The 57,671-nt window shown below is 38.3% G+C and carries 59 protein-coding genes, 5 pseudogenes and 1 riboswitch (1 of these 65 running past the window's edge); of the genes and pseudogenes, 24 read left to right on the top strand and 40 right to left on the bottom strand.

Translation table 11 applies throughout. The features are described from left to right. Window positions 1–143: the beginning of a precorrin-3B C(17)-methyltransferase gene (gene cobJ / locus ACTHRG_RS18905; RefSeq protein WP_076258622.1), read on the bottom strand. It extends 1,480 nt beyond the left edge of the window; 143 of the gene's 1,623 nt are visible here — the first part of the coding sequence; the start codon lies at window positions 141–143; its stop codon lies off the left edge, out of view. Window positions 144–376: 233 nt separating this feature from the next. Next, window positions 377–553, bottom strand: a riboswitch (cobalamin riboswitch). Window positions 554–604: 51 nt separating this feature from the next. Then, window positions 605–886 carry a hypothetical protein gene (locus tag ACTHRG_RS18900; protein ID WP_286148558.1) on the bottom strand — a complete coding sequence of 94 codons (282 nt, stop codon included), beginning with the start codon at window positions 884–886 and terminating at the stop codon, window positions 605–607. Window positions 887–1,254: 368 nt separating this feature from the next. Here ACTHRG_RS18900 and ACTHRG_RS18895 point away from each other — a divergent pair, with 368 nt between their 5' ends. Then, window positions 1,255–2,358 carry a GerAB/ArcD/ProY family transporter gene (locus ACTHRG_RS18895; RefSeq protein WP_076258726.1) on the top strand — a complete coding sequence of 368 codons (1,104 nt, stop codon included), beginning with the start codon at window positions 1,255–1,257 and terminating at the stop codon, window positions 2,356–2,358. A gap of 342 nt (window positions 2,359–2,700) precedes the next feature. Here ACTHRG_RS18895 and ACTHRG_RS18890 read toward each other — a convergent pair whose 3' ends face one another. Continuing rightward, window positions 2,701–3,159 carry an SRPBCC family protein gene (locus ACTHRG_RS18890; protein WP_076258620.1) on the bottom strand — a complete coding sequence of 153 codons (459 nt, stop codon included), beginning with the start codon at window positions 3,157–3,159 and terminating at the stop codon, window positions 2,701–2,703. Window positions 3,160–3,275: 116 nt separating this feature from the next. After that, the gene (locus ACTHRG_RS18885; protein ID WP_440231778.1) at window positions 3,276–3,698 is read right to left on the bottom strand and encodes a VOC family protein; all 423 of its coding nucleotides are present in this window, start codon (window positions 3,696–3,698) and stop codon (window positions 3,276–3,278) included. Window positions 3,699–4,114: 416 nt separating this feature from the next. Here ACTHRG_RS18885 and ACTHRG_RS18880 point away from each other — a divergent pair, with 416 nt between their 5' ends. The 3 genes and pseudogenes from ACTHRG_RS18880 (at window position 4,115) to ACTHRG_RS18870 (ending at window position 6,986) form a co-directional block, all read left to right on the top strand. Further along, a complete protein-coding gene (locus tag ACTHRG_RS18880) occupies window positions 4,115–4,531 on the top strand; it encodes a hypothetical protein (protein WP_440231777.1) in 417 nt (138 codons plus the stop codon). Between the two features lie 99 nt (window positions 4,532–4,630). Then, window positions 4,631–5,170: pseudogene (locus ACTHRG_RS18875) on the top strand (cupin domain-containing protein); the annotation flags it as partial. An 811-nt stretch (window positions 5,171–5,981) separates the two neighbouring features. Next, complete coding sequence (locus ACTHRG_RS18870; RefSeq protein ID WP_076258613.1) at window positions 5,982–6,986, top strand: DUF3231 family protein; 1,005 nt, start codon at window positions 5,982–5,984, stop codon at window positions 6,984–6,986. A gap of 276 nt (window positions 6,987–7,262) precedes the next feature. Here the strand turns inward: ACTHRG_RS18870 and ACTHRG_RS18865 are convergent, their stop codons facing one another. The 6 genes and pseudogenes from ACTHRG_RS18865 to ACTHRG_RS18840 all read right to left on the bottom strand — a co-directional run bounded on the left by ACTHRG_RS18865 (window position 7,263) and on the right by ACTHRG_RS18840 (window position 12,477). Beyond that, entirely contained in the window at window positions 7,263–8,111 is an 849-nt protein-coding gene (locus tag ACTHRG_RS18865) for a sialate O-acetylesterase (RefSeq protein ID WP_076258611.1), read from the bottom strand. 327 nt (window positions 8,112–8,438) lie between these two features. Next, complete coding sequence (locus tag ACTHRG_RS18860; RefSeq protein ID WP_076258609.1) at window positions 8,439–8,978, bottom strand: small multi-drug export protein; 540 nt, start codon at window positions 8,976–8,978, stop codon at window positions 8,439–8,441. Window positions 8,979–8,995: 17 nt separating this feature from the next. Further along, window positions 8,996–9,424 carry a hypothetical protein gene (locus tag ACTHRG_RS18855; RefSeq protein WP_139325619.1) on the bottom strand — a complete coding sequence of 143 codons (429 nt, stop codon included), beginning with the start codon at window positions 9,422–9,424 and terminating at the stop codon, window positions 8,996–8,998. Window positions 9,425–9,426: 2 nt separating this feature from the next. Beyond that, the gene (locus ACTHRG_RS18850; protein ID WP_076258605.1) at window positions 9,427–9,633 is read right to left on the bottom strand and encodes a helix-turn-helix transcriptional regulator; all 207 of its coding nucleotides are present in this window, start codon (window positions 9,631–9,633) and stop codon (window positions 9,427–9,429) included. Window positions 9,634–10,135: 502 nt separating this feature from the next. After that, a pseudogene (locus ACTHRG_RS18845) lies at window positions 10,136–11,897 on the bottom strand (Rieske (2Fe-2S) protein). 370 nt (window positions 11,898–12,267) lie between these two features. Next, on the bottom strand, window positions 12,268–12,477 hold the full coding sequence (locus ACTHRG_RS18840) for a hypothetical protein (protein WP_076258601.1): 210 nt from the start codon (window positions 12,475–12,477) through the stop codon (window positions 12,268–12,270). A gap of 244 nt (window positions 12,478–12,721) precedes the next feature. Here ACTHRG_RS18840 and ACTHRG_RS18835 point away from each other — a divergent pair, with 244 nt between their 5' ends. The 9 genes from ACTHRG_RS18835 (at window position 12,722) to ACTHRG_RS18795 (ending at window position 18,763) form a co-directional block, all read left to right on the top strand. Further along, window positions 12,722–13,198, top strand: coding sequence for a hypothetical protein (locus ACTHRG_RS18835; protein WP_076258599.1), 477 nt, complete (start codon window positions 12,722–12,724; stop codon window positions 13,196–13,198). A 1,339-nt stretch (window positions 13,199–14,537) separates the two neighbouring features. Then, the gene (locus ACTHRG_RS18830) at window positions 14,538–14,687 is read left to right on the top strand and encodes a hypothetical protein (RefSeq protein ID WP_175609102.1); all 150 of its coding nucleotides are present in this window, start codon (window positions 14,538–14,540) and stop codon (window positions 14,685–14,687) included. Window positions 14,688–15,264: 577 nt separating this feature from the next. Continuing rightward, complete coding sequence (locus ACTHRG_RS18825) at window positions 15,265–15,609, top strand: hypothetical protein (RefSeq protein WP_335689951.1); 345 nt, start codon at window positions 15,265–15,267, stop codon at window positions 15,607–15,609. Between the two features lie 302 nt (window positions 15,610–15,911). Then, complete coding sequence (locus ACTHRG_RS18820) at window positions 15,912–16,142, top strand: transposase (RefSeq protein ID WP_440231776.1); 231 nt, start codon at window positions 15,912–15,914, stop codon at window positions 16,140–16,142. A 304-nt stretch (window positions 16,143–16,446) separates the two neighbouring features. Next, entirely contained in the window at window positions 16,447–16,692 is a 246-nt protein-coding gene (locus ACTHRG_RS18815; RefSeq protein WP_048008599.1) for a hypothetical protein, read from the top strand. A gap of 16 nt (window positions 16,693–16,708) precedes the next feature. Then, on the top strand, window positions 16,709–17,077 hold the full coding sequence (locus ACTHRG_RS18810; protein ID WP_076258592.1) for a spore coat protein: 369 nt from the start codon (window positions 16,709–16,711) through the stop codon (window positions 17,075–17,077). An 18-nt stretch (window positions 17,078–17,095) separates the two neighbouring features. Continuing rightward, the gene (locus tag ACTHRG_RS18805; protein WP_076258590.1) at window positions 17,096–18,232 is read left to right on the top strand and encodes a zinc-dependent alcohol dehydrogenase; all 1,137 of its coding nucleotides are present in this window, start codon (window positions 17,096–17,098) and stop codon (window positions 18,230–18,232) included. Between the two features lie 18 nt (window positions 18,233–18,250). Further along, entirely contained in the window at window positions 18,251–18,445 is a 195-nt protein-coding gene (locus tag ACTHRG_RS18800) for a hypothetical protein (protein ID WP_076258588.1), read from the top strand. Window positions 18,446–18,463: 18 nt separating this feature from the next. Further along, window positions 18,464–18,763 carry a spore coat protein gene (locus ACTHRG_RS18795; protein WP_048008595.1) on the top strand — a complete coding sequence of 100 codons (300 nt, stop codon included), beginning with the start codon at window positions 18,464–18,466 and terminating at the stop codon, window positions 18,761–18,763. 130 nt (window positions 18,764–18,893) lie between these two features. Here the strand turns inward: ACTHRG_RS18795 and ACTHRG_RS18790 are convergent, their stop codons facing one another. Then, entirely contained in the window at window positions 18,894–19,988 is a 1,095-nt protein-coding gene (locus ACTHRG_RS18790; RefSeq protein WP_076258586.1) for an L-dopachrome tautomerase-related protein, read from the bottom strand. Window positions 19,989–20,617: 629 nt separating this feature from the next. Next, window positions 20,618–21,481 (bottom strand): SDR family oxidoreductase, encoded by an 864-nt coding sequence (locus ACTHRG_RS18785; RefSeq protein ID WP_076258583.1) that lies wholly within the window; start codon window positions 21,479–21,481, stop codon window positions 20,618–20,620. A gap of 223 nt (window positions 21,482–21,704) precedes the next feature. Here ACTHRG_RS18785 and ACTHRG_RS18780 point away from each other — a divergent pair, with 223 nt between their 5' ends. Next, window positions 21,705–22,139 carry an Rrf2 family transcriptional regulator gene (locus ACTHRG_RS18780; RefSeq protein ID WP_076258581.1) on the top strand — a complete coding sequence of 145 codons (435 nt, stop codon included), beginning with the start codon at window positions 21,705–21,707 and terminating at the stop codon, window positions 22,137–22,139. A gap of 169 nt (window positions 22,140–22,308) precedes the next feature. Here ACTHRG_RS18780 and ACTHRG_RS18775 read toward each other — a convergent pair whose 3' ends face one another. Further along, window positions 22,309–22,668 carry a winged helix-turn-helix transcriptional regulator gene (locus tag ACTHRG_RS18775; RefSeq protein WP_048008590.1) on the bottom strand — a complete coding sequence of 120 codons (360 nt, stop codon included), beginning with the start codon at window positions 22,666–22,668 and terminating at the stop codon, window positions 22,309–22,311. A gap of 252 nt (window positions 22,669–22,920) precedes the next feature. Between ACTHRG_RS18775 and hxlA the strand changes: the two genes are divergently transcribed. The 3 genes and pseudogenes from hxlA to ACTHRG_RS18760 all read left to right on the top strand — a co-directional run. Continuing rightward, entirely contained in the window at window positions 22,921–23,553 is a 633-nt protein-coding gene (hxlA, locus tag ACTHRG_RS18770; protein WP_076258578.1) for a 3-hexulose-6-phosphate synthase, read from the top strand. Window positions 23,554–23,561: 8 nt separating this feature from the next. After that, on the top strand, window positions 23,562–24,119 hold the full coding sequence (hxlB, locus tag ACTHRG_RS18765; RefSeq protein ID WP_076258576.1) for a 6-phospho-3-hexuloisomerase: 558 nt from the start codon (window positions 23,562–23,564) through the stop codon (window positions 24,117–24,119). Window positions 24,120–24,216: 97 nt separating this feature from the next. Continuing rightward, a pseudogene (locus tag ACTHRG_RS18760) lies at window positions 24,217–24,324 on the top strand (short chain dehydrogenase); the annotation flags it as partial. 167 nt (window positions 24,325–24,491) lie between these two features. On the opposite strand, the gene ACTHRG_RS18755 reads toward ACTHRG_RS18760, so the two are convergent. From ACTHRG_RS18755 to ACTHRG_RS18730, 6 genes are all read right to left on the bottom strand, one after another. Continuing rightward, window positions 24,492–24,839 carry a hypothetical protein gene (locus tag ACTHRG_RS18755; RefSeq protein WP_286148547.1) on the bottom strand — a complete coding sequence of 116 codons (348 nt, stop codon included), beginning with the start codon at window positions 24,837–24,839 and terminating at the stop codon, window positions 24,492–24,494. A gap of 806 nt (window positions 24,840–25,645) precedes the next feature. Then, the gene (locus ACTHRG_RS18750; RefSeq protein ID WP_076258574.1) at window positions 25,646–26,074 is read right to left on the bottom strand and encodes a 2-oxoglutarate dehydrogenase E1; all 429 of its coding nucleotides are present in this window, start codon (window positions 26,072–26,074) and stop codon (window positions 25,646–25,648) included. A 632-nt stretch (window positions 26,075–26,706) separates the two neighbouring features. Next, complete coding sequence (locus tag ACTHRG_RS18745) at window positions 26,707–27,078, bottom strand: hypothetical protein (RefSeq protein WP_440231775.1); 372 nt, start codon at window positions 27,076–27,078, stop codon at window positions 26,707–26,709. Window positions 27,079–27,102: 24 nt separating this feature from the next. Next, window positions 27,103–27,618 (bottom strand): acyl-CoA thioesterase, encoded by a 516-nt coding sequence (locus ACTHRG_RS18740; RefSeq protein ID WP_076258569.1) that lies wholly within the window; start codon window positions 27,616–27,618, stop codon window positions 27,103–27,105. A 213-nt stretch (window positions 27,619–27,831) separates the two neighbouring features. Then, on the bottom strand, window positions 27,832–28,734 hold the full coding sequence (locus ACTHRG_RS18735; protein ID WP_440231774.1) for a LysR family transcriptional regulator: 903 nt from the start codon (window positions 28,732–28,734) through the stop codon (window positions 27,832–27,834). 198 nt (window positions 28,735–28,932) lie between these two features. Beyond that, window positions 28,933–29,583: an RNA polymerase sigma factor gene (locus ACTHRG_RS18730; RefSeq protein ID WP_440231773.1), complete on the bottom strand. Its 651-nt coding sequence runs from the start codon at window positions 29,581–29,583 to the stop codon at window positions 28,933–28,935. A gap of 96 nt (window positions 29,584–29,679) precedes the next feature. On the opposite strand from ACTHRG_RS18730, the gene ACTHRG_RS18725 reads away from it, so the two are divergent. Further along, window positions 29,680–30,108: a VOC family protein gene (locus tag ACTHRG_RS18725; RefSeq protein WP_076258563.1), complete on the top strand. Its 429-nt coding sequence runs from the start codon at window positions 29,680–29,682 to the stop codon at window positions 30,106–30,108. Window positions 30,109–30,275: 167 nt separating this feature from the next. Here ACTHRG_RS18725 and ACTHRG_RS18720 read toward each other — a convergent pair. From ACTHRG_RS18720 to ACTHRG_RS18665, 12 genes and pseudogenes are all read right to left on the bottom strand, one after another. Continuing rightward, a pseudogene (locus ACTHRG_RS18720) lies at window positions 30,276–30,987 on the bottom strand (IS110 family transposase); the annotation flags it as partial. A gap of 286 nt (window positions 30,988–31,273) precedes the next feature. Then, window positions 31,274–32,530: a benzoate/H(+) symporter BenE family transporter gene (locus tag ACTHRG_RS18715; protein ID WP_440231772.1), complete on the bottom strand. Its 1,257-nt coding sequence runs from the start codon at window positions 32,528–32,530 to the stop codon at window positions 31,274–31,276. Window positions 32,531–32,581: 51 nt separating this feature from the next. After that, window positions 32,582–33,385, bottom strand: a complete 804-nt coding sequence (locus ACTHRG_RS18710) for an enoyl-CoA hydratase/isomerase family protein (protein WP_076258559.1) — start codon at window positions 33,383–33,385, stop codon at window positions 32,582–32,584. Beyond that, window positions 33,385–34,941: a class I adenylate-forming enzyme family protein gene (locus ACTHRG_RS18705; RefSeq protein ID WP_076258556.1), complete on the bottom strand. Its 1,557-nt coding sequence runs from the start codon at window positions 34,939–34,941 to the stop codon at window positions 33,385–33,387. Before ACTHRG_RS18705 ends, ACTHRG_RS18710 begins: the two co-directional genes overlap by 1 nt. Beyond that, window positions 34,941–35,447, bottom strand: coding sequence for a (2Fe-2S)-binding protein (locus tag ACTHRG_RS18700; protein ID WP_440231771.1), 507 nt, complete (start codon window positions 35,445–35,447; stop codon window positions 34,941–34,943). Before ACTHRG_RS18700 ends, ACTHRG_RS18705 begins: the two co-directional genes overlap by 1 nt. Then, the gene (locus ACTHRG_RS18695; protein WP_440231770.1) at window positions 35,417–36,325 is read right to left on the bottom strand and encodes an FAD binding domain-containing protein; all 909 of its coding nucleotides are present in this window, start codon (window positions 36,323–36,325) and stop codon (window positions 35,417–35,419) included. Before ACTHRG_RS18695 ends, ACTHRG_RS18700 begins: the two co-directional genes overlap by 31 nt. A 16-nt stretch (window positions 36,326–36,341) precedes the next feature. Further along, a complete protein-coding gene (locus ACTHRG_RS18690; protein WP_048008578.1) occupies window positions 36,342–36,797 on the bottom strand; it encodes an SRPBCC family protein in 456 nt (151 codons plus the stop codon). Between the two features lie 17 nt (window positions 36,798–36,814). Further along, on the bottom strand, window positions 36,815–39,226 hold the full coding sequence (locus ACTHRG_RS18685; protein ID WP_286148539.1) for a xanthine dehydrogenase family protein molybdopterin-binding subunit: 2,412 nt from the start codon (window positions 39,224–39,226) through the stop codon (window positions 36,815–36,817). Further along, window positions 39,210–39,818, bottom strand: coding sequence for a nucleotidyltransferase family protein (locus ACTHRG_RS18680; RefSeq protein ID WP_197087592.1), 609 nt, complete (start codon window positions 39,816–39,818; stop codon window positions 39,210–39,212). Before ACTHRG_RS18680 ends, ACTHRG_RS18685 begins: the two co-directional genes overlap by 17 nt. A 6-nt stretch (window positions 39,819–39,824) precedes the next feature. Then, complete coding sequence (locus ACTHRG_RS18675; RefSeq protein ID WP_440231769.1) at window positions 39,825–40,937, bottom strand: XdhC family protein; 1,113 nt, start codon at window positions 40,935–40,937, stop codon at window positions 39,825–39,827. A gap of 150 nt (window positions 40,938–41,087) precedes the next feature. After that, window positions 41,088–41,837 carry a response regulator transcription factor gene (locus tag ACTHRG_RS18670; protein WP_440231767.1) on the bottom strand — a complete coding sequence of 250 codons (750 nt, stop codon included), beginning with the start codon at window positions 41,835–41,837 and terminating at the stop codon, window positions 41,088–41,090. A 71-nt stretch (window positions 41,838–41,908) separates the two neighbouring features. Next, window positions 41,909–43,429 (bottom strand): class I adenylate-forming enzyme family protein, encoded by a 1,521-nt coding sequence (locus ACTHRG_RS18665; RefSeq protein ID WP_197249624.1) that lies wholly within the window; start codon window positions 43,427–43,429, stop codon window positions 41,909–41,911. A 400-nt stretch (window positions 43,430–43,829) separates the two neighbouring features. Here ACTHRG_RS18665 and ACTHRG_RS18660 point away from each other — a divergent pair. Further along, window positions 43,830–44,302, top strand: a pseudogene (locus tag ACTHRG_RS18660) (IS110 family transposase); the annotation flags it as partial. Window positions 44,303–44,839: 537 nt separating this feature from the next. On the opposite strand, the gene ACTHRG_RS18655 reads toward ACTHRG_RS18660, so the two are convergent. After that, window positions 44,840–45,355, bottom strand: coding sequence for an SRPBCC domain-containing protein (locus ACTHRG_RS18655; RefSeq protein ID WP_163140485.1), 516 nt, complete (start codon window positions 45,353–45,355; stop codon window positions 44,840–44,842). An 88-nt stretch (window positions 45,356–45,443) separates the two neighbouring features. Continuing rightward, entirely contained in the window at window positions 45,444–45,770 is a 327-nt protein-coding gene (locus ACTHRG_RS18650) for an ArsR/SmtB family transcription factor (protein WP_048008571.1), read from the bottom strand. Between the two features lie 283 nt (window positions 45,771–46,053). On the opposite strand from ACTHRG_RS18650, the gene ACTHRG_RS18645 reads away from it, so the two are divergent. Further along, the gene (locus ACTHRG_RS18645) at window positions 46,054–47,031 is read left to right on the top strand and encodes an NAD(P)-dependent alcohol dehydrogenase (protein WP_440231781.1); all 978 of its coding nucleotides are present in this window, start codon (window positions 46,054–46,056) and stop codon (window positions 47,029–47,031) included. 361 nt (window positions 47,032–47,392) lie between these two features. After that, window positions 47,393–48,016: a LysE family translocator gene (locus tag ACTHRG_RS18640; RefSeq protein WP_163140487.1), complete on the top strand. Its 624-nt coding sequence runs from the start codon at window positions 47,393–47,395 to the stop codon at window positions 48,014–48,016. A gap of 125 nt (window positions 48,017–48,141) precedes the next feature. Here ACTHRG_RS18640 and ACTHRG_RS18635 read toward each other — a convergent pair whose 3' ends face one another. Further along, on the bottom strand, window positions 48,142–48,354 hold the full coding sequence (locus ACTHRG_RS18635; protein WP_163140489.1) for a hypothetical protein: 213 nt from the start codon (window positions 48,352–48,354) through the stop codon (window positions 48,142–48,144). Between the two features lie 357 nt (window positions 48,355–48,711). On the opposite strand from ACTHRG_RS18635, the gene ACTHRG_RS18630 reads away from it, so the two are divergent. The 3 genes from ACTHRG_RS18630 to ACTHRG_RS18620 all read left to right on the top strand — a co-directional run bounded on the left by ACTHRG_RS18630 (window position 48,712) and on the right by ACTHRG_RS18620 (window position 51,452). Next, window positions 48,712–49,059, top strand: coding sequence for a PadR family transcriptional regulator (locus tag ACTHRG_RS18630; RefSeq protein ID WP_019382190.1), 348 nt, complete (start codon window positions 48,712–48,714; stop codon window positions 49,057–49,059). Next, on the top strand, window positions 49,046–50,044 hold the full coding sequence (locus ACTHRG_RS18625; protein ID WP_440231766.1) for an HAAS signaling domain-containing protein: 999 nt from the start codon (window positions 49,046–49,048) through the stop codon (window positions 50,042–50,044). The genes ACTHRG_RS18630 and ACTHRG_RS18625 overlap by 14 nt, the downstream gene beginning before the upstream one ends. 502 nt (window positions 50,045–50,546) lie before the next feature. Further along, window positions 50,547–51,452: a branched-chain amino acid transaminase gene (locus ACTHRG_RS18620; RefSeq protein WP_163140493.1), complete on the top strand. Its 906-nt coding sequence runs from the start codon at window positions 50,547–50,549 to the stop codon at window positions 51,450–51,452. 251 nt (window positions 51,453–51,703) lie between these two features. Here ACTHRG_RS18620 and cyoE read toward each other — a convergent pair whose 3' ends face one another. The 6 genes from cyoE to ACTHRG_RS18590 all read right to left on the bottom strand — a co-directional run bounded on the left by cyoE (window position 51,704) and on the right by ACTHRG_RS18590 (window position 57,247). Beyond that, window positions 51,704–52,621: a heme o synthase gene (gene cyoE, locus ACTHRG_RS18615; RefSeq protein WP_163140495.1), complete on the bottom strand. Its 918-nt coding sequence runs from the start codon at window positions 52,619–52,621 to the stop codon at window positions 51,704–51,706. A 230-nt stretch (window positions 52,622–52,851) separates the two neighbouring features. Next, window positions 52,852–53,592, bottom strand: coding sequence for a hypothetical protein (locus ACTHRG_RS18610; protein ID WP_440231765.1), 741 nt, complete (start codon window positions 53,590–53,592; stop codon window positions 52,852–52,854). Between the two features lie 190 nt (window positions 53,593–53,782). Beyond that, window positions 53,783–54,226 (bottom strand): hypothetical protein, encoded by a 444-nt coding sequence (locus tag ACTHRG_RS18605; protein ID WP_440231764.1) that lies wholly within the window; start codon window positions 54,224–54,226, stop codon window positions 53,783–53,785. A 177-nt stretch (window positions 54,227–54,403) separates the two neighbouring features. Then, on the bottom strand, window positions 54,404–54,967 hold the full coding sequence (locus tag ACTHRG_RS18600) for a competence protein ComK (protein WP_440231763.1): 564 nt from the start codon (window positions 54,965–54,967) through the stop codon (window positions 54,404–54,406). Between the two features lie 154 nt (window positions 54,968–55,121). Further along, window positions 55,122–56,156 (bottom strand): DNA sulfur modification protein DndB, encoded by a 1,035-nt coding sequence (locus ACTHRG_RS18595; protein WP_440231761.1) that lies wholly within the window; start codon window positions 56,154–56,156, stop codon window positions 55,122–55,124. Continuing rightward, on the bottom strand, window positions 56,153–57,247 hold the full coding sequence (locus tag ACTHRG_RS18590; protein ID WP_440231760.1) for a DNA sulfur modification protein DndB: 1,095 nt from the start codon (window positions 57,245–57,247) through the stop codon (window positions 56,153–56,155). Before ACTHRG_RS18590 ends, ACTHRG_RS18595 begins: the two co-directional genes overlap by 4 nt. Window positions 57,248–57,671: the final 424 nt, after the last annotated feature.

Raw genomic sequence — 57,671 nt, 5'->3', positions numbered from 1 at the left:
GTTACGTATGTCTCGATCAGATCTACGTAAGTTTTATAGCCAATAATGCAATCACTCTGCTGCAGCGCATCCACAGCCCGCTTGGTTATATGCTCACGATCGCCCGGACCAAAGCCGACAACAAAGATTTTTCCCTTTTTCATAGGCTTACCTCCAATTAAGAAATGCACATGCGCCATGTCTGCTGCCGTACTGCTCGAGCAGGCGGCCTGCGCCATCTAATTCTCAAAGTTCAATGCTTCTTGCAAAATAAAAAATGCCTGCACTCCTTTTCAAAGGAATACAGGCATATGAAATGACAGTATAAAAATAAGCATACTGAAACCCAAAAACAATTGATCATAATTGTCCCGCCTATACTTCTCCCTCCGAAAAGCAAGTGTCGTTTAAATAAGCAGGTTTCCTGACTTAAGCTTCTTCTTACTCTTACACCTTCCCGATTTCTCAGTGGCTTTGTAATTTCATCAGCTCTTACAGTAGCGGGGGCTGCACCAGACTTTCACTGGTTTCCCTTTTACCTCACAAAGTGAGCACTTATTTAAATTGATATATTAATTTTTTACTAATATAACATATAATGACCAATTTTGACATATTATTTTTTTCATAATTTTTTTAATGCTGTGTTAGTAGCTTTGGCATTATAAAATTCATGCCGTTTATACCGGACCATAGAAACCATTCCAAGAATCGGTCCAATCGCTAAAGAGGCAAAGACCCATTCCCAGCCAACTAACCTCTGAATAATAGGAATAAGGTTTATAGAAAATATAGTGATCAGGAAACCAAAACACATTTGAAAAGTCAGGGCTGTTCCTACATACTCAACTTCAGAAACTTCTGAAACTGCAGAAGAAAACTGGGCAGAATCTGCGATGACAGACATTCCCCAAATGATAGAAAGGAAACTTTGTGGATGTTGTAACTATGTACCGCCACACTTTTTATTGCCTTCCATTCATAAGTTTTCCAGCACCGGTAATATTAAGAGTAATGCAGAAAATAATGGTGATTTACTTATGACTAAACAGGATTAAGGATGAAGTCCAGCATGAGGTATGGGAAAAATCTTTTTATTCCAATAAATTTTTAATATAGTCAAAAAACAAATGTACGCTTTGGTCTTACTTTAATAAACAGCCTACCCCCTTTAGCAAAAAAAGAACACAAGATAAAAAGTTGATGAATAACGCCGGAGTGGGAACTCAGTTTTACCACAGCCAGATACCAAATCATGAAACGGAGGTGAACCAAATAAAGGAGCAGCCAATACCAGACAGATTGAAGATATCCCCATTTTTAGTATTTTATTTAATTATGTCCATGCAAATTGGCATTGGGGTTCTTAGCTATCAGAGAGATATCGCAAAGGATGCAGGCTATGATGCCTGGATCTCCATCCTGTTTGCCGGGGGTTGCATACATGTCATCCTTTGGATGAACTATAAAATTGCCGAAACGGTTGATGGTGATTTTGTGACAGCCCATAAGTACCTTCTGGGCAATTTTATCGGCAAAGCAATCAGTTCCATTTTCATAGGTTACTTTTTTTTGTATGTCTTAGCCATAGCACGAACATTTATCGAAATCATTCAAGTGTGGATGTTTCCGGATCTTAGCACTTTCTGGTTCTCCTTTGGATTCATGATACTTTGTACTTATATCATTTTTGGAGGGTTCAGAACCGTAGTCGGTATAGCCTTTTTCGGTCTTGTATTGCCTGCTTATCTCCTTCTCACATTTGGCTGGGCCATTAAATTTTCAAATTTCTACAATCTACTGCCAATTTGGGACCATTCCGTTAAAGAACTTCTCATCGGTTCCTACAAGATGTCGCTTACCTTCATCGGATTTGAGATTATTCTATTCATTTATCCTTTTATAAAGGAACCAAAGAAATCCAAAAAGTGGGCACACCTTGCTGTTTTTACCACTACCTTGATCTATACTATTTTAGCAGTCATTACGTTTGCCTATTATTCGGAAGATCTGCTTGCTAAAGAGGTCTGGCCCACTTTGACCATGTGGAAAATTGTAGAAATGCCTTTTGTGGAACGTTTCGAATATATTGGAATTGCAAACTGGAACTTAATTATGCTTCCGAATGTGTGTATTGCCATCTGGATCTGTTCGAGACTTATCAAGAGAATCTTTAATATTAGACAAAAGATTGGAGTGTTTTTTGTTGTCAGTGCTTTATTAATACTGATTAACTTTATTAATACGCGCGAAAGGATCAGTATGCTTAATGAATTTTTTGGGAAAATAGGGTTTGGCTTTACGTTCATTTATATTCCCTTGCTCTTTGCCGCTATCATGATTGCCAAGAGGGTAAAAAAGAAGGGTAAAAAGAAATGAAAAGCTTATCTTAATGGGGCTGGTTCTGCTGCTTGCCGGATGTATTTTCTTTTGGCTTTAACCGGCAAGCATAATAATTTGCTGAATATATTTGTATTCGCTTAAGTACCTTATTTCTGCAAATATATTTGATTTTTTCGGAATAATAGAGGATCCAGACTCCATTCTCCTGAAATCCGGGCAACGTACCACATTCTTTAATTTCTCATTATCCACTCCTAGTTAAATCATTTTTTGGATCATGGCCAAATGCCTTGAACTGCTGCATCCCATTCAAAATTTGTCAGTGCTGTTAAATCAATTTGTTTACCACTTGCTCTAAGGGTAAAGATATTCTTAACTTTATACTTGCGCGTCAGGAAATCTATCCGAAACAAGATTCAAAATGATGTTATGCTCAAGAAGTGCTTTTAAACCACACAGAACAATCGTAAAACCGCCAGTTGAATCTATCACTTGATTAATTATTTCATCTGGACTTCCTTTAAAACCTGCGTTAATGACGGTGACAAAAGTTCCTTCTGTACGGGGTGTAAACATCCACTCTACCGAAGTATCATCGTCAAATTTGATAAGAATTCTGTTGTTTTGTTCCAATTCTATTACGTCAAGTTCAGCAGAAACTCCATACATCTCCCAATCCCAGCGGAGTCGTTTTCCCTTGTCTAATCTTCCGCTGCTTTTGGTAAACCAGAATTTAGTAGTAATCGAAGGATCGATAAAAGCATCGAATACCTCCTTAACAGGTTTTCTGATAAGCATCTCCACTTTTGAAATAGATACTTCTTTCAGGTTCGTCATTATGTATACTCCTTTCCAATTGTTCAATTATTAAAAGCTTACCCATTCAATAAACGAGTCATAAAAAAACGGCTTTGATATTTTCGCAAAGCCGTTTTTCTCCTATATCGTATGTACTAACCTTGATGTCCTTCTGTATAAATTTGAAAGGTTACATCGAATTTATCTTTAATGACCCCGTAAGCAGGACTAAAGCTTGTTTCTGATAGCGGCATTTCAACTCTTCCCCCATCCTGTAAGGCATCAAAAACTTGCCGGGCTTTGTCTGCATTGTCAAAGGTAATGCAAATGGTCACTAGGTTTCCCTCTTGAGCTGGCTGACCTGGGAATGTATCTGAAAACATAATAGCTGACTCACCAACCCTTATCGTCCCGTGTGCAACAAGGTCTTTTGCGTCCTCTGGCAAAGGAAAATCCGGGCTGGCAGGCATTTCACCAAATGTAATCACTCCTAAATTTTCGGCATGAAATACCTTTTCGTAAAATCCAATTGCTTCTCTTGCGTTTCCGTTCAACTGTAAATAAGGAATAAATTGCATGATTTCAGCTCCTCAAATTTTATTGGATATGTGCTCCAAATATTATTATAACCAACAAGCTCGTTAATAACATTAAAATTCTGATAATTTCAATTATTCAGTGCCTTATATTCACAAGGGCTGTTTCAAATTGGCGGAACAAAAATATTACTAAGCGAAGCTGAATTAATCTACACGCTTTACTTCTTCTAGTTCAGCCAAAATCTTTATTATTTTTTGTGTTACAATGAATATAAAATTTTTTCTGAACAAAACAAAGATTTAGACACTAAGCGTCTTAATCCTTTAATCTCAGACATTTACTTTTTATTGAGGCTCCCATAATAAAGCGGTTTGATGACCATGATAGCGATAGTAAGTATAATTGATTATCAGCTTTTTCTTCTATTGTATTTGAAGGAGCGTGGGCGGAAAACATGTACACTGTTCTTACATATTTTGTTTCCCTTTTTGTTATTGTGATATCTGTATTTACTACACTTTTTATCAAAAATGAACTAGAGCGAATGTTCCGGGAAAAAAATAAAATGATCCCTTTTCATCTATCTAATGTGCTTCTCACATTAATGGTTTCTTTTGCAGCACATGCTGTATTTACGATTTATATCATTGGAGATGAATTAAATTGGTTAATGCAATTGGTAATCCTCATTTTCATGATCTTACCAATTTATATTTTAGGGCACTTGGCATTTGAAAAATATAAACTAGTGTATAAAAAATACACACCCGCTGAGAGCGGGAAGATTTTAGTGCTTAATGAAAAGTACTTAAAGAAGAAAAAGTGGCCTTCAAAGTTCAAAAATTATAATGACTTTTCTAAGGAAAAATAAGTTACAGGTACTAAAAAAATAGGTTAAGCCAACTTAAGGAACTTTTTTGGTATTTATTTATGCAGGGATTGGAGCATTTAAAATGAAGAATGAGCATTATGGGTTTCAAAGCTTGGATTAACTCCTCATCCAGAAGGAGGATATTATAAAAGAACTTTTCAATCAGAGGAATGTACTTCTGATCAAGAATTGTCTGTGAAATTTGCGGGAACACGCAAGCTCTATACAAGTATCTATTTCTTATTAACCTCCAATGATGTATCCCATTTTCATCGATTGAAATCGGATGAATTATGGTATTTTCACGATGGAAGTCCATTAACCATACATATCATCAATGAAAATGGTGAATATGAAGAAATCAAATTAGGATTAAACCTTGATAATGGAGAAGTACCTCAAGCTTTAGTGCCGAAGGATTCAATCTTTGGTTCGTCTGTTATGGAGGCAGATACATTCTCACTGGTAGGCTGCATGGTTTCTCCAGGCTTTGAATTTCAGGATTTCGAACTGTTCACACAAGCAGACCTTTTATCTAAATACCCTCAATATAAGGAGATTATTTTAAAATTAGCATATGAAAAGAGATTCCTGAATAGAGAAATTAGTTTTCTTCCGGATAACTGCTGCTTGTCTTAATCGGCCATGGTTACCATCTTTATTAAGACAAGCAAACCATTACTCGAAAATCACCATATTTACATAAAAAAGGAGGAGTAACTCCCCTATTTTTAGCTAAATTGAGATCTATTTCGTTGTCCTCTTTCAAATCAACTCTAAGGACAATCAAATCCTGCATTTCTTATAGAAATTTAAATTTGCTTCTCTTCAAACTTTAAAAGGGTAAATGGCTCTTTTGACCGAGCCCTTTTTAAGAAGTTCCTCATAAAACTTCCACTTCTCCTTGCCAAATGATCAATGTCGCGTGACATCGTATCTTCTCCTGAGTAGTTAGGAGCTCCCTTTAATAAGTGTGTCCTTAGCATCGAGTAAATCTGATCCCGCATTTAAAAATTATTTTTAACCTGCTCTTTGGGTGTCAATGCCGGCCACTGATAGAGCTGCGAAATTTTCCCCTGCGCTTTATTATTTGTCCCTTTTCCATAAAAAGCACCTCGTTTATGGGATTAAGAAATAAACTTAACTCTTATGATTTGGACTATAAATGGGTTCCTTTAGAAAATTTCTAGTCTTCACTATCAAATTAAATTGATTTTCTCTCCTACTAATCAAACCCTTCCATAATCTTAATTTTAATTTTTTATTCTATAAACCATATCAATGCCCTTCTTCAACGCACCTCCCCCTTTATTACAATAAAAAATGCTGCATCAGCAGCATCTAAAAGTTCTCTTAAATACGCCAAAACTCTAATGGCTATATTAAAAATTATATTGGGTTATTTTTTTCATCCCCTATAGACATACTATTCACTAGGAGGTTGTTTTTTATGGAAGAACGTAAAGTTAAATTAACTACAGCTGAAATCGCAGCTCTTTGGAAAATATACATTTCAAACACAGCAGTAAGATGTTTTTACAAACATTTTCTACAGCATCTTCAAGATGAGGAAATAAAGTCAATTATTGAAGAGGTATTGGTTTTAGTTGAATCAATTATTGAAAAAATTGAATACATATTCGGAGAAGAAGGGTTCCCAATACCAAATGGGTTCTCAGATAAAGATATTGATTTATCAGCCCCTCCCTTATATACAGACTTATTTGCATTAAGCTTCCTTTATCGTGGAGGACAGGTTATTATCCCAAGTTATGCAAATGTTTTACAACGAGTGACTCGGTTAGATGTATACAAACTTTTCAAAGAGTGTTTATACCGTGAGACGGAAATACATCAGAAAGCACTAAGCATTATGCTTTCTAAAGGAATACTCGATCGGCCTCCAAAAATGGAATATCCAGAAAATGCGGAATACATTCAGAATCGACCCTCATTACTAACTACTTGGTTAGGCGAAAAAGGACCTCTAAATTCCATAGAAATATCAGAAATTTTCGTCGAAATTGAAAGAAATGCCATTGGTTTGATCCTTTTAATAGGATTAATACAGGTAACAAAAGATAAGGAAATAAAGAATTATTTATTAAAAGGGAAAAAACTAGCTGAAAAGCAAGTGGAAACGTATGAAAAATTATTGAAAGATAGTGATCATTATATTGGTTTCCCATTACCTGTGGAAGTAAGTAATTCAACTGTTTCTCCGTTTTCTGACAGGTTAATTCTTTTTATAATAGCTACGGCAAACCAAATTGCAGTGTCTGCACTTGCGGATGCATTATCTGTCTCAATGCGAAAAGATTTAGCTCTCCATTATTCCTTAATTACAACCGAGGTTTTAAAATACGGTGAAGAAGGACTTAAACTTTTGATTGAACGAGGATGGATGGAGCAGCCTCCACAGCCCATTGATCGAAAGAAACTTAATGAATCCTAACTTATACAAAAGGAGAGAACTAACCAAGATATTCTGCAGCTTACCTCTTTTTGCTTACATCAGAGTCAAGAGTTTATCAATTTTTGCCGTAAAATGATGGCAGAAAGTAGAGCTATTTGTTCCAACAACGTCCAAAGTTGAATTGAATCACATCATTGTACTAACAAAAATAAAAAATAATATATCCAAATAGAGGCTATGGCTTTTGGCTATAGCCTTTTACATATAAATAAAAGCAGACGCATTCCTTATTTGTGAAGTGCGCCCGCTTGTTGGTTACTTACCTTCATTAATATTGGAGACAGCACTAGAAAACTCCTCAAAACTCATTTCCCCTAAGGCAAACTTCGTACTTTCAACAAATATACGTTCATTTCTCGTTAGTTCTCGTTTCGCTGCCTTTTCAATCCAGCCTTCTTCTATATCTAAAGTATCTAAAACATGCTTTTGTTTTGAAAAAGCATCATAGTATCTTAATCCAAATTTTCTTTGGGAAACAGCATCAGTATGTATGCCATCTGGATTTGCCGTTAAGCCTTTTGATGTTACGAAAAAGCAATTCTTTTCGGAATGAGCCACTTTAGATAATATCTCATTTATTTGTTTATATTCTACCGCACTTTTCCCAAATCCCGACTGTCCAAGATAATGCCCCAGCTCACCTATAATGATCGGGACATCCGGTGCATTCAATTCTTCTCTCAAGTGCTCGAATAAGGAAATCAGTTTAGCTTCGTATGTTTTATATCGTTCTCCGTAACTGTCGCTTTCTCCCTGATGCCATAGAATCCCCGCAAATTCACTTGTTTCCATTGCATATTTTGCTTCAGAAATCGCATGTCTGGTTAATACTCCATCTATAGCCCAATCATCAATAGAGCTTCCTCCCTCGGCACATGGAATGAGCCCAATCCCCTCGCCTGAATGGTCCTCTGTCCAAGCCTGAGCAAAAGAGGCTGCCGGCCCAATACCAGATACGTGGCGATCAAAATGAATTGGCTCCGCCATCATCTGCCATCTGCCGTTTCGCAGCATTTGAATGTGCTCATTATAAATTGGAGACACATCGTCCATAAATCCTCTGCCGGCCATGTTGGATTGTCCGATTAACAGTATAGATTTCATAGAGTTTCCTTCCTTCTGTCGAGTTTTAATTCAAATTAATGGCCTGATAATAAATAGACAAGCCAATGTGCATCACACTCATACGCCTTTTGGGCCTTCCGTAATACATCTGCCGTATCATTCATCCTTAGAAGTGGTACGGGTATAAAGTATACTTCCCCTTTCTTTCTCACCTAACCATGCAGAATAACTAAATTTGTCCGAATAATATAGCATATTCTCCGAACCAAGTAACACTTACTAAAGAAAAAGGACGCTTTCTATACTTCGGAAAAGCGCCCGCTTACTGAATGAGTATGAAGGACCTTAAAAGTCTCTAATGAAATGTTAGTTGCTGAATAGGCGCACTAAAAAGCCATCTTCTTCGACATGAGGCATAAAATAGGTGATTCCATAACTTGCAGCTACAGAGATAATGACTGTCCAAAGGAATAAACTGGCCAGCATCCAGCCGGTTACCCTCTTTCTTGTCGAACCAAAGCTCATAGCCATAAACGCGGATATATGAGATCCGACGAAAAAAGGGCCAATAATCGCTAAGCCGGGTAAGCCATATTTATCAAAAAGTACACGGGCACGCTTGCTTTTTTTCGACTCTTCCATGCCCTCAGCATCTGCTTGTGCTGCTGCAACTTCTTCCACATGCATAATCTCTTGCATACGCTTTTGTTTTCTCTTTCTCATCCATTTCTTCACTTGATCCACAAAAATAATCAACAAAACGACTGTCAGAGCATTCCCTAAAAAGGCAACCATCGCTGTCAATACTGGAGATAAACCACCGATGATAGCCAATGGAATGACAGTAATAAGTTCAAATAACGGAATTGCTGCCAGAAGAAATACAAAAATATACGATAAAACCATATCCTTTATCCTCCTCTTTATTCATAAAGTTTTTTAACTTCCGACCAAAAAATAAAATACTGCCCAATGCCAAGTACAGTCAAAGTGATGACAGGGAGCAGCTCGACATTTCTAAACAGTACAACCGCTACAATAGCTGCCGGAATCGCAAAATAATAATAGATATACACTTTTCGACAAGCACGATACGTAATAAATTGGTGCCCTTCATCTTCTTCCTTCAGCTCATAAGGGATGAAGGTAAGAATACGAATCTTCCGGTCTGGGAATTTACGGTTAAAATAAACCATTGTTCCGAAATAGATGATGACAAAAATAATATAAGCAGCAAAAATAATAGTCGTCATGTTATTCCGCTGCTCCAAAATGATGCTCATTGAATAAATGACCGCAAGCCCAATCAGAAACACGCTCATTGTAAAAGGTGAACGCAAAAACCGTTCCATAATCACTCATCCTCCCCCTCTATCCAAAACAGTTCCTCTAAATCCACACGTAATGCTTGAGCAATTTTCAATGCTAACAGTACAGAAGGAGCATAGTCACCTTTTTCAATCATGCCAATGGTTTGGCGGGTAGCTCCAACCAAATTACCTAAATCAGATTGAGTATAATTATGCCTCGCTCTTAATTCCTTCACTTTATTTCTCAGCATATTTAACATCCCCTATTACCATTTCCTGCCTCTTAATTGTAAATAATACTTAACATTAGGTCAAGGATATTTTCCATTTTGTTAAGATTACATACCACTTAACTTAGTTGAGGTTATGATAGATATCCAAAAGGACTTATCTATGAAAAGAAAAAGAACCTCCAAATTTGCATTGGAAGCCTTCAAGTTCCTGTGGAATATAAGGTTTTAATTCGATGATTTCGCCGCCTTACAGCTGATGGTACATGTTTTCATCAATATTTATTGAGGCTTATCAATATATATAGGCAGTTATTCAACAATATGGCCAGTTTGTTGGATAATAGTCAAGATGATTTTTCCACTCCCCTTAGGCTCGTAAGGTTAATTATGATAATAAAAAAGTGCCTAACCCCTTATATACAAGGGATTAGACACTTTTAAAACAGGTTTATAAAAGTGTTGATCAGCATGATACGATTGGTTGTCCTTCTTGTTCTGATTCTGACTAGTCATCGATTGATCAATCATCTTCAAATAATTTTTCTCCCCGGTGGAGGCGCATGGCAATTTGTGCTGTATGCGGCATTTCTCTCGCAGTTGGGGCATGGCCTGCCAGATAACGTGTTACTGCAAGGATCAATGTTTCCCGTGCATAGCTGGCAAGCTCTGAATCCTCTTTTTCCCAATGATCGTGTTCGACCATTGCTGCTTCATACATTTGAAATGAGTGAAACTCTGCATCCTCTCTTAGTAAAGCGTGACCGAGCGTATTGAAGAGTTCGCTTTTATCACCGCCGCGTGCCAGGTAATTCACTACCCATCTTGCTGATTCCGAAACTTGCTGCTGCTGATTCATCATCTCCAACAATTCTAAAGGACATTGCGGTTCAGTTTCCACATCCTTTGGTTCCGGCCTTCTGGCGGATGGTGTATTGAGAAAACGATCAAGATATACACTCATTGCTCCATGAAAAACAGCCCGGGTCAATTCAGGCGTAGCAGAGCGGCGTAACGATTCGTGTACAGCATGTGCGTGAGTAAAAGTATGAAGTACAGTAATCCAATCCCTAAAATCATTTTGTACATGGAAGCGGGAAATCCGATCAGCAGCCGCTAAAGTTACGAGCTGGGCCAACCGGGAAGGAGTGACGCCGTTTTTAAGTGCATCCATCATCATATTTACCGTTTTAAGGGTTATCTGATAAAATTTGTTCAACCAAGGCTGGTTCATCTATACCAGCGTCCCCTCGTGATGTATCATCAGCAAGGATATCAGGTAATTCCTGGAACGCCTCCTTTAAGGGTTTGACCAGATTCACAGGTGATTGCCAGCTATGGGATTCTTCACTGCGGGATACATCACTGATACCAGGCAGCAAGGATGACAATACATAGGGCCGGTGCTCAATACCAATCTGATTTATAATCTCGAATGCTTTATTATGAAAATCAAGAGTATGACCTGTATTTACATAAAAATGATCCGTAACCGCTGTCATCATCATGTCAGCAAGCTGCTCGTCCGAGAATCCCGATTGTATCGCGGTCAACAGCACACGCTCAGCTCCCTGTGAATCACGCACCTCCACACAATGAAGATACCATTCTGATAATTGCTCGTATGATTGGGTATTCTTTTCATTTGATACAGGGAGGGATCCAAGCAAAAAGCGTGTTCCCATACCGGAACTTTCCCGTGCAATATGAACCAGGCCTTGGAACAGCGCTAAAACCTGCCCGGTTTTATCCAATTTGGGCAATACATTGGTCATGGCTGTTAAAATCGTTAATCCCGATCCCCATCCACCCCTCCGATGTGTTGTTCCGAATTCGACGCCGATTTTTGCTATCTCTGTCGCTGGAAAACCAGCTTCCATCAATCCGACAACTGATTTGGCGATGACCAGACTAATATTTTGCTCAAGGCCGTCACGTAATCGCTGCCTGAATTTTTCGATTGTCACCTTATTAAAAGGAACCGGGTGAACCCAAACCTCATCACCCTTAATCTCGACAGGATAAGTAGGGACATCATCTGCCCATGGATCCAAGGTTCCGCCGCTTTTAATATCAAAGCGGGCATGATGCCAGTGACACGTCAAAATCCCATCACATAGGCTTCCAGTATGAAGGGGAAAGCCCATATGCGGACAACGGTTATCCACCGCATAGACTTGTTTTTCGTACACAAATACGGCAATTGCTTGATTTCCACCTTTAATGACCTTTGCACCTTCATCTTCAAGCGTCTTTAATGAACTGGCATAAATCAATTCTGACAATGGTATCACTCTCCCTAAAGAATTCATAGAAGACTTACAATAATTGTTATCTATTATTTTATATTATTGATGGAATACAGGAATCCTTCATAGGTGTGGACTTTTTTCATCCAAAAGTCTGAGAATCTACCCAAAAACAAAGGTTAACTTCGGTATGCTCTCGCTTCCAGTGACTCTTCATATATTGATAATCTTATGAATCTTAATCGCCTCTTGGTTATTCAGCTGTTTTTTGAATTGCCTCCTCTTACAACGACTATGACTGGTAACCTTCAATTCTGAATTTAATACACAGATTATAAGCAAGAGTGTTATCTGATACGTTCTTAAAGTAACCTGCTCCGCTAACCCGTTAGCTAAAGAAGAAAAATTACTTTACTTCTATGGCAAATGCATAATTAGCATCACCAGTAGATGTATTCTCTTTCTTTTCATCCATCCACCAGGCTCCATATGAATAGTAATATATCCCTTTTTGGGCAGGCGCTGTGAAATGATTGTTACTTATTTTAACCTCCGATTCTTCAGAGTTGCTTATTTGCAGAACATGAATTTTATTTGGTTTTGGATCATATTCCATAATAAAAGCTACCCTCCTGCTCTCCCTTTGAGTGACCCCTCTCCGAATACACACTTACTTTCACAAATTAAATGAAATGGCTGTAAAACCCCTTTTTTTCGCAGCTCAAAGCAAAAATTCATACCCAAATGAAATGCAAATCTGCATAACCAAGTCGGTGTTTCAGTGACCTTTATCGAATAATCGAATAAATATATGCACCGAGAGTACACTACATATAAAACTAATGTGGGGTTTTACAAACATGAAACAGATTATTCTCTGGTCACTCTTGATATTGCCTTGGGCGTCCTTGTTCTTTTTAAAAATGGATACTGTACGCAGGTACATGCCTGTCGCTCTATTTATGACCGTTATTCATACCTTGGCATATCAGGCGGCTTATCATTACGGATGGTGGAAAGAGACAGGTTCCAGTCTGTTCGGATGGGATATAGTCGTACCGGTTCCTTGGGTGTATGGAGCATATTTAGTTATAGTTATCTGGGTATTCCACTTTACTTTCAGGAAATTTTGGATGTATTTGGCTGTTAATATACTTTTGGACGGATCTTTTATGTACATTGTTTACCCAGTATGGCAACGGATGGGGCTTGTTTCGAGTGAATCGACTTTGTCTACAATAGCTATTGTTGCTATGATGGTCGGTTTTGCGTTCATCCTCTATCTGTATCAATTGTGGCAGGAAGAAGTGTTGGAACAGCCCAAAGCAATTAAATGACCAAGAACTGACTTGACGTCCATTATTCATAGGAGAAGGAAAGCAACGCACCGAAAACAAACAGGGAGATTTCCGAGTCGAATACTTGTACACGCTGATTTCACAATCATTAACTTTGTTCCACAGACCTTACGAAGCCTTCAACAGATCTTTCATTGGTTTGGCCTGCTTTATTTGGCCTTTTTTTGCAGTGCATTAGTCTAAATCAAATGATACTCCTTGCTTATACCTCTACTTGATAAGGTTCCCCACGATTATTCATAAACTGATTTGTTAAATTAATGTCCGATTCTTTCCTAACCCCTTTGTGAAAAGCCACATCAAAGGGAACTCTGATCATTGACTGAACCCAAAAATGGATGCATTAGATGGTTAATAGTATCCTCCTTATATTTCCCATAAAGATAGCAGTGAGACAGAATAAACCATTAACCTGTTATCAAATAAGCGCTAATTCTTAAAATAAGCGTTAATCCTTCTTAAGGTTAATTATGATATAATTAAAAAAATGCCAGATCTCATATATACCAAGGGTTTGGACACTTTTTTAACCATTTATATTTATATGAATGCGTTAATTTGTATTATAAGAATATTTATTCCATTATTTCACGAACATTGATATAGCATAAATCGCTTTTTTTGACGTTTCCCTTTTGGGATTGTTAATATGAGTTCCGATGAATTTATATCCTCTTTTTTCATGACAACTAACTCTATAAGGCCCACACCCCTGGCATAATGTCATCATGAAAATAAGTTGTACTCTAGAAAAACCAAAGGAATGTCTCAATTTTGAAGACATTCCTTTTTCTAACTAGAAATTTACAGGATCCCATCCAAAAAAAAGCACCCTATAGTTTAAGTGTATTTACTCACAAGTTAATCCTAACATAAAAAAAAAGACCCCCAAAAACAGCTATCGTTATTGAAAGCTGTTTCTTAAGGATAAGTTTTTCACCCATGACCCGAAACTCAAAATGCTAATACTAGGTTCTTTCTACGATATACACTAACACTATCCCAATTAAAAGTGAAATTAAAAACATTGGTGTTATACCATAGCTAATGAATGGTAATGACATCGATATATGTTGTAATTTTTTTAAGTTTTCCTTACTTTAGAATATTAAGCATGGTTACATCGATTCTTGTAAATAAGTTAATGAACAACGGGTATTTCTAAATTCTTTAATAGCACTTTTTAAAAAGTCACCATTTAGCCTAGATACTCTTTTATTGTAGTTTTACTAAAACTGCGACAATTGATTCTCTTGAATAAAAGTTAGTTCCAAGAGCAAAATATTGTTGCAGCAATAAAAAAAAGGCGGTGATATTAATGTATGGTAATAATAATCTGGCAGGTGTAGGAATAATTGCAATTCTTTTAACATCTATTTACACTGCAATTTTAGCTTCACTACTTATGAAAACTAAAGAGCGGGTTGATTATATTTATCATAAGGAACGTTCAAATAAAAATTCTTAAATATGGCGATGATTTCATCGCTTTTTTTTTAAAAATCACCCTTTATTTACTACCATTTATTGTCTACTAGGTAATGAAAAATTATAAACACCTGCTTCTTTAACCTTCTCTGTATGTTTAATAAGAAATTCAAAAACATACTAAGATTAGTAGTGCTGACCAAGAATTGGTTGGCACTACTATTTTTTTATTTAGTATAAATGAAGATTAGGTCGGTCGGAACCGCTTTGGGATTTAGAATCGGTAACAAATACTTACCTTCTTCGATTACCTTATTTAAATCAGGTTTGAGTATGTTGGATCCTTGAAATCATGTATATGAAATGGGAATCATAAAGAGTAAGTGAGAGGATTTCAACACACTTAGGAGGCATAAATTAAAACATGTTATTGCTCTTTGATGTAGGTATGGGAATAAGATACACGGTGTTTTACAGTGCTTTAAAGAAATGCATCATTGAAGGTGAAATTTATCATTCAAGACCAGACTATATCTTTGATGCATACAATTGAAGATTTAACAGAGAGTTATGGCTAGCAACCCTATAGTGTCATTGAATCAACAGGGGTTTACTCCATGCAACTGGAGCGGTTCATGAATGATAATGGTTTTACCTACTGTCCGTTAAATCCCCTAGAAGCAAAGCTGCAATGTAATTCTTTACGTATACACAAAACAGATATGAGCAATGCCCATCGAATACCCTTACTCATTTTTCCACTAAACTGTAAGGGCCCAGAAGAACTCTTTCTACAATTGAAGTCATTATCCCGTTTTTACAGTGAACTGAATGATGTAACTGTAATACGCAACCGGATGCATAAAGTGATCCAACAGACCTTTCCTGAGATGGAAAGGAACTTTACAACGAAATCTGAACTGTTCCTGAACATCGTGCAATGTTTCCTCACCCTGATTTAGTACTCCTGCATTCAAAGACGGTATTAAAGAAATTAAATCCGAAAGTGTACAGAGAAAAACATATCACCTGAAAAGGCTGAAAAGAAAGCAATTCAACTTCTGGAAGCAGCACGGATTTCCTACCCGGCTGTTTCATCTTTCGATGTGCTTTGTGAATAGCTATGCAAGGCGTTATCGGAACTCCTATCCTCGAAGGAGTGTTGCATTGAAGATAGGTCTGAAGAAAGCGAATAGAAAGTGGTTTTCCAATTCCATCCCTTTTTATATTTAACAAGCTGTGTATTTCTTTCTAACCAGTTTTCTTGGAATCGGACCCAACACTGCAGTTTGTCAAATGGAATAAATTGGTAATTTTCCGCTACTTTGACAACAACAGGCAACTTAATGCATATGCCGGAATTGATATATGTCGGTATCAATCAGGAAAAACCTTCTACAAGGACAAGATTAATAAACGAGGCAACAAGCATCTACGTAATAGGCACCGCCGTTTAGGCTATAATCACACTGTAGAATACTACGAAAAATTTTAAAAAGGTAATAAATACGATTTTTCTTAAGATGGAGGTTCTTAATCAACAAGAGAGTAAAAAGGATAAGGCATTTCTTCTTCCTTTCGTATTTTAAGTTCAACCAGATATTTCTGGTTGAACTTTTTTTTAGATACAAGAAAAAAGACCGCCGCAACAATCATCCACAGCCATCACAATAAATGAATTCCTCCACTGTATGAATATTCCAACCAACCATTAATTTTAAAAAACATTAAAGAATGTTTCCCTCCTATTTTGGAACAATACAATTGATTGTACGAAAGAATAAGGAGGTTAATTAGAAATGGATAATCAAAAATTAGCTGATCATGAGTCATTGGATCTACATGAGGTTATAAATTTTAAAACCCTTTGCTTAGCGAAATCAAAACTAATGCAAGGACTGGTATTTGATAATGATTTAAGAGCATTAATGCAAAAAGATGTTGAACAATCCATTCAAGCGCTTGGAGAATTACAGGCAGTTTATCAACGCGCACCTTTTGAAGCTCCTGTTCCTCAAAACCGGCCAACACCTATAGTAAATTGAAAAGGAGGCAAATTCATTGAATAATGACTATTTAGACCCTATAAACTCGCTACACGTACCAGAGCTGGCAGATACCACATTTGCGATGGATTTACTTCTTCGTGCCAAAGAAGGTGTCCGCAATATTGCTGTAGCATTAACGGAGTCCGCATCACCTGATGTCAGAGATCTCTTACGAAAACAGTTAATGCAAGGGATTGCCATGCACCAAGAAATTACAGAACTAATGATTAATAAAAAATGGTTCCATCCTTACGAACTAAGTGAACAGTATAAGCTAGATCAACTCTCTGCCAACAATACTTTGATGATTGGCAAAATGAATCTATTTCCCGTTGAGACCAATCGAAAAGGTATGTTTGACCGGACACCTGATGATCACTAACACTGGAGGCTGTAACCTATGAAGGCAGTAACGTATCAAGGTATTAAAAATGTTGTAGTCAAAGACGTCCCAGATCCAAAGATTGAAAAACCAGATGACATGATTATTAAAGTAACGAGTACAGCTATATGTGGGTCTGATTTACATTTAATCCATGGAATGATTCCAAATATGCAGGAAGACTATATTATCGGTCATGAACCGATGGGAATTGTTGAAGAGGTTGGACCAAATGTTACGAAAGTAAAAAAAGGTGATCGTGTTATTATTCCATTTAACATTGCCTGCGGGGAATGCATTTATTGTAAAAACCATTTGGAAAGCCAATGTGATAATTCTAATGATAATGGTGATATGGGTGCGTATTTCGGATACTCGGGAACGACTGGGGGTTATCCAGGCGGGCAAGCTGAATATTTACGTGTTCCCTTTGCCAATTTCACTCACTTTAAGATTCCAGAAACCTGTGAAGAACCAGATGAAAAATTATCCGTTATCGCTGACGCTATGACCACTGGTTTTTGGAGTGTTGACAATGCAGGCGTAAAGGCCGGAGATACAGTTATTGTATTTGGCTGCGGTCCAGTTGGTCTTTTTGCTCAAAAATTCTGCTGGTTAAAAGGTGCAAAGCGAGTAATTGCCGTTGATTACGTCAATTATCGCCTGCAGCACGCCAAGCGCACCAACAAAGTAGAAATTGTTAACTTTGAGGACCATGAGAATGTAGGAAATTATCTTAAGGAAATTACCAAAGGCGGGGCAGATGTTGTTATTGACGCTGTTGGTATGGACGGTAAAATGACTGATATGGAGTTCCTTGCGAGCGGAATGAAGCTTCAAGGGGGAGCATTAAGTGCATTTATAATGGCTTCACAAGCAGTGCGTAAAGGCGGGACAATTCAAGTTACGGGCGTTTACGGCGGCAGATATAATGGTTTCCCTCTTGGAGATATTATGCAGCGAAATATCAATATCCGCTCCGGTCAAGCTCCTGTCATCCACTATATGCCATACATGTTCGAATTAGTAACAACTGGTAAGATCGACCCGAGCGATGTAGTAAGTCATGTCCTTCCTCTTAGTGAAGCAAAACATGGCTATGAGATTTTTGACACAAAAATGGACGAATGTATTAAAGTCGTGTTGAAACCTTAAGGAAGGAGGTATAAAAAAATGAACTACGCCTTGCATGAAGTTCTTGAGGTCCATGAGATGGCTGCATTTAAGACTAATTGTCTGACTAAATCCAAAACGATGAAAGCGTTAGTTACAGATCAGCGATTAAAAGATATTATGCAGCAAGACATTGATATATCTACGGTACAATTACAAGAATATGCTTCTATCCTTTCCAACGCTAAGCAGTAAATTAGGAGGTGAATGAACATGAATCCAATCATTGAAAATTTAACTGGCATGAACGCACTCTCGGATCAAGTGGTTGCAATGGATTTATTGATTGCAGCTAAGAGTGGAGTTAGAAATTTTGCCATGGCTGTTACAGAATCAGGAACGCCCGAAATTAAAGAAATGCTCACTCGCCATTTAACGGAAGCTATTGATATGCATGAACAAGTTTCCTTATATATGGAAGAAAAAGGATGGTATCATGCTTGGGATACAAACGAACAAATCAATTTAGATTTAAATAATATCGATACAGCATTGAACTTACCCTCTCTATAAAAATTAAATAGGAACAGTTTAGAATTACAACCTAAACTGTTCCTAACAAACCAAAAATGATTTAATATATAATCTTCCTCCTTTTGTGACCATAATTTTTTCACAATTACAAATTCGATTTTATTTATTATTAAATGGCAGGAGCAGGAAATTCACCAATTTTCATACGAATTAAACTATAAGGTTTTTGTCGCAGGTCTTTTCCATAATGGAATCTTGCCTGCCGATGTAATTGGTTCACAATGACATATAAGTATTGATCCGGACCAATCGAAAAAGTATCCGGCCATAATATTCTCGGGTCATGTGCGATGGTTTCCATTATGCCATTTGGCAATATCTTTCGAATACTGTTGTTTTCATAGTCTCCGGCATAAATGGTTCCTTTTGCATCAGTGATCATTCCATCAGAAGCACCTTTTTCTCCCCAGTACTCCACCTGATAAGGTAAATCCATGTCCGGTATATTTCTGTCTCTCAAGGCTTCTGTTGGGATCGAGAACAGATGACGGCTTGTAAGTGGACAAAAAAATAATACCTTTCCATCGGGAGAAATCGCAATACCGTCAGACGCCAATCTAAATGGAGATGTGGAACCATCTTTGTTTCGGTTCATTAAAATTTCACCTTCTACTTTCGGTAAAAAATAAGGATCGGGTGAAGTTGAATTTGCTCCATTTAACCGTCTAAACGCGTTTCCATTTTCTAAATCTACAACGATAATAGCTCCGGGTCCTTTGGAAGATGAATCAGTTATATAGGCATAACCTGCTTTTCCAACACGAAAGTCAAATCGGACATCATTCAGATAAGTTGTTGGCAGGACTACATCCTCTGTAAAGGCATATACGCTTCTAATTGTATTGGTTTTTAAATCAACAGCGACTAATTTTGCCCCACCTTTAATTGGTGCAGAAAAATTGGGTGCCGCTGTATCCAATACCCAAAGCGTTCCCCTTCCATCCGCAACTACACTTTGGACACTGATGAAAGTCATTCTGATATTCCCGGGGTTAACCAAATTGGTTTGTAAGTTAGGATAAGGCTGCAATTCACCCTCAACAATTTCGGCAACCGTAAATTTAACATCGTCTCCCCATTTCGGAAAACAAATGAAAATACGACCAGTTTCCGAAACACTAACACCTGTAGGCATAGCCCCATAAAATGTATGAACTAGTTCTAAATTACCGAAATATTTTTCAATAGGCAGCATAGGTTTCATGTTATCCTCCTCAGCCATTTAAAACGGGATATCACCTATATATGATTTATATTTTATCTAGTGCATGTTTTTTAACAAATTTTTCTAAACTAAAGATGATGGAATTGATTGTTTAAAATTTAAAAAGTCTTGTCGGGACTTCATATGCTTTCAGAGCAAATGACAAGTTTAAGAAATTCAGGTATCAAACAGCAACACCATCTGAGTTCCCATCTTCGCATTAAAGTATATAATTTTTTTACAAATACCACTCCCGAGATTCAAGGTTGGGATAATCTTTATAAAATATGTAAGATAATGCTGATCCAAAAAACGCAATAATAGCCTTAAAATTGTACCATCGCAAATTAGAAAGCCAATTTTTTATAGTCAGTTTCACGATTAATCATTACCTCCTTTTAAACATTAATAGGTTGGTCGCATAATATACCATTCCTATTCAAAATTTTTCTCATTAACCCAAAGAAGCAGACCAATTCAGTTGCGAAATGGACTGCTTCTTTGTGTGCTAATTTGATTTTTATACCTAAAAACCAGACCTATTACTTATTTTCTGAATTATGTTGTTTATTTGTTTATTAAAAGGCGATTTTTATTTACGGGTTTATAATAAAATCCCAAAATACACTTTATTGGATACTTTGAACGATTTGAGATAATCCTTCGCTAAGTGGTGCAGCAGGACGTCCAAGTAGTTTTTCAAAATCGCTGCTCTCGATTTCAAGTGTACCCTCTCGAATATCTTTCTGGATACCAACTAGAAAAGGAATGAGGAATTCTGGAACGCCAGCACCCTTTATTGCCTCAGCATAGGAAGCATCATCAACCTGATGTACTGGTACTTCCTTACCCAATACAGCGCCAAGTGCAGAGGCAAACTCTTCCTGTGTAAACAACTTGCCAGAGAGCTCATAGATAGTGTTTTCGTGCCCGTTACCAGCTAATACTGCTGCTGCCGCCTCTGCGTAATCCTGTTGCAGTGCCCAGCCAACTTTTCCAGTTCCTGCAGAAGTCACCCATGGTGCTCCTGCCAGTACACCTTGAATGCTTGAACTTTCATTCTCCAAGTACCAATTGTTACGCAAGAAAGAATAAGGAATTCCTGTTTTCAAAATAGCTTCTTCCGTTGCCTTATGTGTTGGAGCAAGCATGTTCTTACTTTCCCTGGCGTCTGCAATGCTTGTATATACAATAAATTTAACACCGGCACGCTCTGCTGCAGAAACCGCATTTGTGTGCTGACGAATTCTTGTTTCATTGTCTCCATCCGCAGAAATAATCAATAAGCGATCGATCCCTTTAAAAGCCGTATCTAAAGTTTCTGGACGGTCAAAATCTCCCTGGCGAACTTCTACTCCTCGAGTTTTTATTCCTTCTGCCTTCTCTGGATTCCGAACACTAACTGCAAGTTGATTTGCTGGAACAGTTTTCAACAATGCATCAACAATTTTGGTGCCCAATTTCCCTGTAGCTCCAGTTACTAACAATCTCATCTTCCATTCCTCCCAATAAAATTGTTTATCGTTACATCCTTCAGTTATATACAAGTAAATTAACTGTAATCATCTCAGTTACATGTAATCATAATAATTACATTTTAAGATTTTGTCAATAACTATAAATGGTCATTTTTTAAGGTATAATATTAAGGGTGTAACCACATTTATTACAAGAAAAGATTTATCCTTATAAAGATGCAAGAAAGGTGATGAATAAATGTCCATTAGCAGCCGATTCGCTGTAGGCGTTCATATATTATCTCTTATAGAGTTTAATAAAGACGGTGTAAGTTCATCTGAATATTTAGCAGAAAGTGTAAACACAAATCCAGCACTTATCAGGAAAATTATTGGAATGCTAAAGAAAGCAGGGTTAGTAGAGGTACATCCTGGTATTCCGGGAACTAAGCTTGCAAGGAATTTATCTGACATTACTCTGCTAGATGTATATAAGGCAGTTAATGTCGTACAGGATAATGAGTTGTTTAATGTTCATGAAAGTCCAAATCCTAAATGTCCTGTAGGAAGAAATATTCAAAATACGATTATTCCTATATTGTCTGCTGCACAATTAGCGATGGAAAAGGTCTTAGGAAATGTAACCATCGAGTATGTAGTTAAGGATTTGCTTGAAAAAGAAAAAATAAATTAACAACTAGTCATAGTTTAATAAAGGTATGTCATTTCCATTGGCATTTACAATCTAATAGATATGTTTTGTCAGCCTTTTACAAGGCAAACAAAGAAAAAGGGGCAATGCTATATCACATTGCCCCTTTCTATATTGTGGTGCTATTTGCCTCGATTTATATAGTCAAGTTTTAATTAATTGACTCTTTCTTAGGGTTTAACCCTGCAGTCTCCATATAGTTTTTACCCCATTTGTACATAGCATCAAGAATCGGCATCAAGCTTCTCCCCTGTTCAGTAAGGGTATATTCCACTTTTGGAGGAACAACTGGGTACACTTTCCGATCTACTATCAAGTCTTCTTCCAGTTCACGCAATTGGTTCACAAGCATCCTTTGCGTGATTCCTGGCATGAGAGCCTTCAATTCACCAAATCGCTTGGTTCCTTCTTTCCCTAGATGCCATAAAATCAGCATTTTCCACTTACCACCGATAACTGATAGCGTCAATTCCTTTTCACAGTTAAAGATCTTATCCTGCATTCGTGACATTTCACTCACCTCAATCGTTATTATACCCCATAGTATACTTTTTAGCACTATGTAAAATAAAAGTGCGTACTTCCACTAAAATGTTATAGGTTGTATACTTGCAATTGTTCAGCGATTGGGAACATCATCGATCCCAGCTGCTGGTACAGATAATACTCCAAAAGGATAATATTCCTGAAGAGGATCTATTTAATTTTGGAGACAGTATTACTGTACGAAAAATCCAAATAAAATTAATAGGAGTGAACATATATGGAATTACAATTAGCTTTAGATTTAGTCAATATTCCAGAAGCAATTGAGCTTGTTAAAGAAGTGGGGGAACATATCGATATCGTAGAAATCGGTACCCCAGTCGTAATCAACGAGGGGCTCCATGCAGTAAAGGCAGTAAAAGAAGCATTCCCTAATTTAAAGGTTTTAGCAGACCTGAAAATCATGGACGCTGCTGGTTATGAAGTAATGAAAGCCTCTGAAGCAGGTGCTGATATTATTACGATTCTAGGCACAGCCGAAGATATGTCTATTCAAGGTGCTGTAGAAGAAGCGAAAAAACAAGGCAAAAAAATCCTTGTTGACATGATTGCTGTAAAAGATCTAGCTGGCCGCGCTAAAGAAGTCGATGCAATGGGTGTAGACTATATTTGTGTCCACACCGGCTACGACCTTCAAGCAGTAGGAAAAAACTCTTTTGAAGATCTGCAAACGATTAAAAGTGTTGTAAAAAATGCAAAAACTGCAATCGCAGGCGGCATTAAATTAGAAACACTTCCAGAAGTCATTAAAGTAAATCCAGACCTTGTCATTGTTGGCGGCGGTATTACAGGTCAAGCTGATACAAAAGCTGCAGCAGCAACAATGCAAGAAATGATCAAAAAAGGATAAGATCAAGCATGCATACTTCACAATATTTAGCTAAGATCTTAAAAGAGTTAATCAGAACAACTGACCACATTCCGGATGAAGAAGCTGAGAAATTGGTTAATGGGATTCTTGAAGCAAAAAAAGTGTTTGTAGCTGGCGCAGGCAGATCTGGATTTATGGCCAAGTCATTTGCGATGCGAATGATGCATATGGGCATAGATGCTTATGTACCAGGCGAAACGGTGACCCCTAACTTTGAAAAAGATGACATCTTGATCATCGCTTCAGGTTCAGGAGAAACGAAAAGCCTTGTTTCCATGTCAGAGAAAGCAAAAAGTATAGGTGGAACGATTGCCGCCGTAACAATTTTCCCCGAATCCACAATCGGAAAAATAGCGGATATAAAGATTAAGTTACCTGGTTCACCTAAGGATCAATCGGAAGGTGATTATAAAACCATTCAGCCTATGGGCTCATTATTCGAGCAAACTCTCTTACTATTCTGCGATGCTGTCATTCTGAGGTTCATGGAGAAAAAGGGCTTGGATACAAATAAGATGTATGGCAAACACGCAAATTTAGAATAAAACGTTGTTTGTCTATGAAAGACCGCAAACTATCTATGCAAGATTGCGGTCTTTCTATTTTAATTTGTATAAAAACCAGTTCATAGGAGTAAAAAAAATGAATTCATTAAATGGCAAAACTGCTTTAGTTACTGGTGCAGGCAGAGGTATTGGACGAGCTACTGCTATCGCCATAGCAAAAGAAGGAATTAATGGTGTTTTAATCGAGTCAATTAGTTGGAGTCCTTTTGTAAGGGTCCTTCTTTTCAATAAAGTTCGAAAGCCAAATGGTAGCAGCAAAAACAACCAAATAAGTGATATAGGATAAATACAATTTCCAGCCTGTATATGTAAAAACTTGAAACTTTACTGCAATCCATTCTAGAGCAATCGCTACCCCAGCCCAAAAATAATATAAAATAGATACTTTAGGCCTTTTGGTTTTTTATATTGATAGAAGTTTACGACAAAGTAAGAAAGAGTTGGGTAAGTTACAAAGTGCAATAATTCATCAAATAATTCATGCTTTTTATGATCAATCGTAAAGTATAATTCATATGGTTTTACACTAAGGGTAATATCAGCTGACAAAGCAAGAAAAACATTAAATGTCCAAATAACTGTGATGGTAGCAGCAGGCAATCGTCTAGGTAATATAAACATGAGGGCCCAAGTAAGTATTGTGGAAAAGATAATAAACATTTCATTTGAATCAAATTTCTCAGGAAGAGGTAACATCATGACGTATTCACCTCTTTGTCTCTATAAATAAGTTTTTCTAAATAAAATGAGTAAATAGCCAATAATAAAATAATCAGAGTGTATCTCAAATATGAATAAAATACATTCCAATTTACCCATTCCAAATATCCAATATGAACGAAAAATATTTCAATTGAAATGAGTGCTGTTAAGAAGATGAAGAGATGAATAAGTTTACTGAAAATAGTTCTTTTAGAGAACAAAATATAAATAACCCATAAAAGTAACGCTGGCTTGAGTGACAACTCAGGAATTTTTTGTGTCCAAAAAATTAACTGACTTGGATCTTGCTTTGTAAGTTCTAAATTTAAATTAATGATTAGACCTGTATTTGTAATAAGAATATTGGAGAAAAAATAACAGCCCAAGATGTTAATGACGTTCATTTTCTTCTTCAAGATGTATAAGGAAGTAAAGGATAATATTGCTAAAATAAGAAAAAGCCACAATGTTTTCATAATTGCCACCATTTTTATTTTCATCTACATTATTTTGTACATATAATGTCAAAAAATACTGCATCTAAAGAAAACAAACAGTAAACGGAAAGCTGAATTCTTATTAGTTATTCGTTATACTAGAATAGGATGTCAACTTATGAGGAATAGAAAATCTTATGCATGATGATATTTATGCCTCCCACGAACTTTCTCGCTTCACTCGGCGGAAAGCCTTTGTAACATCCAAAGGTCACTAAATCTCCCTCTCGATTAAAGTCACCTCAGTATAAAAATTAAACCGTTATTTCTATGTACAAGTGAAATATTGCTTACCTCCATCGCCTTTCATAATACATCAGTTTCCCATAACCCAAGCTGGCCTTTTGCTGGGATACGTTCATTCAAGATCTTCATGTCTTGAACCTCCCAAGCATATCCTCCCACAGTAAAGTCTCCTAAAAAATAATCATTTCCTGATACGATTTGTCCATTTTCCAGGACTGCTGATGTCTGAGTTTTTTCAGTTATCTTCAGACAATTTTCAAGCCGGCCTACAGCAATGATCATTCCGGTCGGAAGAGTCTCTTCTGTATATCCATGCTTACCGAGCAGCGAACGGATGGCCACATGCCTGCAGACAGCCTTATCTATTTTTTTACTTGTATGAATGGCCAGCGGCCCGCGATAATTTGTTTTCCATGACCTTGTTTCAAATTCATTCTCTCGAAGGACAAAAAGAGTTGCCCAAGGCTGAATCATAGATAATACCTTCATTCTCCCGGCCACCAATCTATAAGTTTCCTTTGTGTTATCCTGTCCGTAGAGAAGAATATTATTAGCAAAAAGGTTTAATTTCCCACGGTAAGCAGTAATCTTCCGGAAAAATAAAAATTGAGGGGGTTACTACTAAAAAGTACATTGAAACCTGTACGGCGGAAGCGACTAATTTTTTCCAAACTCATTCTTCCTTTATTTGCTAATAAAGCCCAGCCTAATAATTCATTATCTTAAACACCTGGAATGGTTAGTGATCATGAAAACCCCGACCACTAATTTAACCTTTATTTAGAAATAAATCACTTCCAAAATTCCTCTGAATATAAAAAAGCTGACCCTGTAAGTGTTCATAAGAACCTCGGGGTCAGCCTGAATTATTGATGAATCGATTGGATGATTATATTTACTAAACCTTCCGCATCTTTTAGTTCTACAGTCGTTAATTAGATGCGGCAGAATGTTTTTAACCGGCACTCCATGCACCATTTTCAAAAAAGGTTTTTAGGAACAGTTTTATTGGTCAATGTTAAACTGTTCCTAAAAATTTTCTATAGATTAGGTAAGTTAAATGTTGTATGAATTTAGTACGTTTCACATAAAAGTTCTAAGCGAAAGGTTCCCTTCCGCTATTAACGGACTATAGTTGGACCAACTAATGCTTCTGGATTTTCCCCCAATGCCAACTTGCTAATATTAGCATAGCTAAGCTGTTTATACGTTTTGAGTAACTGTTGTAAATCAAGGAATTTTTTATCTGTTTTTAAATTTTCGATTTCCCTATAATAGACAGACAATACATAATCATCTTTTGACGTCGAATTGAACTTACCTGGGTCTTCATCCATAATTAATGCGCCCATATATTGATACCCAAACTGCAATTGACGAGTCAGTTTAATGATATTTATAAATTTTCTATAAATAGATGGTTTTGCGTCTTTTAATTTTCCGATAGCCATTTGCGCATTTTTCAATTGGTCGTAACTCGATGTTGTCAGCATAATATCTCTCCTTTTTGATTCGTATTAGTCCCATGGTTTATCCAGTGAAAGTTTGGACACGAGTTCTTTATTTTTCTGTCTTTTTAGCTTGCGAACTCTTTCACGTTCTTTTCCCGTTTCATAGAGAAATTTTTCTTCCTCTGTTTCTGGAATAACATTTGGCACTTCTATCGGTCTTTTATCTTGATCTAGAGGTACAAAAGTTAAGAATGCAGTAGCTGCGATTCTACGGTTTCCAGTTTCAAGATTTTCGGCAATTACTTTACAGAAAATCTCCATTGACTTTTTACCTGTGTAGCTGACAAATGATTCTATACAGACCGAATCACTTTGTCGAATCGGTTCGAGGAAATTAACTGAATCGGTCGATGCAGTAACACATTCCTTTACCCGTGAATGCCTGCGAGCGGAAAGCGTCGCACAAGCATCCATCTTCTTCATTAGAACTCCACCAAATAATGTATGATAGTTGTTCAAATCATTAATAAGTACTTGATCCGATTGAACAACACGCGTTTCTTTAACTTTTTTAGCTTCCATGAATGACTACCACCCTATATAAATTACATTGAAGCGTTCGCCTCATTTGCATTAGCTTTTTCACAAGGACAATTATAATATGACTATTGTGGAAAGATACAATGCCAATCCCATATACAATTCATAGTATGTAAGCGCTCTTTAGCCTATACAATTAAAAAAACCTCCCCTCTTAAACAAGGGGAAGCCTTCTAATTTTTGACTTATTCTAGATTATGAATCATGGTTATGATTAGCTGTCGACAGCTTTACTTTGGCAAAACGGATAAATTCTTTCCCAACCTGTGATAAGTATGCATCTTTTTTCCAGATCATCGCTAGATTCCATTCGATTGTCGGATTGGTAACGGTTATAGTCCGAAAATCACTTGCTAGTTCTAAACATGTATTCTCAGGCAGCAATGTAATACCTATATTGTAAGCAACTAATTCTTGAATAAAATCTAATTGTGATGTTTCCGAAATAATTATCGGTTGAAAACCAGCTTCTCTGCAAGCAGTAGTGACAAGGTTTCTTAACTCAAAATCCCGGTTGAACATAATAAAGCTCTCTTCTTTAAGTTCTTCCAATGACACTTCCTGTTTCCCGGCAAGACGATGAGACGCGGGTACAACTAGTTTCAATTCCTCATTAACAAACATATAATAGTCGAAATCATCAATTTTATCTGGAAGAACGACAACCCCAAAATCTAGCAAGCCATTGATAACCTTCTCTTCAATCGGCTTAGATCCATGCTCCTCCAATTGAAATGTAACCTCTGGATATTTTTCATGAAACGAAGCAATCAGTTGTGAGAAGAAAATGGAATTGGTAATCGCAGGGAGCCCAATACGGACATGGCTCTTTTTTAGCATGAACATCTTACCAAGTTCCGCATCCAATAGCTGCAGCTGCTTTTCAATTATTAATGCATGTTTTTTTAGAATAAATCCTGCATCTGTTAATATCAGCTTTTTTCTTGTACGAATAAATAGCTGTGTACCAAGTTCAACCTCTAATGATTTGATAATTCTACTGAGGGCAGGCTGCGTAATGAACAGATTTTCAGCTGCATTAGTGAAATTGCCAGTACGTGTAACTTCAATAAAACACTCAAAATGTTTAATTTCCAATTTTATCAAACACCTTATATACTTTTTTAAAGATAATTTATTCTACCACAGTTTTTACTTTGGCAACCTCGCTTGTGATTAATCAAAAAGCAAATCAATATTTTTTAAAAAGCCTCATTTACTTATGGTATGGTTCAGTTCCATTTGTGGTAAAACTTATAGTACCATGTTGTATTGGTGCGAATATGGTGGTGTATGTTAATAGGATTTAATTTCTAAAATATTTCCGTCCGGGTCTACAACATGGAATGCGGAATGCAAAGAACTTCTTCTTACCTGAAAATTTTTTGACTCTAGTAGTCGATAAAAATAAAATATTTGCATCGGCTTAGATTCCCGTATTGCTTTAGTGAGTGCTATAATTATTTCGTGATTAGGGGTTAGAACTTCCATATCTATATTACTGTTTTTAAATTTTAGTTTCTTTCTAGAGCGATGAAGTGCTGTTTTAATAGATTCATTACTCACCCTTAACATTGATGCTATTTCTTTTGAAGTGTAGCCAAATACATCTTTCATGGTAATAAGCATAGACTGTTTCAATGGCAATGTGGTAAGTAAAATTTCAATTAAACTAAAGTGTTCTATTGAATCATATACTTCTCCATAAAATTCCTCTTTAAAATGTATTATTTCTTTGCTTTTTCTTGTTTCGTCAATAAAAAGATTTTTAGCCACAGTACATAGAAAAGAGAAGTTGAACTCTCTATTCGGTTCTGTCTTTTTTAATCTATAAACCTTTAGCATCGTTTCTTGTACTAGATCCTCGGCTATCCAAGGTGACCCTGACAACTTTAGGCAATAATTATAAAGTTTCTTAATCTCAAACTCTAAATTTTCAAAAACCATTTTTTCCACCTTTTTATTTAAATTTATTTATGTAATTGTAACTTTTACACTATTATATTCGTTATAAGTAAGAATTTCATTTCAAGGAGGAAGATTATGTTTAAAGTAGGTAGTATATTTATTCCAGTTACAGACATTGAAAAATCTACAGATTGGTATGTAAAGTTTCTTGGTGTAAAGATAATCGATAGTTGGGGAGATGGTGCTGGCTTTTATTTACCAACTGGGTCAACACAATTAGCCTTAGTAAAAGTTAAATCCCCGCAACCCACTGAGTTTATTACCGAGGGTGACCAGAAGAATTCATATTATAATTTTGTCGTTGATGATATTGAATCTGCACATCAACATTTTAAAAATAATGGCATAGTTACTACTGAAATCGATGATTTTGGTGGAATGAAATTTTTTGATTTCTTCGACTTGGACGGTAACCCATTTAGTGTAGTTAATGAAGTTGATGGTTCTCCTTACCACTCAGATAATGTTAGAAAAATGCAAGAAAGAGATAAAAAGAATAAATAAATATTTATAAAAAAGAATTACCATTCAAATAGAATTGGTAATTCTTTTCTGTATTTGCTTCCAACAGGAGATCTTTTACATACATAGCACTCTTTTAAAGTATTTTTTCTAGCCACTCTTTATCTAGAATAACTTCAACTCTCTGCTTTACCACTATTTGTGATAAGGTTCTCCACGATTAATATTAAACTAGTCAAAGCCCTTAACTTCTTACGGCCTCTTTCGTAATTTCCTTCAGGCTCAAGCCGGCCAGCTAAAAGATTTGACGGGAGTGAGTGTAGTCCACTTTGGACACCAACTTCAGCAAAGAAACCAGCGACAGTATATCTTCCAACACCTTGACAGTTAACATTTGAGCTACACCCGGGATTTCATCAAGCAAGGAATCTTCTTGTACGTTCAATTCTTCGAATTCCGTCTGGATCTAATCATATTTACACAGAAGAGTTTTGAGCTTCATTTTTGCCATCTCAGAGCCTTGGCGGATTCCGATGAGCTGACTCGCTGCTTGCTTAACTCCAAATCTTATTGGCACCTACACTTCATTTTGCGATTTTTCTTAAATGGATAAGTAAATCTGCTATTTCATATGGTAATGCATTTAGCTGTAAGAATTGTAATGCAGCCTTGCCCTCCCACTTCTTAAAGACCTTCAAGAATTCCGGAAAATTCCGGTCAATCCAGTTGTGCATCTGTCCCTGAACCGTTTTTAGGTCCTCTGTTAAAAGATCGCCAATTTTCTTTGCCACACGGAGTTCGGCATAAACACCTTGCGGTTGTAGGTTCGGCGTATCTTCCGTCCTTGAACAGTTGGGCAAGGCCCTTGGCACCTTTTACATCATTCTTAGTTGGAGAATTATCATCCAGCTTCTTGCTTTTCAAGTTAGAGGTACTCGCCCTAAATAGGAAACGAGCACTTTTTTAACTCATTTTATCGTTTTGAAGTAGTCTTCCATATTTCATCGGATACTTCCTCAAAAGCTCTCACTCTGCAAAAGCAACCATCCTATGTGCATTTTTTCTGTGCTATTTGCACAGCTTACAATCAAGCCATAAAAAGAAACCCGGTTCCTCCTCATGAAGGAATCGGGTTTCTCCAATCCAATTATTTATCTTTGTTCCATTCCCTTGTGTGGGAGATAGTGCCTTTTAAAGTAATTAAAGATTACACCGCGCTCTCAAATTTCTCTTTTCCTTCATCCGCTTTAATTTTAGATTTAAAGGTATCAAAATCCCCTTTTTCAATGATTAACGAAACGATAACTCCACCAATAAGAGCCCAGAAAGGGGAACTTATACTAAAGAAAGAGACTCCAGACATCGCAATAACTAATGAGAAAAATGCACCAATTTGAAATTTCCTCTCAGAAAAGGATGCTTGAAGGGAACTTACCAGTACTCCGATCATCGCTAGTCCCGCAACAGTTGAAATCAACGCACCTGGTAAGGCAGTCACAAATGGGACAGCTAAACCTGCAATTAAGCCAAAGCCTCCAAATATTACTGCATTTACAATAACAGAGGCATAGCGCCCTTCCTTATTTTCTCCAGATTCTCTAGATGAACAGATCGCTGTCATCGGTCCTGCAATATTAGCATTATGTCCGCCGAATAGAGATGTAACTATCCCGCCTATTCCGCTCCAGATCGTCATTGAATTAATAGGGGGTTTATATCCCTCTGCCATCAAGACGCCTATGGCTTGAGCATTCTCCGCCCCAATCACCAATAGGGTCAAGGGTATTGAAACTGATATGATGGATTCAAAACTGAATGTCGGCAGTAATACTTGCGGCAGTGTAAATCCTGCTTCCATACTGGACGATTGAAACTCTCCCATTATCGCTGCCAAAATTCCACCAGCGACAAAGGACATTAAAATAGGAGGCATTTTTTTTATATAACGTGAAGAAAATAAATAAACCAAAATGGCTGTCCCCACTATTAGAGGAGTCCCTTCAAGAGATGTAATCATTCCAGTGCCAAATTTGATCATTGCCCCTACTATCATCGCCATAACAATTGGTACTGGGATCCATTTCATTATTTTCCCTATGAGCCCTGAAATCCCCAGAATAAATACGAGAATACCGGAAACTAAATAGGCTCCTGAAATTTCACTAAGGGAGTAATGCTGCAGGGCACCTGCGACTAAAACAGCCCCTGGAATGGACCAGGCTCCCGCAATAGGCTGACGATACTTTAATGCCAAATAAACCCCGATCAAGCTTCCGAAAAAATAAACTGCAAACAGCCAAGAAATAGTCTGCTCAATTGATAATCCGCCATCAGCAGCACCGCCAATGATAATTAAAGCTGGGCCGGTACATCCAAAAATCGCCGCAAGTGTTCCAGCACTAAAGGTGTTAATATTTAAATACCTGGGCAGCATTCTCAAACTTTCACCCATTGAGTATTTCATATATACCCTCCATTTCCCTATTCAACATTCCCATTTATCTAGTAAAAAGGATTATATTCCTTTGAAACTGGGTTTCACCTTATTTCCAAACGACTGTACACCTTCATTAAAATCTTCAGTAGATCGCAGCATTCCATATGCAAATCCTTCAATCTCCATCCCTACACTTAAAGGCGCATCCTGGGAACTATTTATGACCTTTTTTAACACTTTTAATGTCATTGGTGATAGTCTGACAAGATCTTTAACCAATTTATTTACCTCTACTTCTAAATTCTCCTGACTTGTCACAGTTGTTAACAAGCCCCATTGATGTGCTTCGTGTGCTGGTATCCGTCTTCCCCTCATGATCATATCCTTTGCACGGCCGACTCCGGCAATTTTTGCAATCCGCTGTGACCCGCCGCTGCCAGGAATCATGCCAAGATTGATCTCGGGTAATGCCAACTGCGTGGTTTCTGATGCCACTCGAAAATCACATGCCATTGCGATTTCAAGACCTACCCCAAATGTATACCCCTGCAATTGGGCAATAACTGGTTTGGGAGAACGCTCTGGCGCAGCAACATTTACATGCAATTCTGAAAGTACAGATGGATGCTTCTCCATGAATTCTGCAATATTCCCGCCCGAACTAAAGGCTTTTTCACCAGCTCCCTTTATCACAATCACCCTTACATCCTCATCATTATTTAATTCAGTGAAAATTTGATTAAGATGTGAGCGTGCAATAAAACTTAGCGTGTTCATTTTTTCTGGCCGATCTAATGTAATAGTGGCTGTCTTTGCTTCAATGTTCTTGTCTACTAAAATATGATCCCATTGATAAGTACCTTTGTTATTAATTGTTGTCATTAACCTACACTCTCCTCTTTTTGTATTATGGATGAATAATTTTCTTTTAATTTTCTCCTTAAAATCTTCCCGACAGGGCTTTTAGGTATCTCTTTTATAAAACAGTAATCCCTGGGCCGCTTAAAGTTTGCCAGGCTGCCAGATTCCCTGCAGTAGTTATCCAGCTCTGCAGTTGAAATAGTTGGGCTTTTACTAACTATAAATGCGACAACCTTCTCTCCAAAACGCTCATCAGGTAAACCGACAACTGCAGCCTCTAATACTTCCGGATGTGAAGACAATACATCTTCAACCTCAAGAGGGTGAATGTTTTCTCCACCAGAAATGATCATGTCATCCACGCGGCCAACAACATAAAGATCGCCATCTTCATCCAGAACACCCATATCTCCTGTGAAATACCAGCCGTTTCTGATCGATTTGATGTTCGCATCAGGTCGTTTCCAATAGCCCTTAAATGCTTCTAATGAGTCAATATTTACAATAATTTCTCCTGGAGTTCCATGCGGTACAATATCAGCAGGTCCTGAACTTCCTTCAGGGTCAGGCTCAACTATTTTTAGTTGCTGATGAAAACCTGCTTTGCCCGCACAGCCTGGCTTTTTATCTAAATAGTTGCAAATGCTGAAAGTATATACCTCTGTACTGCCATAGTGATTTACGAAAACATCAGGCTTTAATTTCCTAAAGCAGTCTTCTGTTAACTCAGTTGTCATGGATGCCCCAGCGTATCCTATTTTCCGAACATTCTGTAAATTATACCTATTAAAATCTTTATAATTTAACAGATCATGAATAATGGTAGGAACTAAATAAACGCAGCTAATCTTTTCATCTTCCATTACTTTTAGCATTTTCATTGTATTATTATCAGGAATCATGACCATTTTCCCATTGATAAATGCCATTGATAATAGCGAGCGCATCCCCATCGTGTGATAGAGCGGCATGACACCCAGAGTGCTTTCATGGAGTACATATTGGTTTTGAATAATGTGTGCGATAGCCGCGCTATATTCATTCTTGTGGCTTCTAGGAACACCCTTTGGTTTCCCTGTAGTTCCTGAAGTGTATAACATTAAGCAAATATCATCCATGTCGATATTGGGGTGATGAAACGTCTCTTGGTTATGATTTAATAGCTCTTTATAGGTAATTTCTGCACCTTCCGCACCTAAAATGCTTATAAAAAGAGGCTTACTTCCATATGATGCGTTTAATGCAGCATCCTGGCTGCTTGGTTCAAAAATAACCGCTTTCGCATCAGCATCATTTACACAAAATGCCACTTCTTCTGTTGAAAGACGAAAATTTATTGGTGTAAAAATGGCACCGATTTTTTGAACAGCCCAATAAATAGCGACCATCTCCAAGCGGTTCTTAAGAATAATAACAACACGATCTCCTTTTTCGATCCCCAGCTTCTGCAATGAATATGCAAGTTTATTAATTTCTAATTGAAATTCCTTATAGGATAACCGTCTATCATCCTGAACGATGGCTGTTTTATCAGGAAATCGATTCACTGCGAAATCAAACAGCTTTCCAAGATCCACTAATTGTCACCTTCTTTAAATTTATTTGTCCCACATGCTCTTTCAATAGCTTCAATAATTCCTGTGTACCCAGTACAGCGGCAAAGATGGCCGGATAACATCTCTTTAATCTCTTGTTTTGTGAGTTCTTCGCCACTATTCAGCATTTCTAATGAGGACATTAAAATCCCCGGTGTACAAAAGCCGCATTGAAGTCCATGGCACTCCGTAAATGTCTGCTGCAAAACATGCTGTTCTCCATTCTCTGTTAAACCCTCGATTGTTTGTATATATGATCCATTTGCCTGAACTGCAAACATTAAACAGCTTCGTACGGCTGCACCATTATAAAGCACCGTGCAGGAACCGCAAACACCATGTTCACAGCCAACATGTGTACCTGTAAGACCCAGATCTTCTCTTATAAAATCACTTAATAGTTTTCTAGGCTCAGCTTCTGCTTCCACCTCCCTTCCATTAATTGATAAAGAAACGTTCATTTTCTGTTCAATGGAGAAATTCGACATGTTACACCCCCTTTTCCTAAAGCTCGGTTAAATGCTTTTATCAATGCTTTTCTTGTTAGAACTTTAGCCATATGGACTCTATACTCTTTTGAAGCATGTAAATCCCCATCAGGATCAGCATCCATCACAGCCAGCTCTGCGGCTTTTTCAAGTGTATCCTCTGTTAGACTTTTTCCAGCCAAATATTCCATTGCTTCTTCTGCTAAAAGGGGAATTGCATCCACCCCTCCTAAGACAAGTCTCACTTTATCTATTTTTCCAATTTCATCAACTGATAGAATGCAAGCAACAGCTGCTAAGGCAAAGTCACCATGTCTCCTGCTAAATTCCTCAAAGGCATACCCATTATGTTCAGATAAGGGAACATGAATTTCAGTTAATATTTCCTCCGGCATCACCTCTGTTGTTAAATAGGTAATAAAAAAATCATTTATACTTATTTTCCTAGTCCCATCTATACTTTGGATAACGATTTCAGCATCCAGTGCTAAAAAGCAAAGGGGCAGCTCTGCGCTTGGATCTGCATGGGCGACACTTCCTCCAACAGTTCCTCTATTTCTCGTTTGGACATGACCAATATATGGAGTGGCTTCCGAGAGTATAGGAACATGGATTTTAACGGCATCTGAATGTTCAAGTTCCCTTTGCTTTGTAAGAGCACCAATTTTCAGAACCCCTTCTTCTACCCTGACTCCGTTTAACTCATTGATTTGGTTAATGTCAATGAGACACTCCGGTTCGGACATCCTCATATTTAAGATGGGAATAAAACTTTGCCCGCCAGCAATGATTTTCCCTGTATCTCCATATTCCTCTAATAGTTTCACTGCTTCCTCTACAGTTGAAGGACTGCAGTAAGTAAATGCTGCTGGTTTCATACAAGCGTCCTCCTTCCTAGTCAGCAATATTTACTTTATCCAGCTCTCTTTTAATCTTTTTAAAAAAGTCTTTAATAATCAGTTTAGCTACTCCACCTAACATACGCTGGCCAATTGAAGCGACTTTTCCACCTACAGCAGCCTCATAAGTGTACCTAAGCTCTGTATTTTCATCGTCCACCGAAACCAAATGAATGGCTGCTTCGGCATCTACAAACCCTGGTGCCCCTTCACCATGAACAATTAACTTATAGGAATGAGGGGGCTCCAGGTCCGTAAGACGAATGGTTGCATCATATTTCCCTTTAACTGCAGCAACCCCAACAGATAAGTCCGCCACATACACATTGGTTTCTTGTCTATATAGTTCTTTGCATCCCATAATGCAGTTTTTTAATACTTCCGGATCTAATAAACTCGAGAATACTTTATCTAGATTTCCGTTAAGCTGAATATTTCCTTCACCATTCATGACAATTCCTCCTTAAGTTAGATTTGCATCGTTTTCTTATTATTAATTTTTGACCAAATCCGATCTGGAGATAAAGGAAGTTGATCAATTGATATATTAAATGGTTTTAACGCATCTGTAACCGCATTTGCGATGACAACCGGAGCACTCATTGTATTTCCTTCTCCTAACCCTTTAGCTCCAAGAGGGGTTAGGGGGGAAGGTGTTTCAATATGCTTTATGGTTACATTTGGGATTTCTGTAGCTGTAGGACATAAGTAGTCCATAAAACTTCCAGTCAGGAACTGCCCCCTTTCGTCATAGGCAAGTTCTTCATAAAGTGCGGCTCCTAGTCCATGAGCTAAACCACCCATTATTTGACCTTCCACAATATTTGGATTTAATAGTTTCCCAGCGTCATGGATCGTGGTATAGTCAAGAATCTTCACTTCACCGGTATCAATGTCCACTTCCACTTGAACAGCGTCAAAAACAAATCCATAGGTGACGGATCCATTAACAAGATCCAATTCATTTGGGGACTCCGCTGCAGATAATGTATAAAATGCAGATTCATGGATACCTGGTTCAATACCAGCGGGAAGGCCTTGCGGATTCCAATGTGCCAAACCTACTAATCTCTTAATGGAGATACTCTTAGAAGGATTTTTTTCTGCAAATACCTTCCCTTCTGCCATGACCAATTCGTCCACTGTTGTATCTAATTGGCTTTTGGCGATTTCTAACAGTTTCAATCTTACTTTTTGCGCTGCTTGATAAACGGCACTTGACCCGATAGGGGCAAACCTGCTGGAGTAACTACCTGATGCTACTGACCATGGGCTTGTTAACGTATCCAATTCAGCAATGACCCGGATAGAAGCAGGATCAACACCTAGAACGTCGGCAACGATTTGGGAAGTAACTGTTTCATGGCCCTGCCCAGTTGGTACCGTACTGATCCGGACTGTGATTCCACCCATTGGATCTATCGATACCGTTGCACCTTCAGAACAGCCTGATTTCGGCAATGATTTTGCTCTCTCTTCCGGCGTCAAAGCAATGGTCACATAACCCATATTCGAACCGGAAGGCTCAACGATGCAAGCAAACCCTAACCCCAGATATTTCCCTTGTTTCCAGGCTGCTTTTTGTTTCTCTTTAAAGCTATCGTAATCAATCGATTCAAGCGCAAGGTGCAATGCCTTATGATAATCCCCGCTATCGTATATCCCGCCTGAAGCTGTATGATAGGGAAATTCTTCTTTCGTAATTAAATTTTTCTTTATGACTTCAATCACATCCAGATCCAATTCAGCTGAAATGATTTGCATCATTCTTTCCAGCGGAAAATAGTGCTGGGGACCGCCATAGCCTCTTATGAGCCCTGTTGGACTTTTATTCGTAACGACTGCAATCGCTTCCATTTTAACGTTTTGAATTCGATAGGCTCCAGTTGAATTTGAGTGTGTTCTATATAAACAAGCAGGTTCGGGCGCACGTATATATCCGCCAACACTATCCGCATATTTCATTTTCAAACCAAGAATGGTTCCATCTTTTTTTACCGCTGCATCAATCCACGTTACACGATCTGTACCACTGGAACTCGCCATAAGGTGTTCTTGTCTGTCTTCCGTCCATTTAACGGGTACACCCAATATTCTTGACACTACTCCCATTAAGACCATGTATGGAAATACACCTGACTTGATCCCGTAGCTTCCGCCAATATCCTTTGGCGTAATAATCCTTAGTCTGTTGCTCGGCACCTTTAGTGCAGCAGTCATGACGGAATGAAGTGTGAAAGGTCCATGAAAGTTTGACCAAATGGTATACGCACCTTCACTTTTTGTATAATTCGCGATTACTCCGTAATTTTCCACAGGAGTTGCACTAACCTTTGGAAAAGTGAACTTTTTACTTATTATATAATCGGCACTTTTAAATGAATCCTCGACATTGCCGTATTGGAATACACGATGATTAACTATATTCGTACCTGCTTCTTCATGAAGAACGGCTGACTCAGACGAAAGCGCATCTTCAATTTGGACCACAGGATTCAGCGGTTCGTACTCGACTTTTATCTTTGCGAGTGCATCTTCTGCAATATAACGATCTTTAGCCACAACAACTGCAACAGCTTCTCCCACAAACCGGACCTTATCTACTGCAATGGGGTAGTATTTTATTGGTGCCTTTACGCCGACTGGAAAAGGATTGGTTAAAGCTTTTACATGTTCTCCAACAACTACTCCAATTACACCTGGTGTTTTTGCCGCTTCTTCTAAAAAAATCGCTTTAATACGGGCATGTGCATGGGGGCTTCTAAGAATCGCAGCATTGTGGATATTTGGCAATGGAGAAAGATCATCAATGAATGTTCCTTCTCCGGACACTAACCTGGCATCCTCTATTCGTTTCACAGGCTTACCTACATAGGTCAATTTCATTCCTCCTTTTTAATAGTCTCCTATAATCTTCAATAGTATCGATGTCCTCCGGAGCTTCTTCATCCTCATAATAAATGTGCGCCTTTTCTTTATTAGCACTAATAAGTAATTTTGCTCCTTGATCTCCCTTTAGGTTCAAGAGTTCATTGAAATACAATTGGCCAAATAAAATGGGGTGCCTGATTTTTCCTCTATATGAAGTTATAATTAAGGGATTTTTTGATATGAGATACTCTGTAATTACTTCGTTCATTACTTCTACTTTTATTTCGGGCTGATCAGCCAGTGTTATCAACAAAGCTTCACACGCAGGAGACAAGCTTTCAATTGCTGCAGCAAGGGAACTGCTAATTCCAAGTTTCGGACAAGGATTCCATACAATAGATACTGGCAAATCTCGGATTTCACTTTCCAATTCAGGAAAATCCCTATTCAATACAACCATCGTTTTACTGGCCATGTTAGCCGATATTTTATTGACGGTATATCTTAGGATTGTTTCATCTTCAAACTTTTTAAGTAACTTATGAGTTCCTTTCATCCTGGTAGAATGACCAGCCGCTAAGACAATGTTCCAGATTTCCATCTTCAACTATTGAACCAATTCTTTTAATCTTTCATATGAAGCGGGATTTGGAGTATGAATTGAATCCTTCTTCCATTTAAGCGATTGGCTGCTCGTTTTATTTTTGTGGGCCATAATTTCTGCTGCGATACTCAGTGCTATTTCCTCAGGTGTCTCAGAGCCTATATCAAGACCTATAGGTGAATATATTTTTTCAGCAGCTTTTGCAGGTATCATGAACCCTTGTGCTTGAAGATCCTTTTTAAGATTATTGAACCTTCTCTTCGGACCCAATAGGCCTATATAGCAAAGATTCTGCTGGAGCAATCCCTTCAAATAAACAAGGTCTTGTTCATAATGGTGAGTCATGATGATTGCATAAGAATTTTCACTCGCATTTAAATCTTCCGGAAACTCTCCCTGCGGCACTAAGTTCAATTCATCTGCGTAAGGAAAGTTATCCTTATTTAAATATCCTGGACGATGATCCACTATTGTTACTCTCCAATGTAAAAACTTTAATTGATCTATTAACGATGATGCATCTGGTCCTGCTCCGAAAATGATGATATGAGGCATCGGTGTAATCGTTTCCAAAAATAAAGTTACGGTTTCCTTTTTTCCATCCACCTCAATTGAATAATTTTCTTGAATCCCGCTTGACATAATCTTAAATAAGGGCAACTCAATATTTTCTAGAATAGTTCCTGGAAGAAGCGCATTATGATTACTTGATTTAATGACTGTACAGACTGGATATGGTTCCTTACTTAGAGATTGCTGTTTTAATACTTTGAATTGCTTTACAGCTGATTCTCTATTATTTACAGGATCTATAAGCGAAAGCAAAACTGTTATGACGCCATTGCACCCAACACCTAACCCCCATGGCACATTATGATCATTTCTTAGGTCATAAATAATCTGTTTTGGTTCGCCTGTCTCAAATACATCCCTTGTATGTTCAAGCAAGTCTTGCTCAATGCACCCACCGCTAAGTACACCATAAGCAGTTCCATCTGAGAAAATGAGGCTTTTTGCCCCAACTTGGCGATAGGAAGAACCCTTTTTATCAATGATAGTTGCTAGGATTGCTTTTTCATTATTTCGAATGCATCTCTTAAGTTCATTTATAATCAAAGCTCCTTCGCTCCTTTGAATGTGTTAATTGAATTATATGAACATTCGTAATTTTGAGGTTTTAATATATTTGCAAATGATCTTTTAAAATATTATTAAAAAAGGATAAATCCCGAAATGGGACTTATCCTTATATTAATTATCCTTTATTTAATTTATAAAAAGACTTCTATATTCAGATGGTGTACAGCGTTCGCTTTTTTTAAAGGTCGTTGCAAAATACCCAGAACTAGTAAAGCCTATTTGATGGGCGATTACCTCAATAGGTAAAGAGGTCATTTTGAGCAATGACTTCGATTGCTCTATTCTATATGCAGTTAAATACTCGATAAAGGTTACACCCATTTCTTCCTTGAATAAACGGCTAAAATGGGAAGGGCTTAAATAGACTGAATCCGCAACCTGATTTAGTGTAATAGGGTTTTTAACATGACTCTGAATATATTGAATAGATGATTCAATTGGATGGGCAAGATCGACATTTGGGGTATCTTCCCGCTTTCCTGTAAAACGGTTTGTCTCCGTCGATAGACTATGGACAATTATTCGCTCAAAAGCCTGTTTGATTTCACTTCTTGACACCGGTTTTAGCAAAAATGCTGAAAACCCTAGATTAATAGCACTTTGGACATATTCAAATATTTTTAGCTGAGTATAGATTATTACAGAAATTTCCGGATCCCACCGCTTTGCTTCTTTTCCCAGTTCGAAACCATTGTTGCCCGGCAAGGAGATCTCAACTATAAGGATGGAAGGCTTTAGCTGTTTAAGCATTAACAGTCCTTTTTCATATGTTTCTGCTTCATGTACAGAAAAATAATGATATTCACTGGAAGTTATAAACTCACGAAGGACATAACGGCTTTCGTATTCATCATCTACAATTAGCATATTGGGCATTTCAAGCCTCCTGCCTATTTCATGTTTAAAATATTGCTTTTATGATAAAAATTTGAAAGTCCCATCTATCTTTAATAACTTGATTTAATTTTTTTACGCATTATTTTTCCTACAGCCGTTTTTGGAAAAGATGCTTGAAAGATATATTTTCTTGGCCGTTTATAGTTTGATAATTTAGGGTGTCTTTTGCAAAACAAATCCAATTCATTAACGGTCAAAGATGGATCACTTGGAACGATATATGCAACCACCACTTGTCCCCAGCGTTCATCATCTTCCCCAACCACAACAGCTTCCTGAACCTTCTCATGTTCTAATAGTACAGATTCGACCTCTATAGGATATATATTATCTCCAGCGTGAAGAATCATTTCATCTAGGCGTCCTATCACAAACATATCTCCATCTTCATCTTTGTATCCTAAATCCCCTGTATAAAACCAATTTTGAATCACACTTCTTTTCGTATGATCCGGTTTATTCCAATACCCTTTAAACGATTCAGGGGAGCCGATATGAACAATAATTTCACCTATTTCTCCATCCTTAACGGTGTCAGCAGGTGTCTTGGAACGGCTGATATCAGGTTCTATAATCCTTAAATTTTGATGGATGCCTGGCTTCCCAACACATCCAGGCTTTTCCGAGATATGATCACAATAGGAATAGGTGTAAATTTCTGTACTGCCATAGTGGTTAATAAAATACTTGGGACGGAAAACTTCCATACATAAGCCAATTAATTTGCTTGTCATAGGAGCTCCTGCATACACAATAGTACGCAATTCATTAAAATTCGATTTATTCGCTTCAGGCAAGGTTGCCATATCATGATACATATTAGGGAGCAGATATAGACTATTTATGTTTTCTTGTTCTATTAATTGAATAGCCTCATAAGAGTCGAAATCCCGAAGAATGATGAAGGTACCATTTAACAGCACCATACTAAGCAGGGAGCGCAATCCCATTGTGTGATACAGGGGTACTACCCCTAATGTGGAATCATGCCACTCATAATGACATTGGAAGATATGGGCAAAAGCAGCTGCATATTCATTTTGATGTGAACGTGGAACACCCTTTGGATTACCTGTTGTACCAGAAGTATATAAGATGACGGCTAAATCATTTTCATTGATTTGATTGGGATTAAAGTCGTAAGATTCTTGTTTTTTTAGTTCCTCATAATTAATATCCCCGCCATTTCCATCAATATTTATAAATACTGGCCTTTCCATGAACCTTTTTTTGTTAATTAAATACTCAGTCGAAACATCGTAGATAACAAATTTCGACTCTAAATCACTTAAACAATAATGAACGATTTCTTGGGATTGTCTAACATTTATTCCTGCAAATATAGCACCAAGTTTTTGAATGGCCCAGAATATAACCACTGTTTCAAAACGGTTTTTCAAAAGCACAGCTATTCGGTCATTTTTATTAACACCGAGTCTATGTAAGGAAGAGGCTACACTGTTAACCTCTAAACCCAGCTGCCGGTATGTATACCTTCTATCCCCGTCTATAATGGCAACCTTTTGAGGATGTCTTTCAATAGAATATTCAAATACTGTTCGAAGATCCAAAGAGATTCCTCCTTTAAAGTGCTTAACTACATAAAAATTCGCTAAAATGTGGGGAAACCCTTCTGACAAAGCAATATAGAAATATACACGAGTTATAAAGAAGCAAATATTATCTAAACAATACTTCCACAACTTATATCTATTAATAGATTTAGTGACACTATTTACAAATTGAATATTCTATAAGAAGAACTAATGAAGACAGAGATAAATATTTAAATCAATAGGTTAGTACGAAAAGACGGATTATCGAGGGTGTTCATAGTCATCACTGGGCAGGCAAAAGTTATAAGAAATGTTAACTTAATTATATTTTTTGATATACAGTATTCTATACGGATATTTCACGATTATTAAAAGGTACGTGCGACAACTTTTAGGAGTAGAATCAGGTAATTATGAAAAAGCTATTCAACTCAAAGCTGCCGCAAACCGAAATCCGTTTGAAAAGACTTTGTATCAGCGTCATATTATTGAGTCATGGTATGTATATAACCATCATTCTTCAATACAAAGAGCACCTATCCAAGTTAGAGTCAGAGATAGATGCCCTCGCAAAAGAAGTTGAAGAAAATAATATTATCAAATCTATCTCAGGTATCTGAGAAAAGATCTCTGCAACGATCATTTCAGAAATTGTGGAAATAGAGTAAGTTTACAGCCACCAAAAACCGAATCACGAAAAGAAGATCTAGCAGGCTTTGTCACGCCTAATATATTGCTGTTCGTTGTGCGATTCGTGACTATCGTAAGAGCAAAACAAGCGATGAGATTATTCCTCGAAATAAGAAATTACGAGAGTTCTATGATAAAAAAAGTGAAGAAGGAAAACCTTTTAAAGTAGCTGTTATTGCTTGTGTAAATAAGCTCTAACACTGGATATTTGCCCTTTTAAAAACAAAACAACTTTCCAAGATATAGCTTGGAACCAAAATAAAAGAAAATAGTACAAAACCTACCAAAAATATATAATTATCAATGCAGATGGCGTTTACTTCAGTTTTCGAGAAGAAGTATTTATATCCAAAGGACGCTTCATAAATAGAAACGATGCCAAATCAAATCTGATCTTAGATAAATAGCGTGCTGCATTGCGCGCTATTCTTTATCGTTTTCAACACCTAAAGATTATAAAAACTAATTCTAAACAAGCACTTGTCTTTAGTTTCCAAATAGATCATATATTGACTTCATCAAGACTCAATCTCGAATTGCCAATTGTTCCTCCCTCCTAAATAGTCAAGACGATTTTTTTACTCACCCTTTAGTGAATAAATAAAATCCACATTAAAAGGGAACTTTGATTATCGGTTGCACCTACAAGCGTAATTCATAAATAAGCGTTAATCCTTCTAGGATCAACGCCATGTAAATTTTCAGCCAATCTTGCCTTCTAAATGTTCAATTATGTTATTTGATCTCGTTCAAATGTTCTTCCAGACGGTTCCAAGTATCTGTAATGCCCTGCAGCATACCCATTTCCATTACGGACTGGAGCGCCTCTGCGGATACATATTTTCCACGGTTAATTAATTTTGTTTTGCCGTCCACATCCACAAATTCCAGTGTCACTTCTGTAGATGGCATTTCCTCGTTAATAGTCCCTTCAGCATCGGAAAAATAGTCGGTATAGCTGATGCTCTCCGGCTCGCTGATTTCCTTGTATATCCCCTTGCCCCAGGATTCCATGCCATAGAATTGTCCCTGATTCCGATCAACACACTTCATGCAATAATGCCATACTCCACCAGGCCTGAAGTCAACGCTGCAAACCGGGAGCTCCCAGCCTCTCGGACCCCACCAATGCTTCAGGTGTTCCGGCTCTTTAAACATTTTAAAGACAAGCTCGCGCGGTGCATCGAATACGCGCTCCAATACCAGCACCCGTTCATCTTCAACTCTTGAAAGCATTGCATTATTTGACATTGTTACTCCTCCATTAGAAGCTGTATTTGAAAAACCGTTTGAAAAACCGTCTGCAACTCTAGAGACAGACCTAACCTGAGCTTAATCATCAATTCAAAGGTTTTTTGCCCTGCAATACGTTAAGGTAATCATCCAGCCTATCCATCCTGCCTTCCCATAATCGGCGATAGGAATCAAGCCACCTATCCAGTTCCTGAAACGGTTCAGGCCTGATTTTATAAATCCTGCGGTTGGCGATCGGCTGAACCTCGACGAGGCCTGCGTCACAAAGAACGCGAAGATGCTTGGAAGTTTGAGGCTGGTTCAACTCAAGTTTTTTTGCGATATCCCCTACCGGAAGCGCTCCTTCCAGCAGCAGGTCAATGATATCCAGGCGGTTGGGCTCAGCCAGTGCACTGAAAATTTGCCCGTTCATGTTGTATCATCTCCCAGCGTGATTTTGTTGACTTTCTCCATTTCTATTGCAGATCCCACCCCCGATTCCTTAATTTTCACTTTCCTTATTTATAATATACACCGTAAGGAATATTCCTGTAAAGGAATATTTTAAACATTAAAAAAACTGACTTTATTATCCCATATAGTCCTTCTTCTTCAGCAAAAGAAGGATTATAGTCTTGAATATTTGTTCCCGGAATAGAATTAAAAGATATTCTTTTAAGCTTATGCGTTACCTGGAAAATTAGGAGGGATTCTTTCTGAAAGCAATCGTGTATCAAAAATACGGATCGCCAGATAATCTTAGATTGACAGATTTAGATAAACCAGTGCCCAGGGATCAAGAGGTACTCGTCAAGATTCACGCAGCATCTGTGAATTATGGGAATCTTGTTCTTTTAAAAGGAAAACCTTACCTGGCACGCTTTGCCTACGGTCTTCTCAAACCAAAACACACGGTACCAGGAGGTGACATCGCCGGTCAGGTGGAAGCAGTCGGCAAAGACGTCACACAGTTTCGGCCAGGCGATAATGTGTACGGAGACCTTTCAGGCTGCGGCTGGGGCGGTTTTGCTGAATATGTATCTGTCCCTGAAAAGGCCCTGGCCATAAAACCAGCCAATCTTACTTTCAAGGAGGCAGCCGCAGTTCCTATGGCGGGAGTCACAGCACTTCAGGCCTTAAGGAACAAAGGAAACATTAAGGCAGGACAGAACGTCTTGATTTATGGGGCGTCAGGGGGTGTGGGAACTTTCGCCGTACAAATCGCCAAATCATTCGGTGCTGAGGTTACCGGTTTATGCAGTACAAGGAACTTAGACATTTTGCGTACTATTGGAGCAGATCATGCCATCGATTATAAAAAGGAGGATTTCGCCAAAAGGACAGAGAAGTATGACCTGATTCTGGCTGTTAACGGATATCAGCCCATTTCAGCTTATAAGCGGGCTTTAAAATCAAATGGAACTTATGTACTTTCCGGAGGTTCAGGAGCACAATTCACACAGGCGATGGTAATGGGGCCGTGGATTTCATTCACAGGGAATAAGAAAATGAGCAGCATGCTGCAGAGGCAAAATCAGGAAGACCTGATTTACATGAGCGAACTTATTGAAGCCGGAAAAATAAAGCCGGTCATTGATCGATCATTTAAATTAAGTGAAGTGGACAAAGCTTTCAGATATTTTGAAGAAGGTCACGCTCAAGGAAAAGTAATTATTACGATTACAGAAGATTAATAGCGGTTAAGATTCAATGTGTGTTCAGTGCAAGGGAGATGAAGAATCCCTTTACCCTCTTCTCCCCCTTATAAAAAATTGTGAGTCTATGAACATTCTGAAAGCAGTATTATCAATAAAAACTAAGACATGTTTGTCATAAATCAGTGTCTTAACAATCATATTCTCTATTTCATGCTTCCTTCCTCTTTCTAACTGTTAAGAACACTATAAAACATTACGTTACATAAGGTTCAAGTAATTTCTGTAAGGACCAGCCCACTAACTTTTCTAATTTCTTGAACAAATTAGATTTACCATGTGTTAAATTATATTTAATATTTGTTAATCCGCTTTTATCACATGGGCAAGGAGTGTAAAAATGAATGATTTCTTTACGTTTTTAATTCTTTCTTTGTTTGTAGTCATGAGCCCTGGAATCGATACTGCCCTTATTACAAAAAGGACGATTTCAGACGGAAGGACAGAAGGCTATAAAATGGGGCTGGGGATTACAGCAGGTTCTTTAGTGCATACCTTTGCGGCTGCTTTTGGCCTATCAGCCGTTTTAATGCAGTCTGCTGCAGCATTTAAAGTTATTAAATATGCCGGGGCGGTTTATTTGATTTACCTTGGGTTATCATCATTCATCTCTTTGAAAAAGAAAAAGAATTCTGAGATAGAAACTGAAGTAAAATCAGATATGAAAAAGTCTGCCTTTAAACAGGGACTCCTTTCAAACGTGCTCAATCCCAAAGTTGCAATGTTCTTCTTAACCTTTCTGCCGCAATTTGTGAAGGCAGGCGAAAACGCGCAGCAGCAGCTGATCATTATGGGAATTATATACACACTGATGAGCATATCCTGGTTTTTCCTATACGTATTCTTCATCAATTATCTGCGGGAATGGCTAATGTCCCCAAAGGTTCAAAGAGTTATGGATAAAGCTACAGGTGTTGTGTTAATCGGTTTCGGATTAAAGCTGGCGATGGATAAACAGCGTTAAATTGCAAAAAAACATTGGATAACCCAAGATTTTTTTACTCTCACGCTGATGCACCCCTGGAAAAAAGAATGTGGACCACTTGCAGATTACAGGGTAAACTGATGATCACAATTTACACCTTAAATTTAGCAAGGAGTTGACAATGGAGAAAGAGCAGCAATGCTTCGGCAATCAATGATGAATTCTCTTCCTGCCGGAACTTGTGCCGCATCCGTCGGCTGGGAGAAGGTAAAGATTGCACAGCACGTCCCTTCTTTAAACCGGACAAAAGAAAACTCAGTGGGCTGAGGGTTTTGACCAGGACCTAAAGCTAAAAATTCCGCAGTACCTTTCAGCAAAATCAAAAACCCCTGCCCTTCTCTCGCATTCCTTAAAATACTGCAGGCACATCCCTAACATGCTGAAGGCAGCAGTTCACACCACCAGCATTTTCCTAAACTAAACATACAATCACCTCCTTAATAACTATCATATTTCTGAAAATTCATTTGGACAGACCATTGTTCCGATGTTTAAAAAATGAGTACATAGCCCACCTGGATTACAAAAGGAAGTTGTAGTCCTGAACATTTGCTTATCAAAACAGTGCCAAAAAATGTACAATTAGCAGTTGATTATTTTCACATTCATACTGTATGATACATAGTATAAACCATATAGTGTATGACATATAGTATATCAAGCGAGGTGATTGAATGAGCACGCTGCTGAATTCGTTAACAACTGAACTGCGCAGAGGGACATTGACGCTGGCAGTGCTGAGCCAGCTTCGGACACCGCAATACGGGTATTCACTGGTTCAGTTATTGGAGGACTCCGGCATCAATATTGATCAGAGCACATTATACCCATTGCTGCGGCGTCTGGAAAAACAAGAGCTTGTCACAAGCAGCTGGGATCATACGGAGAGCCGGCCGCGCAAGTATTATGTTTTAAGCGAACTGGGTCTGGAGACATTTCTGCAGCTGAGAGAAGAATGGATTAAGAATTCCAAACAGCTTTTCGGGCTGTTAAAGGGGGATGAGGAAGATGAATTTAATTGAAGTATATATACAGGAAGTGACCCGGAGGCTGCCTGAAAAGAGCCGTGCGGATATCGCACTCGAGCTTCAGTCAACAATCGGGGATATGCTTCCGGATGATTACAATGAGGAAGATGTGAAGGATGTCCTCAGCAAATTGGGCAGTCCCGCAGCCCTCGCGGCAGGATACCGGGATCAGCCGATGCACCTGATCGGGCCGCGGTATTTTGATGTATATGTATCACTGTTAAAAATGATCCTGCCGATTGCCGCAGCGATTTCATTGATATCACTTGCAGCCGAGTTTATTTTTAATTTTAACCGGGACGAAACGATCATCAATGCCATACTCGAATTAACGGGCTACGGAATTTGGAGACTCATGGAAGTGGCCGTCCAGGTATTTTTCTGGCTGACGATTGTATTCGCCGTAATTGAAAGGATGGATAAAGGAAAAGAGCAGCATCCACTGTCACCCAGCTTAAAACCGTGGACTCCGGACGATTTGAAAAGCATTACGTATATTCCGAAGAAAAAAGCCATTTCCAAGTTTGAGGTTTTCGGAAGCTTAATGTGGACTGCTATCTGGGCAACCCTTTACTTTTATGCCGACCGGCTGATGGGTGTCTATAGAGGCGGAGGTGAAGGACTGGAGTTTAAAATTCCCGCGGTCAACCAGGATGTTCTGCTGGGATACTGGCCAATCGTTGTGGTCATCATTGCGCTAGAAGCGGGCCTCGCTCTCTACAAACTCATCATTGGCCAATGGACGAAAAGAATGGCCATCTTCAATACCATCCTTGAACTGCTTGCCACCATCGTGTTCATCTTCATCCTGCTGAACCCGAATTTGCTCCAGGCAGAATTTATAGCATACATGACCGATTTATTTTCAATATCAGCCCCCCAATTTAAAAACTGGCTGATTAGCGGCATCATGATCGTCTTTATCTTTTATGCTGCAATGAGTATCTTTGATGGCTTTCGTAAATCCAGAATACAATAAAGTGATGTCCCCAATCAGTATGCCTGTTCTCGAAAAATAGAGAACAGGCATAATTGAAAGATTACAGAACTTTGACATTATCAGAAGTAAATAAGTCTGCCAGGTAAAGTGATCTGGTGCAGTTTTGCTTTGATTTTCATCGTAATGATGACTTAAACAAAAGCAGAAGCAATGATTGACTTGACAACTGGATGATACAAAAGAATCAAGAGCTTTCCATATCAATTCTGAATGTCCAATCACACCCTCCAATAGATTGAAACATGAGCTGCTGAAAGAACTGAAGCTTGATCCGTTATAACTTTCAATGGAACATTGTTGACAAATCTGGGAAACGGACATTAGCTTCAATAATAGCTTATCCCTATGATAATAATGAAATAAACTTCCTTCTGGATATAGGTTCTGTTTATCCCCTTTTACATATTGGTTTATTTAGGAATAATTCTGACTGACCTAATATACAAATGAATAAAATATATAATTATTGGTGGGATAATAAATGAGGTATGTTTTTGATCAGGGGGAAATTCTAGATGAATTTAACGTTTCAGTCAGTATAAGAAATAAAGGTCTAAATTATGGATTAGGATGCTTCGAGGGAATTAGGGCTTACTGGAATGAATATCAAAAACAATTATACATTTTTCGAATCTACGACCATTATAAGCGGTTCAATGAATCTGGAAGTTCTCTACATATACAAATTCCTTATACCCCAATACAATTAATTCAATGGACGATCCAATTATTAAGACAAAATAATGTCAGGGAGGATGTATATATACGGCCCTTGTGCTTTAAGGGATCAAATACGCTGCGTCCTGATTTAAAAGATCCTTTTAATAGGGTTACTATTTATTGCACAGCGTTTGAGTATAAACCCAAGCCAGCCTTAAATGTTTGTGTTTCTTCATGGAGCCGTACAGGTAATAATATGATTCCGCCTCAGGCAAAATCAACGGGAAACTATTTAAATTCAGGATTAGCAACTACGGAGGCGAGTTTAAATGGTTTTGATGAAGCTATATTTTTAACGGATGAAGGGAATGTGAGTGAGGGGCCAGGAGAAAATATTTTCATCGTGAAAAATAACAGGCTAATTACCCCGCAAATATCCGATAATATACTCGCAGGAATTACGCGTGATACTGTCATTCAAATTGCAAAAAACCTCTTATTTCTCCCAGTTTCTGAACAGAGTCTGTCAAGAGCAGAATTATACTCTGCTGATGAAGTGTTTTTTACAGGCACAGCAATAGAAATCAAGCCGATAATTAATATTGATCATAGGAAAATAGGAAAAGGGATTGAAGGTGAATTGACTAAAAAAATTCGCTTTCATTATGAAAATATAGTTAGAGGAAACAATCCCCATTATTTAAGCTATTGTACACCGGTGTATTAAACCTAAAATCTTTAGTATTTCGCTTAATTTAAGTAATGGATAATTTGGAAGTTTCCTTCCCAGTCAAAATAAGGGTGCAATTCCTTCTTAAGCTTAGATTTCATAAGATAGTCCTGCTTTATAAGTAACCCTTTCTACCCTTATAAAACCACAAGAAAAAGCGTTAATCTTAAGGATTAACGCACTTTCAGCACTCTAAAATACCATTCAATTGACAATTTTTTATAATATTACCCATAAAATCAATAACCCTATAAATCAAAAATAATCCCCATAATCGAGTAAATAATAACCGTTGAAAACAGTACTGTCATATGAACAAGCGAAAAGATAAATAGTGATTTCGCCCATTTCTCCGGATCCATCCGTTTATAGCCATAGACACTTATGCCCAGCCAAATGATCCCCAAAAGAAGGGCAACCAGCATAAGGCCAATGCTTAAAGAACCTAACAGAAAGCTGATGCCGATCAGAATAACTAAATAAACATTCGTCTGGATATATGTCCTTCTGACGCCTTTAACAACAGGCAGCATCGGCACATTCGCCGCTTTATATTCATCATGCTTCCGGATGGCAATCGCATAAAAGTGCGGCATTTGCCAGATGATGGTGATGATAAACAGCCCGAGGATCGCAGGATGCGTGATATCCGGATGGATGGCAGCCCAGCCGATAAGCGGCGGCATCGCACCTGAAATGCTGCCGACCTCCGTGTTATAAATGGTTCTTCGTTTGCTCCACATCGTATAAGGGACCACATAAAAAAACAGCCCCAAAAATCCAAGCAGCCCCGCTAACGGAGTCGTGAAGGCAAGAGCGAGAATTCCAAACACAGACATGAGGCTTGCAAGCCACAATACCTGCTTTGGCTTGATTTCCCCTGTAACAGTTGGTCTGCTTTGAGTCCGCTTCATGATCGAATCGATATCACGGTCATATAAATTATTAAACGCCCCTGCTGCCCCCATTACAAGGCTTGAGCCAATAAAGGCCAGAAGAATCTCTGGCAGCTTCTCCAGAAGGCCGAAGTCATACGTATATAAGGCCAGTGTTAATCCTGCAAACATCGGGATTAGATTGGATTTAATAATCCCTGTTTTGACTGTCAGTGCGAGGATCTTTGATAAAGGCCGTCCCTGCGTCTTCAGGGTTTCTTCCTCTTTCATGATCAATTCTTCCCCTTTTAATTATTCTCTCTTTCTCTATACACCAAAACTCATTATACACCTATTATAACAGGAGTTGATACTCAATGATTTCTGAAAAATCCCAATGCTGGTGAACTCTCTGCAAAACAAAAAGAGAACCTTGCCTGCCGCTTAGTCCTCCCTGTTGATTCTAACATTATTTGCATGGTAATGGGGCTTATAATCGTGACATCTTTGTTTCATTTCAATCAGAAAATAATTCCCCCTGGACCTGACCCAATTTCTTCACGTTTTACCTTCTGGATATAGGATTCCTTTTCAAAGGTATGGATGTACCGGTTTAATTTGTAATAGCCGATATCATTAACCGTATAAAAAATGATTACCGGTTTTCCATTTTTATAGAAAAAATGAGGATGTAGGATATCTGGAATTTCCTTCAATTCATCCCACGGGTGAATAAAATTTAAGTAGTCTTCTATTCGCGGATTCCGCTCGTCTATATCTGAACGCATCTCTTCTCTGTAATCATCCGTATAAGGCAAAATCCGATCCTGTCCCCATGAACAGCCATGCCATATCGCCCCAAATTCATAAAGCTCATGCAAAGCAATCGCCGCCTGCAGATAAGATAAAGGTGACCTGTCCCCATCAATCGCACCCATAAAGTCATCCAATGCGAACTGAGGTTTAGGCGGACTGAGGAAAAAGTCATCCAACCGGCTGCAAAGATCAGGATCAGGAAGCTCCACTGCTGCTGGAATCGCCCACACCACTCCATTTCCGTTTCTGCCGCTGAAATATTGATAGCCTCTTAGCTTGTATTCTTTCATGATTTTTAATTGAGAGAATCCATTGATGATATCTTCAGGGTTCTCGGCTGAAATGCTCCAGCCTGCCGGAGGTTCATTTCGGTCTGCATCATCAGCAGAATTCACGATGATATTTGGCTTTACAGCTGAGGCGGTAAATATAGTCAGGTTTTTCATGTATGATATCTCCCTCTGAGTTATGTCATCCTCTTTCTACCTAATTGTACGACGCTGCCCTGTTAAATTTTCAGTGGGGTGGGTCAGAAAAATGAAAACACCTGTCCTCTCAGTCCAATGCATGAGGTCAGGTGCCTGATTTGGATCCAATAGTGACGATGAAGATAATGCGAAGTGTTCTTTTGGAGGATTACTGATTGTTCAGCTTATAAATCTGCCGGGAGTGCTCTGAAATCTTCTGATCATAATAAGCAAGATCATGCTTAGATGCCGCAGATTCTCTAAGCTCGGCAATTTGTTCAATAGCCTGATCTGCTTTCACATCAATAACAGACAATTTTTCATTCATTTCATTCATTTTAACATTAGAGTTAGCTACACTATGAATCAATTGCTGGATAAGGTCCTCATGCCGTTTTAGGTCCGCTGTCAGCCTCTTATCCATAGAGTTGACTTTTTGTTCCAGAGTGTTCAGTCTTTTATCCATCGAGCTGACCTTTTGATCCAGAGCGTCCAGCCTTTTATCCATCGAGCTGACTTTTTGGTCCAAAGCGTCCAGCCTTTTATCAATGGAACCCACTTTATGATCTAATGATTCAAGCTTGTTCAGGATTAAATTAAGTACTTTTTCCACCTTTTTCACCTCCTTCGCCTTATTATTATATCAGGAACTATGTCGAATTAGACAACATCAAAGAGATCTTAGCATGGATATTATTAGCTTTTCAATCTACCGTATTAGAAAGTGCCTATCCCCATTACTGCTATGCTTGACAGGCACCCTTAAGCCGGCAAAAGACGCTTTCTGATGCTACTTTTTCTTCCTTTCAATGATATAGTTACGCTTCCCTTTTTTAACCGAGTAAGTATCGGTGGTTCTTTCCATAATAAAGCTGAAGGTGTTTTCCTTTCTTTTGGATATTCTTGATGCCAGTATCTCTGTCCGGTCATATTTCATAGAGACCTCTTTTTCAGCCGCATTCAGTTTAAAACAATGACCGCCACTCACATAAACGTTTGAGGTATTATAGCCCTCTGGCATGATGGCATCCACATGATGAAGCGCAAACCACACACACTCATCGTGGCCAGGCGATGTATGAGAGAACCAATACATGTCCATCCCACCCGGAATTCTTACAGGGGCAGATCTGCAGGGTCCAAGTATGGTTTTCGAACCGCTCGATGCACCATTCAGATCAAAGCCATAATAATTGATGCTTTCATCTATAATCTCAATCGGTTTCTTCTTTACCATAAACGTATAATTCCCTTCCAAAACCAAACTGCAGCATTCGCCTTCTCCGTTATAATGGGCCCTAATTGATTTCGTTTCCGGTATGATGATATACTCCCGTATTAGTAATGCATTCATTGTAATTAATATCCTCCCTTATACTTCACTATTTAAAAAATGTAAATTAAGGAGTATACTAACTTATGAGCTGGTATACTCCATCTCAACTAGACTCTCAGGCTATCGTCTTCCCGGACCCGCCTGAGGGTTTTTTTATGCTGTTACACCATGTTCACCTCCTTTGCGTCTCCAGCCAATAGGCAATCTTCTCTATATTTCTCTTGCTTTTATCAAGGTAAAAGATTTCTCCTCTTGCAACTCCTTCAAATCTTCTCCACTCCGGATTCGTGCTGCCCCAGTTCACTTCTTTTAGGCTATCCATTCGTTCAATCAGACTTTGTTTTTTTTCTGATAGTGATTGATTTCCCCAGTCTTTCATTGCGTATATGGATATGGCCTGAATAAGCGGAAAGCTCGCCAGCATGGTTTCGTGATAGTTTCCGATTCTTTTAGGTGATTTATAGCTGAAGATTTTATCAAACCAGGAATTTACGATATCCTTATATGCTTCATCCTCTCCCCCGGCATCCTCCTTCCATTCATCCGATCTGTTTAACAGCTTGCCTGCCAAAAAAGTGGCCACAAGCAAGCGCAGCTGGGAAAGTGAGAGGAATTTTTTATTAGCTGGCCGAATAATGGCTCTTTTTTCGGTTTCCACACCTGCTTCTATCAGCTTGGCATTGGATTGAAGTATCCGGTTCGTCATCCCGTTTAAACGGTCTCTCGAATCATAGGCAATTCGCTTGGACAATGCCACCTGTTTCCCTTTTGTGTTTAAATCAATAAAAAGCTGGTTTTCCTCATTTATGGAGAGTCCTTCAAGGACCTGAATGGAGATCTCTGTCTTCTCCAGCAGATATTGAAGATGATAAGCATTCCGGATTTCTTCATCCTTCTCACTTTTCATACTCATGTAAATTTGATCCTCAAGCTGAAGAAGGGCTTTCATCCGGTGTGATCCATCCACAATTCTTAATCCGCCTGGCGTTTGCCCTCCTAACATCCCCTTTTCTGCTGCGGCAACCAGCGGCGGCATATATATTTCTCCCCCTGCAGCATTCGAGAAGACATACTTTTTAATCCGTCTGACCTGAAGCTGATTCGTGTCTCTCAGAATAAGCTTTTTTTCTTTATGCATTTTGACCAGTTCGGAAACAGGCAGCGCTATAAAAGTCTGCCGCTTAGTGAAAATATCATGAACAATCACAGATTCAGCCCTCCCTGTATGATTTTCTTTTTGAATTCCAATGAGGTCTGCTGGATTTTCCTCGTAGCAGAATGGCCTTTAATTTTTGAATTTTTCTTGTCAAACATGTGCCGGAACATAGGATCATTGTGCTTCCAGCTGCACTCAATTTTTAAGTGTTTGAGTTCGTGTATAGCTTCTTTGTAGGATAAGTTATGAGTCCTGGTCAGCTGGTTGGCACAATAAGCAAGAGCTATTTGCACACCCGAGTAACCGGTTACAAATTTAATTCTATTGGCGCTTTTCTTCGGGAAAATATGCTGCCATATCTGAAAAAATTCGATTGCGATCTCTTCTGCTTCCTTCGGGTTGCATCTATAATACGGGGTACCTTTTTTTACTGTTAAAATACCTTCAAATAAGGCAATGATGCATCTTTTCATGGTGGCTAATGATGTAAGTGCGGAGTTGTGAACAGAAATTCTGGAAAGGCATTGTTCTATTTCAAAGATAGGCTGAAGCTTTGCTGCAACGGCTCTTGTCAGCTCCGTATATTGGTCACGCTGATCATAAAGCATAACCTGCCCGATATGAGCATCTCTTCTTTCCGTATTTATGTCAGTAAAAAGCTGCCTCTCCTGAGTTGTTGTCAAATCCAGGAATACCTGCATGGCAACGGGATATTCTTTCAATCTTTCAATATAGGTCTGCAGCATAATGGCTTCATCCAGCCTGCCTGTTTCTTCCGCTGATTCTTTTCTGGATTTAAGATGGCTTATGGCAGATGAGAAACTCGCGCTGCGATGCTGGCCATCAATGATATAAAGCTTGCTTCCGGGAGTCAGTTCCCATCCATCCTCCGTTTGGCGAATCGCGCCTCTGGCCGAAAACACAAATGGGGAAAAGTAAAAATCCCTGCCTTCTTCAAGCGATTGGATGATAAACTCTCTAATCTCCACCCGTCTTTTTGGATCCAGCTTTCTCTGAACTTCCTCATCCACTTCGAATATCGCTTCCAAAGTCGCATATCGCAGCTGAGTGGCCAGTACTTTTTTACCAAATTGTTTGTATGCCGAACCCATAATTCTGGTTAATACGCCAATTTCTGTCATAATTCTCACCCCGAGATTCATTATAGGCATGTTGTCTGATTATTGTAAAATCATTTTTCACCATCACATTCGCTCCGTTCTTTCCAAGGCCTGATTTTGATAAGTCAGCCTGCTTTCATACTATTGACGGAAGCGGAAAGACAAGTTAAAATATGCTGCCAAATTTTCGAACCTAGCGTGAGACTTTTATTTGTGATCTATGTCACAAATACCTTCTTGAAACACTCTTTTCAACCTTTCTAAAAAAAAACAGATATAAAAAAAACAAATTTTCCTCTAATTTCGAACATTTTGTGACAGGCTGTTCTCAGCTTGATCATCTTGAAACTACGTGAAAAGAAAGCATAAAATCGAGTAGGAGGGGGTGATTAACCCCCGACCTCTCACACCACCGTACGTACCGTTCGGTATACGGCGGTTCGAA

The organism is Cytobacillus sp. SAFR-174 (assembly GCF_051964675.1).
In the GTDB taxonomy this organism is placed as follows: domain Bacteria; phylum Bacillota; class Bacilli; order Bacillales; family Cytobacillaceae; genus Cytobacillus.
The sequence above is the reverse complement of the archived record's forward strand: the minus strand, read 5'-3'. Positions and strand labels throughout refer to the sequence as shown.

Bases quoted from the DNA above. Each gene is read 5' to 3' on its own strand.
- ACTHRG_RS18900 (WP_286148558.1), bottom strand. From the start codon at position 886: ATGTCTGTCATCGCAGATTCTGCCCAGTTTTCTTCTGCAGTTTCAGAA.
- ACTHRG_RS18890 (WP_076258620.1), bottom strand. From the start codon at position 3,159: ATGACGAACCTGAAAGAAGTATCTATTTCAAAAGTGGAGATGCTTATC.
- ACTHRG_RS18885 (WP_440231778.1), bottom strand. From the start codon at position 3,698: ATGCAATTTATTCCTTATTTACAGTTGAACGGAAACGCAAGAGAAGCA.
- ACTHRG_RS18880 (WP_440231777.1), top strand. From the start codon at position 4,115: ATGTACACTGTTCTTACATATTTTGTTTCCCTTTTTGTTATTGTGATA.
- ACTHRG_RS18870 (WP_076258613.1), top strand. From the start codon at position 5,982: ATGGAAGAACGTAAAGTTAAATTAACTACAGCTGAAATCGCAGCTCTT.
- ACTHRG_RS18865 (WP_076258611.1), bottom strand. From the start codon at position 8,111: ATGAAATCTATACTGTTAATCGGACAATCCAACATGGCCGGCAGAGGA.
- ACTHRG_RS18860 (WP_076258609.1), bottom strand. From the start codon at position 8,978: ATGGTTTTATCGTATATTTTTGTATTTCTTCTGGCAGCAATTCCGTTA.
- ACTHRG_RS18855 (WP_139325619.1), bottom strand. From the start codon at position 9,424: ATGGAACGGTTTTTGCGTTCACCTTTTACAATGAGCGTGTTTCTGATT.
- ACTHRG_RS18850 (WP_076258605.1), bottom strand. From the start codon at position 9,633: ATGCTGAGAAATAAAGTGAAGGAATTAAGAGCGAGGCATAATTATACT.
- ACTHRG_RS18840 (WP_076258601.1), bottom strand. From the start codon at position 12,477: ATGGAATATGATCCAAAACCAAATAAAATTCATGTTCTGCAAATAAGC.
- ACTHRG_RS18835 (WP_076258599.1), top strand. From the start codon at position 12,722: ATGAAACAGATTATTCTCTGGTCACTCTTGATATTGCCTTGGGCGTCC.
- ACTHRG_RS18830 (WP_175609102.1), top strand. From the start codon at position 14,538: ATGTATGGTAATAATAATCTGGCAGGTGTAGGAATAATTGCAATTCTT.
- ACTHRG_RS18825 (WP_335689951.1), top strand. From the start codon at position 15,265: ATGCAACTGGAGCGGTTCATGAATGATAATGGTTTTACCTACTGTCCG.
- ACTHRG_RS18815 (WP_048008599.1), top strand. From the start codon at position 16,447: ATGGATAATCAAAAATTAGCTGATCATGAGTCATTGGATCTACATGAG.
- ACTHRG_RS18805 (WP_076258590.1), top strand. From the start codon at position 17,096: ATGAAGGCAGTAACGTATCAAGGTATTAAAAATGTTGTAGTCAAAGAC.
- ACTHRG_RS18800 (WP_076258588.1), top strand. From the start codon at position 18,251: ATGAACTACGCCTTGCATGAAGTTCTTGAGGTCCATGAGATGGCTGCA.
- ACTHRG_RS18795 (WP_048008595.1), top strand. From the start codon at position 18,464: ATGAATCCAATCATTGAAAATTTAACTGGCATGAACGCACTCTCGGAT.
- ACTHRG_RS18790 (WP_076258586.1), bottom strand. From the start codon at position 19,988: ATGAAACCTATGCTGCCTATTGAAAAATATTTCGGTAATTTAGAACTA.
- ACTHRG_RS18785 (WP_076258583.1), bottom strand. From the start codon at position 21,481: ATGAGATTGTTAGTAACTGGAGCTACAGGGAAATTGGGCACCAAAATT.
- ACTHRG_RS18780 (WP_076258581.1), top strand. From the start codon at position 21,705: ATGTCCATTAGCAGCCGATTCGCTGTAGGCGTTCATATATTATCTCTT.
- ACTHRG_RS18775 (WP_048008590.1), bottom strand. From the start codon at position 22,668: ATGTCACGAATGCAGGATAAGATCTTTAACTGTGAAAAGGAATTGACG.
- hxlA (WP_076258578.1), top strand. From the start codon at position 22,921: ATGGAATTACAATTAGCTTTAGATTTAGTCAATATTCCAGAAGCAATT.
- hxlB (WP_076258576.1), top strand. From the start codon at position 23,562: ATGCATACTTCACAATATTTAGCTAAGATCTTAAAAGAGTTAATCAGA.
- ACTHRG_RS18755 (WP_286148547.1), bottom strand. From the start codon at position 24,839: ATGATGTTACCTCTTCCTGAGAAATTTGATTCAAATGAAATGTTTATT.
- ACTHRG_RS18750 (WP_076258574.1), bottom strand. From the start codon at position 26,074: ATGAAGGTATTATCTATGATTCAGCCTTGGGCAACTCTTTTTGTCCTT.
- ACTHRG_RS18745 (WP_440231775.1), bottom strand. From the start codon at position 27,078: ATGCTGACAACATCGAGTTACGACCAATTGAAAAATGCGCAAATGGCT.
- ACTHRG_RS18740 (WP_076258569.1), bottom strand. From the start codon at position 27,618: ATGGAAGCTAAAAAAGTTAAAGAAACGCGTGTTGTTCAATCGGATCAA.
- ACTHRG_RS18730 (WP_440231773.1), bottom strand. From the start codon at position 29,583: ATGGTTTTTGAAAATTTAGAGTTTGAGATTAAGAAACTTTATAATTAT.
- ACTHRG_RS18725 (WP_076258563.1), top strand. From the start codon at position 29,680: ATGTTTAAAGTAGGTAGTATATTTATTCCAGTTACAGACATTGAAAAA.
- ACTHRG_RS18715 (WP_440231772.1), bottom strand. From the start codon at position 32,530: ATGAAATACTCAATGGGTGAAAGTTTGAGAATGCTGCCCAGGTATTTA.
- ACTHRG_RS18710 (WP_076258559.1), bottom strand. From the start codon at position 33,385: ATGACAACAATTAATAACAAAGGTACTTATCAATGGGATCATATTTTA.
- ACTHRG_RS18700 (WP_440231771.1), bottom strand. From the start codon at position 35,447: ATGTCGAATTTCTCCATTGAACAGAAAATGAACGTTTCTTTATCAATT.
- ACTHRG_RS18695 (WP_440231770.1), bottom strand. From the start codon at position 36,325: ATGAAACCAGCAGCATTTACTTACTGCAGTCCTTCAACTGTAGAGGAA.
- ACTHRG_RS18690 (WP_048008578.1), bottom strand. From the start codon at position 36,797: ATGAATGGTGAAGGAAATATTCAGCTTAACGGAAATCTAGATAAAGTA.
- ACTHRG_RS18680 (WP_197087592.1), bottom strand. From the start codon at position 39,818: ATGGAAATCTGGAACATTGTCTTAGCGGCTGGTCATTCTACCAGGATG.
- ACTHRG_RS18670 (WP_440231767.1), bottom strand. From the start codon at position 41,837: ATGCCCAATATGCTAATTGTAGATGATGAATACGAAAGCCGTTATGTC.
- ACTHRG_RS18655 (WP_163140485.1), bottom strand. From the start codon at position 45,355: ATGTCAAATAATGCAATGCTTTCAAGAGTTGAAGATGAACGGGTGCTG.
- ACTHRG_RS18650 (WP_048008571.1), bottom strand. From the start codon at position 45,770: ATGAACGGGCAAATTTTCAGTGCACTGGCTGAGCCCAACCGCCTGGAT.
- ACTHRG_RS18640 (WP_163140487.1), top strand. From the start codon at position 47,393: ATGAATGATTTCTTTACGTTTTTAATTCTTTCTTTGTTTGTAGTCATG.
- ACTHRG_RS18630 (WP_019382190.1), top strand. From the start codon at position 48,712: ATGAGCACGCTGCTGAATTCGTTAACAACTGAACTGCGCAGAGGGACA.
- ACTHRG_RS18625 (WP_440231766.1), top strand. From the start codon at position 49,046: ATGAATTTAATTGAAGTATATATACAGGAAGTGACCCGGAGGCTGCCT.
- ACTHRG_RS18620 (WP_163140493.1), top strand. From the start codon at position 50,547: ATGAGGTATGTTTTTGATCAGGGGGAAATTCTAGATGAATTTAACGTT.
- cyoE (WP_163140495.1), bottom strand. From the start codon at position 52,621: ATGAAAGAGGAAGAAACCCTGAAGACGCAGGGACGGCCTTTATCAAAG.
- ACTHRG_RS18610 (WP_440231765.1), bottom strand. From the start codon at position 53,592: ATGAAAAACCTGACTATATTTACCGCCTCAGCTGTAAAGCCAAATATC.
- ACTHRG_RS18600 (WP_440231763.1), bottom strand. From the start codon at position 54,967: ATGAATGCATTACTAATACGGGAGTATATCATCATACCGGAAACGAAA.
- ACTHRG_RS18590 (WP_440231760.1), bottom strand. From the start codon at position 57,247: ATGACAGAAATTGGCGTATTAACCAGAATTATGGGTTCGGCATACAAA.